Consider the following 57671-nt stretch of genomic DNA (forward strand, 5'->3'; position numbering starts at 1 on the left):
ATATCGCACGACGGGAATTTTCGTCGAGTGTGTCTGCGTATTCCCTCATCAGCTTGAATGCCGGCATGAGGTCAAGACGCGCGGTGTTCTGAGAAATGGCCGTGATGGCGCTCACCACCGCCTTGGCTCGCGAGTCCGAAGAAGCGAGCGCCATCTGCGACAACGCCTTCAATGCGTCGGTCGCCGTTGGTGGCGGAGGCGTCACTTTCCATTTCAAGGCCAGCGCGGAGAAGTGCAGGCGATCCCTGGGATTCGCCATGACGCGCAGCGCAAGCTGAAAATCGTCCACCAACTCCGATTCGTTTTCATGGTTCGCGGTTAGCCGCTTGTGAAACGGAATGCCGCGACGGCGAAGCTCCTTTTCAATTTCAAGCAACGCGAAGCGAGTCCGGCCCAAGACCGCGCATTTAGACGGTTCCACTCCGCCTTCGACGTCCGGGTGTCCCTGCGAAAACAACAGCTCAATCTCGTCGACGATGAGCGTGGCTTCGCCCGCTTCGTTATCTCCAACAAACACGCGGGCAGCGCCCTTGATGGGGAGCTGCGCGTCCACAAGGTAGTGGGGATCAATCGACCGCGCGACACTCACCACCGCCTGCGACGATCGAAAATTCTCTGTCAACTCGATACGCTTCGCCCCGAACTCGGACAGGAAGCGCTCCATGTATTCCGGGCTCGACGTGTTGAAGCCATAGATGGACTGCTTTGGGTCGCCGACCATCATGACGTTTTTATACGCATCGCCGCACAGAGCGCAGAGCAACGCGTATTGCGCTTCGTTGAGGTCCTGCGCCTCGTCCACGCAGACAAACTTGTAAAGCCTGCGGTAGAAATCGGCGAGCTTCGGATTGTTGGTCAGCAGGCGATAAGCGAGCAGCAAAAGGTCGTCAAAGTCGTAGGCCCCACACGCGCGCAGCCCCGCGTCGTAAGCGTCGATGACGCGTTGGTCCAATTCGTCGCTCAGAACGGCGCAGCTTATCGGATGGGCCTTAATGCGCGAGATGGTTTGGAGCCAGTTGTCGACCATCCGATTCCGATCTTTGCGGTCGACGATCTGATTCACCTCTTCGTCGAGCAACGGGTCTTGCCGGATCGCTTCCAACAGGATTTCCTTGCGATCCTTGTGCTGCTCGAAAATGTGCGGAGTTCCTTCCACTCCGACCGATTTCCCCCGCTCGGTGATCATTTCGAGGCAGAAGCTGTGCAACGTGCCGATGAACGCGCGTTGACGGTTCTCGCCCAGGTCCGACAGACGGTCGCGCATCTCGTCGGCGGCTTTGTTCGTGAAGGTCAACGCCAGCACGCGGAAGTGTCCAGGAACATTCGTGAGCAGAGAGCGGACACGCTCAGTCAGCACGCGGGTCTTGCCCGATCCCGGGCCCGCAACGACGAGCAACGCCCCGTCGAGGTGGCTGACAACCGCGACTTGTTGCTGCGACAAACGAGCTTTTGTTGGGCTATTCATGATGCTTTGATCTCCACCTCGGCGATCCGTTTTTGAATCCCATGGTCGGCTCCGATTTTCGAAAGAAGCCTCTCGATATGCTGTGGGAATCGGCGGCTCTGGTCAGCCAATGTTGAAATCGTTCTGGCCAAAGGTTTGGCTAGACGAGTTTTTGATCCTTTCATGGCGTCCGCAGCGGCCCTAAGACGACCGCCCTCGCTCTTGTAGTCGCGGCTGCCCTTGTTCTTCCCGAGCGACAATCCATCATGGTTTTCGATATACCAGTCCAAGAACTTTTCGTGGCCGGAGGCTTCGTCCAGCGCAGTCTCTATTTCGGTGAGATAGCCGTCTGCCAGCAGTTGCGTTTCAAAATTTTTTCCGTTCGCGATTGCGACGACATTTGGGGATGCCGCAATGGGCGGACGTCCGGCCTTGTTCAATGCGGCTTCGAGATCGGTGATAGGTTTCTGCTCACCATCGGCCATCACATACCACGGGATATCAAGGCTCTTCGCAAGCCATATGAACGGAAAATAGTCAGTGCCGTTCACCCGGACGAAACTGAATCCTAGCTCATGGATGGAGGCGCCCCAATACTCTTCCGCCCACACCGGGAGCGCCTGTTCTTCCGTTTGTCCCTCAAATAACACAACCGCCCTCGCGAACAGAATGTCGCCTCGCGACTCGATCACCGTCTCTTGTAATTTCCGGACATCGTCTGCCTTCGTAAGCTCGGACAAGTTGAGCTTTGTCGCGCTCGTGTCCCCGCCCTTTTTGATAAAGAGCCTCAGGTCCTCCAACTGCGCCTGACCCGCGAAATACGGCGAATGGGTGCTGACGACCCGCTGCCCCTTGATCTTCCGAATGTGGGCGAACAGCGAACGTTGCGCCTGCGGATGAAGGTGCGATTCGGGCTCTTCCAGCGCGAGAACCGAATGCAGCTTGTCGCCGTTTGCCGTCGCAACGTCGCCTCGCCATGCGGTGAAGGCCCGGAACACCAGCAGCGAGGCCAAACTCCTCGTCCCCATTCCATGGCGCGACAGCGGAAACGACTGCGCGCCGGCGGTGGAAAACGATACGTCGACGCCTTTCGACAGGTCTCGAAGCTTTCGCGCGACAGGCGCGATGTCGATGCCGGCACTGTCGGCGGACACCACCGATTGAAGGTCCGCCAGGTTCGTTTTCAATCGTTGCAGCATTTCGCTCTTGTCGACGATCTGCTGATTGATCCCGGAGAGTTCCGCCTCCAACGCTGCCACGTCTTCGCCGGACAGGCCCAAATCCTCCGTCATTCGGCGCCAGAAAGACCCTTGACGACGCAAATCGTCCTCCAAATCTCGCTTGGCGTCGATGTAGTGCAGCGCGACCGGCTCAAGCTGGGCCGCCGTGAGCAGCTTGTCCTGCGTCGGCGTGCCCAACCAATCCGCAAAAGGCCGCCACTCTCGGAGGAACCGTCTCTCAACGACGTAATCGGCCTTCTCCACGCGCCAACCCAGCGTCGTGCGGAACACCATGAACTCGTCGAATTCTTGATCGTCGATGACGATGCCGGCCCCCCAGAGCGCCGTCCAAAAACTGCCCTCAGGAAACCTATCGGCAAATTCACCGTTCTCGCCGATCGGCCGAATCCGAACGTCCACGACAACCTGCCGCTCCTTCGGCGGCATCGCCTCGCCGTGCGCGAGGCGGATATCGTCTTGGCCTAGAATTTTGCGCCCGGAGCCAACCGCTGCAAACATGGCATCCAAGAAACTGGTCTTCCCCGCATTGTTTGCCCCGATCAACACCGTCAGGTCGCCCAACTCCACCTCAATGTTGGCCAATGACCGAAAATTGCTGATTCTGACGTCGGTTAAGGCTATGCCGCTATCGGCCGCGTATGTTGGCATCGGTTCTCCCCGGAAGGGTATAGATTTTATGCGCGAGCGCGGACGCTTTCGGCGAATGAAACGCGGCAGCGCTTCGCTTGACGGCCGCAATACGAGGGGCGCCCCGAAAACTATGCGGGCGCGCCGCTCCGCCCACTGTTCTGGGGGGCATTATCACTCGGTTTTTGGGATAACCCGCCGATGGAGTGCCTCATTTGAGCGCCGTGCGGTTGCTGGCCAGCTCTCCGACTTGGCGTTTTTCAGTCCGCTCGTAGAAGAACGGCCGCTTGCTATTTATTCGCAGGTCGCTCATATTAATTGCTGGCGCCAGCCGTCCCCCGATGGGAGCCCCGGCACCCAAGGGCTGCGAGTGATCGCATGAAAACCGGCATATTGGCCCCTATGGACGCCGCTTTCGGGTTGCTCGACGAAACAACCGGCCAACCCGTCCCAACCACCGTTACACCGTTCACGCGTCCGACGGAGCGGGGATCTCGGACAACACCGACGCACAGGGCTAAACGCAAAGCCACGAAGCGCACTCGCCTGCCTCTTTGCGGTTCTCGTCGCATTCGACGCATGTCGGAAACGCCTACGGCACCGGAGCAGGCTCGGGCCGGCAACCACATCAGGCTGACAGACGACAAGCTTGCCCGGCGTTCTTGAGACTCAAAGTTGATATGAAAAAAGGCCCTGCGGGCCTTTTTTCGAGTAGGAGGGCGGACAGCGATTACGAGTCAATCTCGGCAAATCGCTTTCCGCTTTTCGACAGCGCGTCGATCGCCTTCTGCTGATCCGCAGCCGACAGCTTGCGTGGCCTGAAAACTGGGGCGCTTGGCCGCCTCACGATCCGTTCGCCTCGAGCTTGCTGAGGGGATCGCACAACAACCGTTGGTTCATTCCCGCTCCAAACACTCGCTGCCGCTTTCAGAGCCGCCGAAAGTTTGCCGAAGCTCCTGGGTTTGAAATGGATAATCATCTCAGACCTCCGCAAGATACCTGTTAAGCCACTCTTTTGCTTCCGGGTGGACAAGGCTAAATTCCATATACCAGCCGTCGCCCACCGTAAGCCAAAAATCTTTTCCACCTTCCACCAACGCTAGCACATTCTGGACCGTCTCGCAATCCCTCAGTTTTTTCGGATATTTCTCAAAATAAGGAAGCATCTCACGGGTCTTTTCGTGGAGATCCATGTCGAAACCCATTTTGGGCCAGACGTTAAACCCAATCCACCGGTCTTGCGCGGCGCCCTCAGCCGTCCGCTCACGATCGCCCCAAGACCGTCCCCCGGCTGCCATCAAACGCAGGCGATCAAACGTCGGGCCGGAAGATATTTTGCCGATAGTATCGACCATCGATCGAACCATGAGCGCGCCGACCCCGGAAAAACCGAAATTCTTGTTGAAGTCTATAAGCTTTATGTATAAAGCTAGCGAATCTTCCGAGCTTCGGTAAACCACGATCTCGTTTTTCTTGGAAATATAGGCCGGATTCTTTACTGTTAACACTAGGCCCGCCGGCACCTGTTCGATTTTGGCCGGAGGATCGTCATAACCAGGCTCGTCTTCTGTTGGGCCTTTGGTCGAGACGGTAACGACCGACCCTTCTGGCGCCCCCGCCAAGCCAATCAGCTCAGCGTCCTCAAAAGAGTATCCAATAAAGTCGGCGATGTCCTGCGGCTGAAGGCCATCGGCGAACAATATGGTCGACGTTAGAGGGTTGAAGTAAGCACGCTGCCGAGTTGATATTAGTGCGGGGTTCATGGACGCAAAGCGGCTAAGCAAATGTTAGGTTAGATTCCAGGCCCATCAAAACATAATGGACACGCATTTTAACTCGCCCACCACGGTCCGTTCTTGCCAACTATCCAAGATAATCAAGCCTGCGGCCCTGATCGACGGAATTTCGACATAGCTTCATCCGGATTAACAATGGCATCTTGGATTCGAGAAAGTTCGCTAAGGACAACGTCACTGGTGAGCTTTTCAACCCGATGGCTCAATACCTCGAACTGCTGCATGAGCAGACGCCCCTCTGATGGGGTCTTGACACCCTGAGCGCTAAGAACCACCTTGCGCGTCTCGTCCAAGAAGTCGCACAAAATTCCGCCTTGAGCGGGCGAATTTGTGCGAAGGATCAGGCGAAGATGACTCGATCGCTGGCCATTTTCCGTCTCTCGTTCGCTGTTCCCTTTCGCAAATCCCCTTCTCAGCTCATCAAGCTTTCTGTCGCGCTCTTCGATTGGGATGATTTGATCATTGAAGATTTCACTATGCGTTCGTCGCACGGCATCCCATTTCCAAATAATGGTTTTGGACTGAGAGAGATGAATCGCCATCTCGGCGTTTAAGTCATCAATCCATTTGGGGCGCTTGTCCACAAGCAACGATGCCGCAGCCCGCGCGTTGGCAGTCCGCTGCTCGGTCAAGACTTCCTGCGAATGTTTGAGATTGGCCCTGGCAATCTTAAGCATGCGGCTTTGCGTAAAGATCGCGACGCACGCGGCAATCATCGCTGCTGCCAAACCGGCCAAGGCTGCGATGGCCGGCCCCGGGTTTTTTAGCACAACCGCCGTTATTTGCGACCACACTCTGCCTCCCACATTCGCACTTTAATCCGTGAAGCGCCCTAGCTGGGCGGCAGGCGACTATATCGCACCCACCCACAAAAGTGCGGATCATCTCTTGTTATCCAAGCGGCGCCCCTCAGGGCAGCGCGGTCGACCCCATCGGGGGGCAATCTCTGCCGGCGGCCTGTCTAGCAAGCAACGCAAACGCCACTGCGCCAATCCGGCGCAGTGGCGACCATTTTGACGTTGAACTCCCTCTCCGCTTTAATTCGAGAGCCGGCGTGCATCCCGCGGTCGCAGGCCGTGGGCGTTACTTTGGCTTAATACGCATCAATTTTCACGCTTTGCCCGTGAATGATGGCGTGTTGAATGTCTGCCATGCTGGCACGAAGCTTTTGCAGATCCGTATCAAGCTCCCAGATGCCCAAATTCGAGTTTCTTTCCGCGTGCGCCTCGACAAGCTGATCCGCTCGCAGACCCGTTGCGATGTCGACCGCTGGACAGTGGTAGAGACGAGCAATCTTTTCTCGCATGGTTCTTGGAAATTTCGGGATGAGCACAAACTCGAAATATTCCGGCGAGAAGTGCCCTCCGCTTCCTCCGACTGCCATCAAATCTATAAGGCCTTGCGATCTATACCAGTTAAAAATGCAACGGAAATAGATTGATTCGACGATATCTTCGTCTTCTCGGCGCAAATAAAGGCCGTGGGCATTAGTCGTGGCAAACTCGGGGGCATCAATCAGAACGATTGAGCGCCCCTTTTGAAACCCGGCCTCCCCGATGAGAACATCCCCCTTGCGCAGCAACGCCAATTTTTTCTTGGTCCCGAGCCATGCGATCCTCGACATCGTCCCCCATTCCGAGATGTTCGCGGGGATCAACAGTGTGTAGAAACCCGGCCTCTGGACATCGGAATCCAACCGAGTCCCCAAAAGTTTGATTTCCAGGCTCGGCCCCGGCGTGACCGTGAAGCCGGCGGAGCTTGGCGTCTCATACCCCTTCGTGTAATTCAATACTGGCCATATCTTTTCCTTGTAATCCGAGCTGTAAATTGCAGCATCCAGCCGCCCTAAAACTCGGATGTCGTGCGACGATGGCTCCGAATATACGAACGTCTCGGGCGATTGCTTACTCGCCATTTCTTTCTCTATGGTGTCGTCGATTTCCTGATTGCGCCGTCGAATCGCCAGTTCTTTTTCAATGATTGCGCGACTCAGCGCGCTCACGTAGCGGATAACGTTCTCCGCATCGGGCTGCGCCGGGAAGGGTATCTTGCAATTGAGCCAAAGAGTTTTTGCGTGTGCGATCGTTGCGCCGCGCGGAACCATGCTGAAAAGTTGAGTTTTGAGAATTGGATGCTTCAGAAACGCAAAAAGATAGTGGCGATCAACATCTGCTCGCGGAATCAAGCGCACGATGCCGCCGCTGATCGAATGGTTCGGCATATCTTCGGTGACGATCGAGCAGGCGCCCACGTTTGAGTCCTTCGCCAACAAGATATCACCCTTCTTAAGAACCACGTCAGGCAAAGCACGGGGGTTCAATGGGACGAAAGATCCGCCTTTCGGAGAAAGCAAACAGGTGTGGTCTTGCAGTGCTTTGGTCCGGATAAGATAGGCCGGGGAGACGCGCATGTATGATACAGATCCTGGGTCTGACCCAATCTGATAGCCATCGATGAGCTCGCTCACCAATCTGCAATTGGGATTTGGCATCTCCACCGTTTGATACATTCCAGCGGAGAATGACCAATTGTTCGCAGCCATGGCTCCTGACTGTATCGTCGCAGGAACGACCAAAAGGTCTTCGCTCATTTCCCCCCCTTTGCCGCGCCCTGCTTCTTCCCTTCGCTCACGAAAAGCTTTCCAACCATCTCCTCCTGGCCCAGCGCCCAACCCTGAAAATCGGCCACCGTCTGAGTGAACTCCTCGTCCAATACGGGGCGCCCATCGCGATCGACCATGATTTCGAAAGACTCTTCATCTATTTTGTAGATCGGATTGAAAAAAACGTTGCGCTTGCTCGTCCGACGCTCATAACCGACCTGTTTGATATCCCTCACAAACACGCTGTATCCGGCTTCATTGAGCTTTTTCAATGCCGCTTTTTTGGGTTTGTAGGCAATGATGATGCTTGTGTTGACGCCAGTCTCCGCGAACACATTGGAAGGTAGATCAAACAATGCGACGATTCGCATTTTGCTCATCAGCCAATGCCGTATTTGCGCATATTTGTTGATCGAAGCAATTGAATTCGATAACACTATCCCGAGCCGGCCGTCGTCTTTCAATATGCGATACGCGTTTTCAAGAAAGACCACCCCGAGATCAAGCGCGTCGCCTGGTTTCGCGGATGTCTTTTTCTGCTGGCCCTCCGCGTCCTCGGGTCCCGCCTTGCGCTCTCGAGCCATCCCCCAGGTTTCGTAGAGCTCGATCACCCTTTTGTCGAATTCGGTTTTTGGACGATACGCTCGGTCGTCGCCAAAAGGCGGATTGGTCAGCACAACGTCGAACTTGACCAACTCGGTTCCGTCGCTCCACTCGTCCCATTTGCCGCCTTTGTGCATGCCTGGGTCAAGTTCGACGAGCTCCGCTGCCCCGCTCCCTTCGGCGGGCAGCGCAACTTTTGAGAGAATCGAGCCTTTATCTGAGCGTTCGAACAGCTTGGCCTCTCCGTCCCCATTCAAAAGCATGTTCAAGGTCGCCAAGCTGATCATGTTCGCATCCAGGTCGACGCCGTATATATTGGCGTCGTCCAATCCCCACCCCGGCGCTTTCTCTCTTGAATGCACGAATGCTAATGACAAAAAATCGCCAATGCCACAACATGGGTCGATGACTTTGTCGGCGCTGCGTGGATTCACTAACTTTACGATGAAATCGATAACGGGAATGGGCGTCAAGAATTGAGCCGCATCGTCTCGCTTGAATGAATTGGCAAAATTATAAAAGACAAGCTGATAAAGATCACTCTTGGCTGACTTGACGAAGGAGTAGTCTTGGAACGCCTCGCATATCGCGACGGCCGCCCGAACGTGGTTGGCGTCCTTCCAGTTCAGCTCTTCTTGCTTCAATATTTTGCGATAGTCCACCGCCGCAGCGTCGCGCAATGCCTTGATCCGTTTGATGAATTCCTGGATCGGCTTCTCCGACAGTTTCGCGAAGCTTCGTTCATCGGGCGAGACATAGAAATCAAGATTGCGTTGCGGGAAATGCGCATTCCTCTTTTCATCAAAAATCTTCAGAGCGAATACTTGGATGAGTATCGAATACCCTCGTTGATTGACAAGGCCGCCGCGGTCTAAAGCCCGAAGAACTTCGGAGAATGCCAACTGGATCTGCGCTGAGGCGATGGAAGTCACCAGCGAAAGTTGAGCTAACGACCTCGCTGAGCGATCATATTCTGCGGGGCGATTAACGGTCTCTTTTAGCTCATCAAAAGAGGGCAGGTAGACGTAAGGATCGGGCAGATGCAACGAAAGATCGCCGATCGCGCTTGCGTCTCCCTTCTGATTCTTTGATTCATCGTAGCGGATGTAGCGTCCGTTCCGGCGCTGGAATATAAAAAGCCGCGAGAAATCGTAATAAATGCCGAGAACATTGGATTCGCCGGGTTCCTTTTCGCGCATGGCAGGCTTGATCTGCCCCACGAACACCTTGTCCACATCCTTGTCGTTTTTCTTGAACTCGACAATCGCGAGAAGATGATCGCTCAACCATTCAATATGTCGAGCGTCGCGGCTTTTCCAAAAGGAGCTGTAATGCTCGACCCACTCCGGGCTATCGAAGATCGCGGCATCGATTTTCAGTGGGTGCGACCCGGCGCTCCCTTTGGGGAACCTAATTTCCACTCCAATGTAGTCTTTGGAATACAGCCCGCTGAAAACCATTGAGTTGACAAACTGCCATTTGAAATACTCTTCGATGGGCTCGCCAGCCGCATTGCGTATGCGAGCCGGTTTTGCGCTCTTGCCGTCGACGGGGACGATGCATGGCGTTTGGCTCTTGCCCTCGTGGGCGCGGTCGAAATCGGCGCGTGCGTCAGCGAAAGAAGAGTATTCGTGTGAAACCATTGGCAATGTTCTCTGGAAGTGGGGCGGAGCCGTCCCGCGGGTCAGTCGTGCGATGCAAAGCAGCGAATTTTACGCGCTGCCGCTTGCGCACAGAGCACACCCAGAAATTTTTTACGCTAAATCGAGGCTGGGGGCGATCGCTCGGGCCTGATGACAGCGCGTGTCCGTGCCCCCGGCTTGCGGAACCACCGCTTCTGGAACCACTGGATATCCATGCCATCCACGAGACGGCAGGAGCATCGCGCGATCTGACTTGCGCTTATCCATTGAATCAAGCTGGGCGAAGGAGGTGCGGTATGTCGGAAATATCGGCGCACACCGACTTGGAGGAGGATGTTTCCACGGGGGATGCGGAACAACTCAGGGATTTCATCGCCGAGCTTTTAAAACACCTCTACATTCTGCCGAGCAAGCTGGCCACCCGAAGGGCATACGCGAGTCGCACAGCTCCGCCATCTCGGTAGGGCTCGCCTCATTTCGGCGGCTTCGCTCGCGCCCCCCGGCGACGATGCCTTGCGCGCGCGGGCACCTTCGGCCATGCTGCGAGAGTCAAAGGCTCTCGGAGTCCAAAGGCAAAGCGTTTCGCCCTAGAAGGCATCCCATATTGAAATGCAGCGGCCAGTGAGTTCGACCAATCGAGTTTGCTGTCTTTCGCACGATTGACCAACACGCGTTTGCGTGCCATAGGTTCGAAAGCTATGAAGCCGGCACGTGCTCGCGCACAACCAAAAAGAATGGATCGTAAAACGACTCCCTGTCCAAATGGCATGCTTGAAGCCGTTTTCGATGTCCCGGCGCATGCGCAGTTCGACGCTCTCCCGAACCAGCGTGTTCAGGTGCTCGGCGTCGACGCCCGAGTCTTCGCCAGCCCCGCAGATGAAAGCAGGCGACGAAGAACGCGATGAGAAAATCAAGCTGGTCGGCCGATTACAGCTCGGCGTCGATCGCGCCAACGGATCATGCGCCGATATTAGCCATGCCATCCCTCAACCTCCTGCGGCGCCAAGCCACCTATCAATCCCATGACGACACAAATGCTCGCCACCTTCAACCCAGGGCGGCATTTCCGACAAACGGCATTGCGGCTGCCCGCGCGATCGACTAAATAGGTTGCGCAAGTCCTGCACCAAAACGCACTCGTGCGATGGAAGAGCCTATCGCAATGGCAACCACTTCCAAGGAATCAAGCACCATGAAAAGGAGATCATCGTGCAAAAAAATGTGATCAAAAAATTTCGCTTCGATAGATACAATGCGATCGCTTTAGTTGCCTTGTGCGGAGCTGTTTTGGCCCTTATTTTGAAGCTGACACTGGGGCTGTGAAGCGCCTGCCTGCTGCCATGGGATGAAAGATATAAGTGAGAAGAAGACGGTCAGACTAGCCAAGGCGATAGCAAGACGCTTGTCTCCACCTTGCTGCTCTGGGGAACCAGCGTTTTTTGACAGGTAAGAGTTGGCGGTCAGGAAACCACTGAATCCCGTTAGAACTGAGATCACTCGCAGATAGGTCGATAAACTGTTTGCGGTCGGATGCGCGAACAATATCCCCAACAACGCGACGAATAAAAATCCTATTGCGACGTTGTTCATCCAGTTAGCCTTAGCGAAAAGCTGAACCAACGCCCGCCCCCTCCGTTTGACGAAGCGAACCGATTTCGATGAAACCGAGGAGCTTTTCACCTGATCGTCGCTCCCCTGCGGACTGCTCGGTTTCGGATTCTGCTGCGGCTGCATGTTCATGGACATCTCCAGCGACTATGCGCTCTTAGTAGACAGTTTGTATTGCCCTGGCTGTGATACTATCAGTGAGCCGTTTTCCTTCATACGAAATTCTGGCTTGCTAGCGCCAAGCGATTGATTTCGTTGGCGAATCGCCCCGGGTGGGTTGCCCTCCCTGATTCGCCACCAAGTTGTAAAGAAAGCCGCTGCTTCGAAAGAAGTAGCGGCTTTTTGTTTGGTTGCGGCTTGACGCTCACCCCTTGCCCGTGTCCCACAAGGGCTTGACGGCCATCAAACGCTCTAAACCTCGATTGGCACCCTGTGGTGCATCGAGCAACTCAGTGAATAGCCACAACCTATTTTCGTTCACGCTGAAAAAAACCTGATCCGCCACCCTGGCTTTCGCGCGTTCGCGCGCAACTTCGGGCACTAAGTCCGTGCGATTCTTGCCCATCGGATTTGCTGCATGGTCGAACAAGTCGCGCTGCTCCGGCAGCACACGTAAATCGATGGAAGCGTCACGCATGGGCTCTTCCTTTATATGTATGCACAACAGCTACGCATAGTAGGTTCAGGGGAACCTCTTTATTTCCTCAGAGCACCGTTCGCTGTTCGTTACGCGGCGAGGCTTATGCTCCATATTGGATCTAAGCAAGCCCGAGCCAAGTTTTAACTCTTGCCCACCAACTCATTTGCACGTCCGTCAGCGGTTGTTGATAGTCCGCGAGCGTGTAGTTCGACCGATGAGGAGTGAATGATTGTGGAGATGATGGCGACTTGGCCGCCTCGGGCGGAGGAGTTCGCTGCTGCCTATCTAGCTCACGCTGACGCTTCAGGTGTGGAACCGATTGCGTATGCTCGATAAAAGTATGTCCCGGGCCATACTCTGATATCGACACGGAATCGGCCTCTTTCGGAGCGACCGGTTTTCCGTTCTCGTCAACAGAAACAGTTTCAACTTCAACTAGAGGGATACACCACGCTGCGTGCGCGCGATCTGTTCGCTCCCCGTTCGCATCAGCACAACGGAAAATGAAGTCTTCCGGATACTTGGACGCGTCCTTAATTTCCGTGCTTTGATTCCACGAATATTTGAATGCGATCGACCCGGGGTGCGGGGCGGAAGGCTCTTGCGCACCGCGTGGAAATTGCTTTGCCATCTCTGTCGCTCCAGACGTAGAAATGCAGCCGCACGCAATGGCGGCGATACAGAGGCTAAGTGAGATGCGGCGATTGACCGTCACTGTGCGATCTTGTCGAAGTATTCGTATCGAGCACGATAGCGCTTGCGCCCGTCCGTCTCGCACGGCGTTCCTTTGCTCGACCAATACATGTTGGCAGACTCCGCAAAGTCTTCAGTCATGTTGTTTCTCGCGTATTGCGATGGTGCCTGCCCATCGCTCGTCATAGCGTCCTGCCAGTCCTGTTTCTTTGCAGGATCGCTCCACAAAGCTTCGCTCCACAGATGTCCCGTTTCATGCAGCATCGTGCTATCGACGTATCGCTGTGGAAAAGTTGACCAGCCTTTTCACGGAAAAAACGCAACACCCTGTTTAATATTGGCGGTCGCGGCTGATGAGAATGACCAATCGCCGTATTCTTCCTGCCAGAGCACATCCCGAGGGTTAGGCAAGGCATTAAGCGAAACCCTGTCCAAGTCTTTGTACTGCTGCGGCGGAACGGCTTCAAGCGCCTTCGCGATCTCTTTCTGACCGGGTATGCCGTAGCCTTGCGCCGGAGTCTGCGCGGGCACGTAAATACTGACCGGACGACCGATTACGGTAGCGTCGTACTGAGTTGCAGCACCTGCCCCACCGCCGGGAAAGTCGAAGGTAGTCTGTTTGCCAGGGCTTACCGTGACGTGGTTTACGTGCTTGTATAAGTCAGCTGGCGCGTCAATGCGAGCTTTCGAACCGTCGAGATAGGAGCAGTCTGTTTTGGGCTTTGCATCGGGTACAGGGGCTGGATAGATTCCTTCTGAATTGTCATCGTCGGCAACGCGCGCTGACGAGGCCAGAGTTGAAGCACCGCTGAAGCCTCCCGCCGCAGTCCTCGCGACCGCCGATCCTTCATCCGTGGTGAGGAAGATTCCCGGGTTCTTGCCCACGATAACCCAATTCTTTCCGCAGGGGCACAGCACGGGATCGCCGTCGAGAACAGCGTCGCGTCCTTTTTCCGATATTCCTTTGCCAGTGCCATATATCTTGAATGCGCCCTTGCAGTTACCGCAGGTCGTCTCATCGCCGCTCAGGGCGATCTTCTTCCCGTCATCGTGAAACGTCGATGAGTAAGCCATAACAAAACCGCCCGTCGTAGTCGGATCAGCATGCCGAACTGCCGCCTTACGCATGGATGGTCCCACTGTTCGTGTCGGCAATCGGCGGCAGCGTATAGGCGGGATCGAACAGGCCGGGAATTAGTTCGCCCTCTCGAACCGTGATGCCGAATCCATCCTGCAATGTTTCCGCGATCGTGTCGCCGTTGCTTAGCCGAGAACCGACCAGCGCGAACGGCTTGTCTTCCCAAGCAGCAGCGAACCCCGCGCCGTCAATAATGCAAGCCTCGCTGCCATCGGCGTATGTGACGATATCGCCCACACGGGCCAAGGCCAATACTTTGTATTCCGCCTTCGTTGATACCCGCGTGACATGTCCTCCGTCCTTAGTGCGTGAGCCTATGGTTACAAAAAGGTAGGTCGTTTCGGTGTTCTTCTGTTCAGGCATTCAAGTCTCCTAAGTGAATGGATGCAGCGACTACGCGCTACGTTTCTCAGCATAACCATCGTTCACAAAATTATTTGTCAAGAATGATCAGGAACGGGCGGCCTTCAAGCGGATGGACTGATGCGCAGTCCTTGTCGCGACAAAAAATGACCCTTTTTATGCTGATCTCTTCCGACTTTCGACCTGTGCGGCTAAGTACGTCAGAGAAGCCAGTCCTGATGGCGGCGCGCTCGCCTATTTTTGTTGCTGGCTATGTCATACGCTCTTGTTATTGAAACCCTCCAGCCGCCAAGTGCGCAGTCGCAGTAGTTCATGCGTCGCCTCGCGTGTGCGGAGCACTTCCAGTCGTGCGCTGAAGTGATGCAGGTTCGGAAACAGGTTACTCAGCGGGCCGCGCACGGCACCCGCTTATTGCGGAATTCAAATCGGCTTTTGCGCGGGTAACGCTAGGCGACAGCGCCGGTGTTGAAGGGACGATCGACGTCCGTCGCCAGGTTATTGGAAAATGAAAATTGTCTCCTGGACAAACAATCATTACCCTCCAGTCGAGCTCAGCCAATCGCCGCTCGACGTCTTTATCCCGCTTGGCGTTCGCGCCGAGTTTCGGTTGCCAAAAATCGAGCCGCGACTTGGGCAAGCGCGCTAAGCGGCAACCCTCGTGCATATGCCAAAAGCAGCCGTGGACGAATATCACCTTGCGCCTTCGCGCGAATACCAAATCGGGACACCCTGGCAGACTCTTCCCATGCAACCGATACCGGAACCCCATTCGATGAACGAGGCTGCGGACGGTGCGCTCAGGCTTGGTGTGTTTGGCTTTGATACGCGCCATTCGTTCACTACGCTCGAGGGGAGTCGAAGTGTCCATAGGTCCCATCACTTAGCGCTACTGTCCGCCACCCCACGCTGTCAGATTGTATCGTGCAGGGGTGGTGCTGTGGGTTCAAGAGCTTCGTTGACCGGGGGTACGATTGCTCGGTACAACCACCCAAGAAGCGACCCACTGCGGCGAGGGCCATGTCATGAAGTGACCGTCTAGTCTCGGTACTCGAAGCACCTATACTTGTGACTACGCTTGATCGATGCACTGGGCGAAAACGCTATTTGGTACCGTTCACGTCACAATCGAACACTGTCCGATTCAATGGCGTTGAGGTGACTAGTTCGATTCGTTGGCTTTAGTGGCAACCACTACTTGTCCTGCACTAAACGCGCCCACGGTCAACCTGTTGAAAACGCCCGCATGCGTGACATTCATCCCATGCGAAGCGCCTTCAATCGTCACTCTCCGCGCTCCTTCGATCCAACCTTCCAGCGCTCCCACCGCATCCCGAAACATCCGCGGACTCTTCTCCCCATCGATTAGCAACGCAGGGCATTGCACCCTCGCCGCTGAATGCGCGTCGTAGGCCGGCAACGGATCTCTGAACTGCAGCGCCAACGTGTTCGCGTTATCCATCGCCATCGCCTTGAACTCCTTCGGACTCCTCGCCCAAAAACCCGGCCGACTCACCGAATCCACAAAAAGCTCCAACCCCGCATCAACCTCCCCGCTACCAATCAACTCCGCCGCCTTCGCCCGCAGCGCATTAATCGGCGCCGGCAGCACCGTCCGCGCTCTCCCATCATCACCAGACCGAGCCACCGCCCCACCCGGATCAGCAAGCACCAACGATTTCACCAGCTCCGGATACCTCACGGCCAAATGAAACGCAACACACCCACCCCGCGAGTGCCCGACAACATGAACCGCCCCAACGCCCAAGAGCTCGATAAACCGCCCCAACTCATCAACATGCGCGTCCCAGCTAAACTGCCTTGATCCACCAGCCATTGCACCAAACCCCAACACCCCCGAAGGCCAATAATGCGAAAGACTCGGCGCGACACATCGATACTGCTTGGCAAGCGGCCCTAACTGCGGCTTCCAGTATCGAAAGTCACAAAGCGAGCCATGCACGAACAGCATCACCTCATGATGCTCGTGCCCGGTCTGTACAAAGGGAATTTGCAAACCATCATCAAGCGTGGCGATATCCGGTTCTGGCAGGCCAAAAAGTTGCGAGGAATCCACCCCGTCCAACAGCTTCATCCGTTGCAACTCCGATTAACGAAATACCGCGAAAAACAAAACCCCGCAGCAAAACCTCACTCCGGCGCCGTAGCCCGAACAGTAACCATATCGCCCATGCTCCTATCATCGTCATCATCGAGCGAAGAGGATGAAGAAGACTCCGAATCCAACGACCCAGCCGTCCGTAAAGAATCAAAAGGAATCGCCTCCACCGGAAACCCCTTCTTCTCCCAAGCGTCCAACCCGCCCTTCAGCGGCCGCACATTCCGAAACCCCTTCGCTTTCAACTGCCGCACGATCTGCTTCGCCGTCGCTTCATTCGGACACACGCAATACACCACGACTTCGTGTTCCTGAAACATCTCATCGACTTTCCCTGACGACTGCAAATCCAGCGGAATCGCGCCTGCAATCCGATGCGCCTCCTTCCTCCTCACCTCTTCCGGCCGGGCATCGAAAATAACGGGCGGTGCGTCAGACCGCATCATTTCATCGAGTTGTTCGGGCGAGATCCGATACTTCGCGAGCCATCGACGAAACTGCAGGCGACGCACCCACCGGTACGCCAAAAACGCGCCTGCAGCCATCCCGAGCACATCGAGCGCGGTGAGCCCATATGTCCTCACGAACATCAGCAGTTGCGCGACTTCGGCCTTCAAGATCGCGCCGCCAAGCATCCACGCCGACGCCCAAAGCGTCGCGCCCACCAGATCCCAGAACACGAAAACCCGCACATCGATCAGCGTCGTGCCCAGCAACGGCGACGACACCAATCCCAATCCCGGCACGAATTTAGAGAGCGCCAACAAAGGCACGCCGAATCGCTCGAACCAATGCCGGGCGGTACGCAAAGTGGTATCGAGGGAAAGAGAAAACCGCACGAGCGAGTTCAGAAACCGCCGGCCATACAAACGCCCGGCAGCGAACCAAAGCGAATCGGCGATGATCACCGCAATGACCGCGGCCGCCAACATATGCCAGAACGAAGCCAGCCCCGCCGCGACTAACGTGCCGGCCAGCACCAGCATGGGTGCAGCGGGAATGGGGACGCCAAGTTGGGTGGCGAGCACGCTGACGAACACGGCCCACGCGCCCCACGACGACACAACGGAAATCGGGACGTGCGGCAATTCGGGCTCCTTCGGGACGATGCGCAGCGCCGCGTGTCAGATAGAACGGACAAACCGGACAAGCCGGACAAGCCGGACAAGCCGGAGAAACCAATCAAAACAGCGCTCGGACCCGCAACTTTATCGCGAAAATGAAAATATCGCCGAACGGACCGAACGTCGATTTTCTCCGCCCTACCCCTCAATTCGCGCCCGCGTCACCCCCAGCAAACCGCCCATCGCGTCACGCGCCGCCGCCGAATTCCGCGCGACGATGGCATCGAAAACGGCCGTATGTTCCGCCATCGATGCGTTGAAAACCTCCGCCCGCCGCGCATTCAACCGCAACTGCGCCTCAAGCGTGCGCTCGATCAATGTCCCGAGCGGCACCAGCAATTCATTGCTGCACGCATTCAACACGCTCAGATGAAACCGCAGATCGGCACGAACCCATTCATCGACATTGCGAGCATCCAGCATCGCCCGGTGCGCATCGTTGAGGCGCGCCAACGCGTCGTCATCATGATTCGCAGCAGCCAACGCAGCCGCATACGGCTCGATCATCTCGCGCATTTCCTGCAGCTTGATCGCGAACTGCAGCGGCTTGGCGACGCGCGAATACCATTCGAGAACGTCGGCGTCGAGAAGATTCCAGGCCTGCCGAGGCCGCACGCGCGTGCCAATCTTCGGCCGCGATTCAATCAATCCTTTCGATGTCAGCGTGCGCAACGCCTCGCGCAACACGGTCCGGCTGACGCCAAAACGCTCCATCAGTTCGGCTTCGCGCGGCAGCGTAGACGCAGGCGGAAAATCGCCGCGCAAAATCTCGGTGCCAAGGTCGTACGCCACGCGTCCGTGCAGATCTTGCTGGATATCCTTCCCCTTTCCTAAGATTGTCGCCAAGCAATCGAAACCACGCGATTATACGGACCCTTCCCCGACAAGGGTTTCCGTCTAATAGTACTATTAATATACACACCAAACGGATTTTTGATAGCATAGAAACCCTCGTTCCCCACTCACTGTAAAAATCAGGAGACGCCAGCATGAAAATCACCAAACTCGAGACTTTTATCGTTCCGCCGCGCTGGTGCTTCCTGAAGATCACGACAGATGAAGGCATCGTCGGCTGGGGTGAACCGGTGGTCGAAGGCCGCGCGCACACGGTCGCGGCGGCAGTCGATGAGCTGTCGGACTATCTGATCGGCAAGGACCCGCTGCTGATCGAAGACCATTGGCAGGTCATGTATCGCGCGGGGTTTTATCGCGGCGGCCCGATCGGCATGAGCGCGATTGCGGGCGTCGACCAGGCGCTGTGGGACATCAAGGGCAAGCACCACGGCGTGCCCATTCACGCGCTGCTCGGCGGCCAGGTCCGCGACCGGATCAAGGTGTATTCGTGGATCGGCGGCGACCGCCCGAGCGATGTTGCGAACAACGCACGCGCCGTCGTGGACCGTGGTTTCAAGGCGGTGAAGATGAACGGTTCGGAAGAACTTCAGATCATCGATACCTTCGACAAAGTCCAGGCCGTCATCAACAACGTGGCGGCGGTGCGTGAGGCGGTGGGACCGAATATTGGCATCGGCGTGGACTTCCACGGCCGCGTGCACAAGCCGATGGCGAAGGTGCTCGCGAAGGAGCTCGACCCGTTCAAGCTGCTGTTTATCGAAGAGCCGGTGCTGTCGGAGAACGTTGAGGCGTTACGCGACATCGTGAACCAGACGAGCACGCCGATCGCGCTCGGCGAGCGTTTGTACTCGCGCTGGGACTTCAAGCACATCCTGGCCGGCGGTTATGTGGACATCATCCAGCCGGACGCGTCGCACGCGGGCGGGATCACGGAGTGCCGCAAGATTGCTTCGATGGCCGAAGCCTACGACGTCGCCCTCGCCCTCCATTGCCCGCTCGGGCCCATTGCGCTCGCGACCTGCCTGCAAATCGATGCGGTCAGCTACAACGCTTTCATCCAGGAGCAAAGCCTCGGGATTCACTACAACAAGGGCAACGACCTCCTCGATTACATCAAGAACCCGGAAGTCTTCAAATACGAGGACGGCATGGTGATGATTCCGCAAGGGCCAGGCTTGGGCATCGAGGTGAACGAGGAGAAGGTGCGCGAGATGGCGAAGGTTGGGCATCGCTGGCGCAATCCGGTGTGGCGTCACGCGGACGGCAGCGTTGCAGAGTGGTGATATGAAGAATTGCGCTGCACCGCACTATGCAGAAGCGGAAGGCATCGTAGAATAGCGTCGTTGAGGCGGGAATTCCGTCTCGGCGACGTCACCCATGTTACGTAATCGAGGTAACGGCAAGCTGAATCCGCCAACGGTTACAACATTGAAAATAGCTTCCTCTCGGCACACGAAACCCTTGTGCCGCAAGGCTTTGCATGCGGTGACGACGCCTGGCCCGCGTCTTGCATTATCTGGCGTACGTGTGTTTGTTTCGACCCAGCGCCCGGGAAGAGCGCAACGACCAAGCTAGAGAGTCCAGCATGTATTACTACACCCTTCCAGATGAATTCGTCCGCACGCAGATGGCCGTCGGCGCCTTGGTTTTGTTCGGCGTGCTGCGCGTGATCGGTGCCGTCATGGGCGCCCAGCACGGCTGGCGCATGTCGACGGTGACGCGCTGCTTTATAGGCGCGGCCGTGCTGTTTTGCTTGCCTCAACTCCTCGATGTAATGGTCTCGTCGCCCATGTCGCACCGCGCGCTCATCGAGCTTGAGGGTAAGGTGATCGGCTGCGCGCTGGCACTGTTCTGCGCACCGATCGTGAGTCACAAACTGGGCTACGAGTAAGTATCGGCAGCAGGCAGCCCGAGTCAGGTAGCTGGACTCATGTAACCCTCGGGCAGCCCGACTACCCCATCGCAGAAAAACCCGGCACGCTGTGCGACAGCACGGCGGCCGCGACAAACACCCCCACAATTAGCAACGCTTCCATCCGCATCACGCCGGTGAACGTGTGCGCATCGACGGTCGATGCAGTGCGCTGCAATCGCGGCATCACGGACCACCGGTTCATCGCGCCGAGTAGCAACGCGGTCGCAATAAGCACCCCCTTCACGACCAGCGCGTGGCCCCACCCGCTCGTTTCGAGCGCTTCCGCCGATCCGCCCAGCCCGCGCCACGCGTTATATATCCCGGTAAGAATCACCAGCGATACGGCAACCACCGCCGCCGTGGAAACCTTCCCGGAAATACGAATCAAGGACGCTCGAGCAAGCGATGTCCCCAGCGCCGGCAGCACTCGCCACGCGCTCGCGATGACCAACCCGCCCCACACGGCCGTCGCCAGCAGATGAACCGTCTGCACGCCTTCGGCGAGAGAAAACGCGCCGGCATCGGCGGCATGTCCTATCGACGCCTTGCCCGCCGCCGCCACGAGTGCGCCGATCGCGAACAGCCCGACTCGCGGTCCGCCCCTCGGATTGGCTAACGATGTAGCAACGATCAACAGCACGCTGCCGGCGAACGCGATCGTCCAGCCCACGCCGGCGTGCGTGCCCGTCACAACGGTGACGACGGCATCGAAGGCCTGAAAGAGAGGCGCTCCGCTCATCGACGCTGCCTGCAGCCAGACCAGCACAAGATCTGCCACCGCGAGCACGACCGCGCCGCCCGTGGCGAGCCGCCGCGCCTTCACCCAGCCGAGACGCGCGGGGGAAACAGGCGCAGCCGCGTTTTCCTTCGATAACCACACGCTCAGGAACGCCCCGCCGAGCGTGCAGGCAAACGCGATGTCAGCAATCGCGGCAATGAGGACTTGAGCGAACCACAGCGGATCGTCACTCATGAAGACGCCTTGACGAAGAAATTCAGGCTGAAAGCAAACAAGGAATGCATTGAAGGGTTCGAGGAAGAAACAAAAGAAACAAACAAACCGCATGGGGCCAGGAACGCGAGTCTAGCGGAACGGGCACAACGAATGCACCATGGCTCAACGGCATCCGTGCCGCACAAAACCGCCGCCCAACCCCGCAAAACGCGTCGATACTTTGTTCAATACCGTCGGCCATTAATTGTTACGCATGGTCAAAAACCCCTGTCGATCCGTCGCGCGGCAAATTGTCGCGTACACGTTGAAAGTGCGGCCCAACAGGGTGATGCTCAAATAGTCATCATCAGGCAACGATGATAGAATGCCGCGTCGCATCACGGGCTCCCAGAGCCAATGTGGCAATGGTTCACCACATATTCGCACCGGGCCGAACGAAGCTCGGCAGGTCCTCGAAATTCATGGAGTGTCGCGTGTCTTCAAGACGCATTTTTCGTCCGTTGCTCGCCCCGCTAATGGCTATGGCGCTGATCGGCTGCGCCAGCCTGGCCGGCGCAGCAGAAGCCCCGGCGCCCGCTCAAGCCGCCGCCCAGCCCATGGCGCCGGACACCATGGCAGCGCGTGTTCAGGGTTGCACGGCATGTCACGGCGTCCACGGCGAAGGCACGGACAACGACTATTTCCCGCGTCTTGCCGGCAAGCCGGCTGACTACTTGTACAACCAGTTGCAGAACTTCCGCGAAGGTCGTCGGAAGTATCCGCCAATGAACTACCTCGTCACGTATCTCTCGGACGACTACCTTCATCAGATCGCCACGTATTTCTCGCAACAACGTCCGCCGTATCCGCAACCGGCCAAGCCGACTGTGTCGGCGTCCACGTTGTCGAAAGGCCAGCAAATCGTGCTGAACGGCGACGCAGGGCGCGGGATTCCCGCCTGCGCGGCGTGCCACGGCGCGAACCTGACGGGTATGCAACCGGCTATTCCAGGTCTCGTGGGGTTGCACTCCGACTACATCAGCGCGCAGCTTGGCGCCTGGCGTGCGGGCTCGCGCCACGCAATAGCACCTGACTGCATGCAACAGATCGCCACCCGCCTGACCGACGACGACGTGACCTCTGTCGCCGCCTGGCTGTCCACGCAAACCGCACCGGCTAATCCGGTACCCGCGCCCGCAGGCTCGCGCAAAACGCCGCTCGCCTGCGGCAGCGAACCGCAATAAGGCGCGAGGAGCGAGAAGAATATGAAACGCAAGTCCCTGTTCGCACTTTCGGCTGTCGTTGTAATTACGGCCGCAGCAGCCGCTGCCGCACTCTGGTCGGGTGGCGACACCTTCCACTCGGGCGGCGCCGTCGCCGCAGTGCCCGCCGACCAGACCGAGTTGATCAAACGCGGTGAATATCTGGCGCGTGCCGGTGACTGCATTGCCTGCCACACGGTTCGCGGCGGCAAGACGTTTGCCGGCGGCCTGCCCATGCTCACGCCGTTTGGCACGCTCTACACGCCGAACATCACGCCGGACGACCAGTACGGTATTGGCAAGTGGACGTCGGAAGATTTCTACCGGTCGATCCATCTCGGTCGCTCGAAAGACGGCAGCCTGCTGTACCCGGCCATGCCGTTCACGGCTTATACCAAGGTGACACGCGCCGACTCGGACGCCATGTTCGCGTACATGCGCTCGGTGCCCCCGGTCAATGTAGCCAGCCGTCCGCACGAACTGCGCTTCCCGTTCAACCAGCGCAACATGCTGATTGGCTGGCGCGTGCTGTTCTTCAGTGAAGGTGAATTCAAGCCGGATCCCACCAAGTCGGTTGAGTGGAACCGCGGTGCATACCTGATCGAAGGGCTTGGCCATTGCAGCATGTGCCATACATCGATCAACCCGCTGGGCGGCCCGGTCAGCTCGGCAGCGTTCGGCGGCGGCTTGATCCCGCTGCAGAACTGGTACGCACCGTCGTTGACGTCGAATAAGGAAGCCGGCCTCGGCGACTGGGACATCAAGGACATCAACGCGTTGCTGAAGACGGGCGTGTCGGAACGCGGTGCCGTGTTTGGCCCGATGGCCGAAGTGGTCCACAACAGCTTGCAGTACATGACGGACGCGGACATCAACGCCATGTCGACGTTCCTGAAGTCGATCCCGCAAAAGGGCGAAGCGCCGGAAACGATGCAGTTTGAAACATCGGCGCAGTTCGGGTCGGAATTGCTGCAACAGGGCAAGAAGATCTACACGGAAAACTGCGCGAAGTGTCACGCGGAAAACGGTCTCGGCAAACCGCCGGCCTACCCGCCGCTTGCCACGAACCAGTCCATCCAGATGCAGTCAGCCGTGAACCCGATCCGCATGGTGCTCAATGGCGGTTATCCGCCGAGCACGGAAGGCAACCCGCATCCGTATGGCATGCCGCCGTTCGCGCAATCGCTGTCCGATACGGAAGTGGCTGCGGTAGTGACGTACATTCGTATGTCGTGGGGCAACCACGGTACGCCGGTGTCGCCGCAACAAGTCAGCAACCTGCGTTCGGCGCCGCTGGACTGACAACTGTTTAAAGCAGGGTTTTCCGCAGGTAGAGTAAAATGCGCTGAAAGGCGCAAGCAGGGCGCAGGCCTCGAAACCGGGGCTGCGCCCTTCGTGTTTTTTGAGCACGAATAAGCTGGAGCGTGGCCAGGCAGGCCAGGTCGACCTCAAGGGCGATAAAATGCCCGAGTCGGTTTGCCGGATTGCGCCGTTTTGCTCCGGTCTCAACATCTCTTAAAGCAGAAAGCGCGGCGTTGCAGACAGGATTGCAATAACGCGATGAGGATGGTCGATGCACATTGGTGAACGGTTCAACAGCGTTACCCATCTCGTCGGCACGGTGCTGTCGGCGGCAGGGGTTGCTACGCTCGTCACCATGGCCGCGATGGAACGCGACCCGTACAAGATCGTCAGCTTTGCGGTGTACGGCGCCATGCTGCTTGTGCTCTACACAATTTCCACGCTGTACCACTGGGTCCGCAGTCCGCGGGCCAAGGCGGTATTGCAAAAATGCGATCATTCGGCCATTTACTTGCTGATCGCGGGAAGCTACACACCGTTCACGCTCGTCACGCTGCGCGGCCCGTGGGGCTGGTCGTTATTCGGCGTAAGCTGGGGGCTCGCCGCTCTTGGCATCGTTCAGGAACTCACGCTCGGGCGTCGAACCCGCAGCGTATCGATGGTGATTTACGTGATGATGGGCTGGCTCGCGCTCGTAGCCATCCGTCCTCTCGTTTCGGCTCTACCGCCCGCCGGCACGGCGTGGCTGCTGGCCGGCGGTTTGATCTACAGCGCCGGCATTTACTTTTTCATCAACGACGAGCGCATCCGGCATGGACATGGCATCTGGCACCTGTTCGTGTTGGGCGGCAGCTTGTGTCAATTCGTCAGCATTGCACGCTACGTTGCTTAATTATGTTGCATGAGTACGTAGCATGAGCCTGCCCTGATCGGCACCCAATGCCTGACGCGAAGCGTTTTACGGCGTTTCAAATGCAACTTAACGCCAGTCAGCGTGTCTTGATAGCGCGTTGATCTTCGCGGCAACTTTCCCGGCGCTCGTAGCGTGTACTTCGAGCAAGCGCCCCGAACGTCATGCCGCCCGATTTCCTCGATCGTCGTACGCACGCACCTAGTTGTGCGAGCCGCCTTTTTTTGGGGCTTCAGGCCTTTTGGGGCTCTAAGCGAAAAGCGCCGGTCGTCATACCGAATCTGTGAACACTTATGTCTTTTGATTCCCTCGGCTTGTCCGAACCCTTGCTTCGCGCTGTCAACGAACTCGGCTACACCATCCCTACCCCCATCCAGTTGCAGGCCATTCCGGCTGTGCTGAATGGCGGTGACCTGCTCGCAGGCGCGCAAACCGGCACCGGCAAGACGGCCGGGTTCACGCTGCCTATCCTGCAGCGTTTGTCCGAAGCACCCGCGCCTTTGGCCGGTGCCAAGCGCCCGGTCCGCGCGCTGATCCTCACTCCCACCCGCGAACTCGCCGCCCAGGTGGAAGAAAGCGTGCGCGGCTACGGTAAGTATTTGAAATTGAAATCGACCGTGATGTTCGGCGGCGTGGGCATCAACCCGCAAATCGATGCGCTGCGGCGCGGCGTGGATATTGTCGTGGCAACACCGGGACGGTTGCTCGATCACATGCAGCAGAGGACCATCGATTTGTCGAAGCTCGAAATTCTCGTGCTCGACGAAGCGGACCGCATGCTCGACATGGGCTTTATCCACGACATCAAGCGCGTGCTCGCCAAGTTGCCGCCGAAGCGCCAGAACCTGCTGTTCTCGGCTACCTTCTCCGAAGAAATCAAGACGCTTGCGGACAGCCTGCTCGACCGTCCGGCGCTGATTGAAGTGGCGCGTCGGAATTCGACCGTTGAAGCTATCGCGCAGAAGATTCACCCGGTGGATCGCGACAAGAAGCGCGAGTTGCTCACGCATTTGATCCAGAAGAACAACTGGTTCCAGGTGCTGGTCTTCACGCGCACGAAGCATGGCGCGAATCGGCTCGCCGAGCAGTTGACGAAGGACGGCATCAGCGCGCTGGCCATTCACGGCAACAAGAGCCAGTCGGCACGTACGCGTGCGTTGGCCGAGTTCAAGGACAACACGCTGCAGGTACTGGTGGCGACGGATATTGCGGCGCGCGGTATCGATATCGACCAGTTGCCGCACGTCGTCAACTTCGATTTGCCGAACGTGCCCGAGGATTATGTTCACCGGATCGGCCGTACCGGGCGTGCCGGTGCGACGGGTGAGGCGCTGTCGCTGGTTTGCGTCGATGAACATCAGTTGCTGAAGGACATCGAACGCCTGATCAAGCGGCCGATTCCGCAGGAAGTCATCGCGGGTTTTGAACCGGATCTGACGCAGAAGCCTGAACCGATTCTCCGACGCGGCCAAGGCGGCGGCGGTGCAAGGCAAGGTCAAGGGTCGCCGCGTCAGGGTGCGCCGAAGCAATCGAACGGCGGCGGTCGGCCGTCGGCCAAGCCGGCTGGTAGCGGTAATGGCGGCGGCGGTAATGGCGGCAGCGGCGGAGGCTACGGTTCGCGCTCGCCAAAACCTGTCGCGGCGAAAACCGGCGGCAATGGCGCCGCGCCACGCAAACCAGAAGGCTCACGTCCGGCTGGCGGCGCGCTGCTCGGCGGCAAGCCGCGCAGTGAAGGCGGCGGCGGTGCAGGTCGACGCGATACGCCCCGCACGGGACAACGCGGGCGTTAACTAGAAAGATGGTGTGGGTGGGACGTTCGCCTGTGCCTTCTTCTGCGCTTTGAGGGAGGGTGGCGAGCGAGGCTGGCTTTAGCCGTGCGATGCTGGCGGAAAGTCAGATGCTTTTGCGGTGCACCCATCCCACATCGCACTCGAAGCGGAGCCTCGGCTCCGCTTTTCTATTTCAGGCAGCGGCGCTCGCCGCGCGCTTCAGCACATCGATTTGTTCGCGCCAGCGCCCCAGCACCGCGTCCGCCTGCCCTCGTGCAAACTCGAATCCAATGCCCTGCACAAGCCGCGCGTAAGGCACCTTCTGCCACTCTCCGCTTTCTATCGACGCAATAAAACACGTGACCGGTGAACCCTCCAACGGCGCAATTCGCGCCTGAAGCTGCACCTGGAAGAAGGCTTCATCGAAGACAAAAGTCAGCGTGGCGCAACCCGTCTTCGACACCAACCGCGCCGCCCGCGACTGCGGCCACAACGAAAAACACAACGTGCCCGGATCCGGCGCGAACAACTCACCGACGCCCAGCAGCGAGGTCCGCACGCGGCCCTCATCGGCGGCGAGCAACGACGCCGTGAAGCCCGTTTTCGTTTCGATCGACGTGCCGTCGAACAAGGTCCGCAACTCGGCAGGCCATTCGTCGAACGTGCCGTGCTCGAGACCAGACGCAGTGGAATCGGTCATGCGGATCTCCGTGAAAAGACGATGGCCCGCGAAAGCGGGCCATCGATTAAAGCGTACCGAACCGTTCCGTGCAAATGCCGGCTGGGCCTACCGGAAGAATACGTGCTGCGTGATCTTCGCGAGCGGATAGTGCACGCTAGGCTGAATCCGGGCCGGCAGATCAAGTGGCTTAAGCAGCATTTTCACGCACATGTCGGCCGACAAATTGCGCCGGACCAACGCATTCACTCGCGCCGCCAACTCCCGGTTGTGCGCGGTGTCATTTGCGCGCTCCGGGTAGCGGATGGCAAATACATGGCGTAGCGCGATCTCGGAATCCTCATTCTTGATTTCCATTACACGACGCAGCAATGCGCCGAGAACGGCAAAGCGGCCATTGCCCTCGATCTTGTTGTACTTCTTGAAGAAGCGGAAGAAGTGCTTGTAATGCCGGACTTCGTCGGTACGGATGTTGTCGGTGAGTTGCTTGAGGACCGGTTCATCTGAGCATTCGTTGATTGCCCGATACAGCGTGGCCGTCCCGGTTTCAACGACGCACCGCGCAACCATTTCCAGCGCACGCGTTTTTTCGAAGTCCTCGACTGAACACGTCAGCGAGTATTCGGCGAAAAAATTCTTGAACGCCGTGTCCCAGTCGAACTCGGGCCACACATGATGGATATACGTTTTCAACGCGCGGCCGTGCTGCATTTCTTCCGGTTCCCACTCATTGTTGAGCCAGTCGGAAACTTCGGGATCGTCGTTGAAATAAGTGCTCAAGTTGCTTGTATAAAGATCGGTCCCGCTCTCAATGAACGAAGCCGCGCAAAGCAACAAGAGAAGGTGTTCATTGGATGCCGCTTTACGCCGGTCGATCCGGGCCAGGTCGATATCTTCGATCCGCCAGGGCATCACATGGGTACTGTCAGTGTGCATAAAAATCGCGCTCCCAAAGCTGTACTGAACGCGCCGTCAGCCAAACCGGCCGAAAATCAGGCGACGCCATGAACGTGAAGTCGCGGCGTCCCTCATGTGGTTAAAGACTTGGAGTCTGCATCTTAGCTGGGTTGCAACGAAGCTGCAGACCCGAAGACAGACCGCCCGAACCACATGTCAGTTCCGGATACCGCTAAATTCAGCATAAATCGTACCGCACCGGATAGCGTTGCGATAACGCACGTCACGACTGATTCCCGCCCGCTTACAGGCACATTTCGGCAAGCCACTAAAAGACAATTCGGCGATGACGTTTTCGCCGACCAATTTTCATATTGAATCCGCATAGAACGCGATAGGGTCCCGGCCGCCAAGCCGCGTTCACACTCGACACAATCAATTTTGCCATCCTGATGAGTTGCTGCGCAGAACGTGAAGCATGCAATCCGGACGGTCAGTGCGGACATCGGGAGACGCGATAGGTACACCGGCGGATCACGCGGGAGCGGCTTCATCCCGAGCCCCTAGCGGTTGCGGTTGCAGCGTCGCGCAACGTAATGCGTGGTAACGAACTCGTCGCTCTCCATGTGCCGTCCGAGCCGTAAACTGCCCCGGCAAGACGCTCGACGGCGCGCTTGCATCCCTGATGCTCGACAGCGATATCCAAAGGCCAAGGCGGGTGATCGAGCATTGCGGGCCCGCCGGGCCTTTCCCTTACAATACGGGCCACCTCAAGACAATAAAGCGCACTCTTCGACGCCATGACACGAGATCCCCGCATCACCTTGAACGCACGACAGCAAGAGCTGCTCGACTGGGTGCAACGCGATGGCTTCGTGACGGTTGAGGACCTGGCCACGCATTTCGACGTCACGCCTCAAACCATTCGCCGCGACGTCAACTGGCTCTCCGACATGAACCTGCTGCGCCGCTATCACGGTGGTGCGAGTCTCCCGACCAGTTCGGAGAACGTCTCATACACCGCGCGCCAGCGCATGTTCCACGACGAAAAGCGTCGCATAGCCGCGCTCGTCGCTCAGCACATTCCCGATCAGGCGTCCCTCTTCATCAACTTGGGCACGACGACCGAGGAAGTCGCCCGGGCGCTGAACCGGCATCGCGGCTTGCATGTGATCACGAACAACCTCAACGTGGCGAGCATGATGAGCGGTTACCCCGAATGCGAGGTGCTGATCACCGGCGGCATTGTGCGGCCTTGGGACAAGGGCATTGTGGGCGAGATGGCGATCGACTTCATCCGCCAGTTCAAAGTCGACTTCGCGATCATTGGGGCGTCGAGCATTGAAACCGACGGCACGCTGCGCGATTTCGACACGCGCGAAGTCCGCGTGGCCGAAGCGATCATCAAACACGCCCGCACGGTGTTCCTCGCCGCCGATCACTCGAAATTCGGCCGCCCGGCGCTTGTCCGGCTCGGTCATTTGAGCCAGATCGACGCGCTTTTCACCGATGCCCCTGCGCCGCCCGAAATGGCTCAAACGCTCGCCGAAGCAAACACGCAGGTGTTCATAGCGCAATAGCGGCCAGCCCCAAAAACCCTGTGCGGCAAGTACGCTCTTCCTGTGTGCACTGCGGGAGGAACCTCGTGTAATTTCTACGATTTCGCTTGCCCGCCGAACCGCTTTCGCACCCGTAGAAAGTCAAACCCAAAATTTTCCGCAATCGTTTGGCACTCGCCCGGCGCTTGCATACAATCAAATCCCGGCAACGAAGCGCCGCTTTTCGGCGCCGCCCACCACGCTATGCATCATGCGTCTGCCGGATCGAAGTTCCAGCCTCGCGCAACGTTCTTAAGCACGCATGCCGGTCGCCGACCGGACAAAGTGCCGTTCGATCGTCATGGAGAACACGATGCTCAGTCCGCATGAATTCGCCACGCTGCTCCTCTTGCAAGACGCTCCCCATCAGATGGACATGGTGCGCGACGAACTCGACGCCCTGCTCGAGCGCCAGCTTGTCCAGTTGGAAAATCTCGCGTCTGGACGCCAGTTGTGGAGCCTGACGGCTTCCGGCGACTCCACGATGAAAGCAATCAAACGGTATTCGTAAATTTCGTCAACCCAACGCTTTTCAGTCAGCCCACACTCGCCCGCGGGTGAATCAGGCTGTTTGAGCGAACCGACTTGCGAACTGATTAGCCAGCGCGCAACGTCGGGTCGACGGCTGCTCGCCAGCTCAACGCTTGCGCCCGCTGGTCCGCGAAGAACGAAGCCCACGCGCTCTGCGCCGCCGGCGTACGGCTAGCACCGAGCGCCGCATATTGACCTGCAATTCCGGCCTGGAACGCGCAAAACTGCTCCTTCGGCAACTTGCCGCGCTTTTGCGCCACGTAAGCATCTAGAAACGCCGAATACACGCCCTGCGCATCCGTGCCGTAATCGACCGCGCTCCCACCGCACATGGACTGAAGCGCGGCCAGGGACGGTGCCCCCCTTGATCCCGAGACATCCGGCGCGGACAGGCATCCGCCCAGCATCAGCGCGCTTAGCGCACCAGCCACCAACATCTTGCGCATTGCATTCACTCCTTCATCTCCAATGACTACAGTATCGGTCGGTGGCCAGCTTCGCGCCACTCGGCCGGACGGCCTATGAGCCCAAATGAGCCGAAATACGACCACGACCTGCACTTTTCCGGCAAAACGCCGTAATAGCAGAGCGTTAGCCGATCAGACGACTTTACATTTTCGTTTTTGTTCGTTAAATTTCGAATTCGAACATTATTATGTTCCGACGGAGTTTTCTGTTGATGGCCATGGGGCGGACAAGCGATGCAAGGCAATCTTTATGATGTGCTCGTGGTGGGCGGCGGGGTCAACGGCACGGGTATAGCGCGGGACGCGGCGGGCCGTGGCCTCACCGTCATGCTGTGCGAAAAGGACGACCTGGCATCGCACACGTCGTCATCGAGTACGAAGCTCATTCACGGCGGGCTTCGCTATCTCGAATACGGTGAATACCGGCTCGTGCGCAAGGCGCTTCAGGAGCGTGAAGTGTTGCTGCGCGCGGCGCCGCACATCATGTGGCCACTGCGTTTCGTGATGCCGCACATGCCCAACCTGCGTCCCGCCTGGATGATCCGCGCCGGTCTTTTTCTCTACGATCACCTCGCGCGCCGCGAGTTGCTGCCCGGCTCGAAGGGTATCAACATGCGCCAGCACCCGGCCGGCGCGCCGCTTATCGACACAATCAAGCGCGGTTTTGTCTATTCCGACGGCTGGGTGGACGACGCACGGCTTGTCGCGCTCAACGCGGTCGACGCGCAGGAACACGGCGCGGTCATCAAGACGCGCACGCGCCTGGTCAGTGCGCGTCGCGGCGAAGGCGTTTGGCATGCCACGCTCGCCGACAACCACGGCGCGACCTTTGACATCCGGGCGCGCTCCATCGCGAACGCTGCCGGCCCGTGGGTCAGCGACCTGCTCAAGGATTCGCTCAACAGCAACACGCACACGCGCCACACCGTGCGGCTGGTCAAAGGAAGCCACATAGTCACCCGGCGCCTCTTTGAGCACGACCACGCGTACATCTTCCAGAATCCGGACAAGCGCATCATTTTCGCCATTCCGTACGAGCACGAGTACACGCTGATAGGGACGACTGACCTGGAGTATCACGGCGATCCGTCGAAAGTCGTCATCAGCGCGGAAGAAACCACGTACCTTTGCGACTCCATCAATCGCTACTTCAAGAAGCACATCAGTCCGGCGGATGTCTGCTGGACCTATGCTGGCGTGCGAGGCCTGCTCGAGGATGAAAACGCGGAGAACGCGTCGGCAGTTACCCGCGACTACCTGCTCGAACTCGACACGCCCGCGAATGAAGCACCTTTGCTGTCGGTGTTCGGCGGCAAGATCACCACGTTTCGCAAGCTGGCTGAAGAAGCCGTCGACAAACTCGGCGAAGCGCTGCAATCGCCGGCCCGGAGTAAAACCTGGACCGAAGGCGCGCCGCTGCCGGGTGGGGATATGGCCAAGGCCGACTTCGCGCTGTTCCTCAGCGCGTTCAAGCAACGCAACCGGTGGCTGCCCGAGGAGCTCGCGCATCGTTACGCACGGGCTTACGGTACGCGCGCGCAACAGCTTCTGGGCGACGCAAGCTCGCTCGCCGATCTCGGCGAGGTCCTGGCTCCAGGCTTATACGAAGCAGAACTCCGCTACATGCGCGACAACGAATGGGCAACCTGTGCGGACGACGTACTCTGGCGCCGCTCGAAACTCGGGCTGCACCTGGAGCCGGGTTCGCTTGATGACGTGATTCGCCGCATTGACGGGTGGTTTGCGTCGAGCAAGCAGGAAGCGGAGCCACGGGTGACGTCATCTGCATCATCCACGCCTGCTCGCACCGTCGTTTAAGCGGGCGTTGGCGCGAATAGCTACCCTGCGGCACCTGATAACGGTGTGACGATATCTTCGTTTGATGCCAGTTAAGCCAATGCTAGTCTTGCCTTCACTCGTTCCCGCGCCGCTTGGCTGAGCGGGTTCAATTGACAGGACGACAGAACGACTGGAGGCTCATCATGGTTGCACCGGCTTATTCATCGCTGGAACTCGTGCGCGAGTCGTTTGATGCGCGCGCGCCGGCCGAACTCGCCGAGGCAACACAGGCGCCTGCGGCCAACATCCCGGCTAACGCTCATCAAGCGCATCACGCGCAGCAGACCGACGCGCAGGAAGCGAATGACGCGCTCGAATATCTCGTTGGCGTGAACCTGGCGCGGCTGCGCGCCGAACGGCAACTCTCGCTCGACGCCCTCGCTCGCGCGTCCGGCGTGTCACGGGCCATGCTGGCGCAGATCGAATCCGGGCGCAGCGTGCCGTCCATCAAGGTGCTGCACAAGATTGCGAGCGCGCTCAAGGTGTCGGTGGCAGCATTTCTTCGACGTCACGCGACCAATGGCATCGAATATTTGCCGGCCGAGCAGGCAACGCGCCTCGTGACATCGAACGGACGTTTTTCAGCCCGGCCGCTGTTTCCGCTGAGCGCGCCGGCATCGGCGGAATTCCACGAACTGCGCATTGCACCGCTTCACGCCGAATCCGGCAGCCCGCGCCCGCCCGGCACCACGATCAATCTGGTCGTAAGCGACGGCACGCTGGAAATCCGCGTGCACGACCGGGCGCAGTTGCTGGCCACGGGCGACGCCATTGTGTTCGACGCCGATCAACCCCATACGCTACGCAATCCCGGCAACACGGAAGCGCGTGCGTATCAGGTGACGGTGAACGCGGAAACGCCACCGCGCTGGCACGTTCCGGCCGACTCACGTCGTATCGACGATGCCAGCTAGGCGCGCTTAAGTACAAGCTACAAACATGCAGTACTGCAGCACGGTCGAGTCTGTTGTATCCTGAAATTAGTCGCGTTGTTAAGTGTTTAGCGACAAGTCAGTACGTCTTCAGGGCGGGGTGCAATTCCCCACCGGCGGTATGCGAGCGGCGAAAGCCTCCCGTGAGCCCGCGAGCGCCCGTGAACGTGGCTTGCAAGCAATTGCGAGCCACACGTCACAAGTTACGGGGTCAGCAGATCTGGTGAGATGCCAGAGCCGACGGTCATAGTCCGGATGGAAGAAGATGTGCAGACGGTCATGTCCGTTTCGCGTGTTTGCCGCGGTGTATTTATTTGCGTCCGCGTTGAACGGGCGCCGTCGAATTGACGGCGTTGAAGACGCGTGTCGTTCTGTCTGTTTGCAATGCCCTGAAACGTTTTTCGCCCCATTTCTTTTGCGAGAGCGTTTCACTCATGTCCGATTCAGTTTTCACCTCCCCGGCCACCGCCTTTGCTGATCTTGCGCAACTTCGTGCAGGCGACGCGCCCGTTGCTATCCCACACCGAATTGCCGCTGCCTTGCAAGCGTTGCGCGAAGGCCGCGCGGTCGCCCTGCTCGACGACGACGATCGCGAGAACGAAGCCGACCTCATTTACGCCGCCGAAAAGCTCGACGTCGAAGGCATGGCGCTGATGATCCGCGAGTGCAGCGGCATTGTGTGCCTGTGCCTTCCTGACGAGACCGTCCGCGCGCTCCACTTGCCGCCGATGGTCGCCGACAACGGCAGCAAATACGGCACGGCATTCACGGTTTCTATCGAAGCACGCGAGGGCGTAACGACGGGCGTATCGGCAGTTGACCGGTTGACGACGATCCGCGCCGCGATTGCCGATAACGCCAAGGCTGGCGATATCGTGAGTCCTGGCCATGTGTTCCCGCTGCGTGCGCAGCCGGGCGGCGTGCTGACCCGGCGCGGCCATACGGAAGGAACGGTCGATCTGGCGATCCTCGCCGGGTTGAAACCAGCGGGCGTGCTGTGCGAATTGATGAATGCGGATGGCACGATGGCGCGCGGTGCGCAGATCGATGCGTTCGTGAAAGAGCGCAACATTCCGGTGCTCACTATCGCCGAACTCGCTGATTTCCGCATGGCGCTTGCCGCCGCGCGCGAACTGGCGGAAGAAACGGTTTAACGGCTGGAAGCTCCGTTCATGGAGGCTCCGTTCATCTGACGGGCCATCATAAAACCAAAGAAAGACGCGGCCCTGAGTTGAAGGGCCGCGTCTTTTGTTTGGGCATCGTGGCAAAGCTGGAACAGCTGCATCCGGCAAAAGAGCAATTCAACCAGTGCGGCCGCGCCGGTTCACGCGTTTCAAACCGCTCGAATGCAAGCGTGGAAAAACAAACCCCGCCAACACAACATCACGTAGCTTCCGCCGTCAAGATCGCCGCGAACTTCCTGTACAGCCAGACCGAGCAGGTTGCCCCTGTCGCCGTATAAAGCAGCGTTCCGACGCTTTGCACGACCATCAAACCCAGGGTCAGGCTGCCTATGGCCCCAGCTGTCCCCAGCATTTCCGCGATCACCGTCAACACCGTCGCAATTCCCACGATAGGCAGGATTGCGAGCACGGCGGCCGTCGAGATGAACCAGAAGTGCCCGCGCGTGTCTTCCCAGGCAGCGCGCCATTGGATCCGGCCACCAGCGGCGGTGTGCGGAAACAGCAAGGAGAGCCGCGCCGACACAAAACTCACGCCGCACACGACCAGCACCGCGAGCGTGGCGGTCGCGGCCATCGAGGTGCCGCTGGACAATCCCGCCAGCCGCAACCCGATCCAGACGATCACGACCGCGAGCATCGCGCCCACGTATCCCGCAATCAGCGCGATGCAAAGCAGGAAATAGCGTCGGATACCGGCGTCCCAGAGGCGTGTCGCCGGAATTACCGGCTCGGACGTGGCCGAAGCTGCGGCAGATTCCGCGCTGAGTTTCATCGCAAAGCGGACCACGAACACGGCCAGCACCGCGAGTATCAAGGTCTGCACAAACGTGACCCCAAGAGAAATCAGCCCCTGGGTGAATCCGGCGGCATGACCGGCGCTGCTGCTGGTCATCGCGGTCAGCGAACCGCCCGATGCCGCTATCCCGGGAAATTGCGCCTTGTAGCCAGCGGTTGCCGTGGCGAGAACGGCTACGAACGCCACTAGAAATACGATCGGCATGTGCCGCACGGCGGAGGCGGCGTCGCGCCATGCGCCCTTCAGGCATTGGCGCAGCGTGATGTCTTCCATAAAACCTCGGTCGAAAAGCGTGATCAAGCGGTAAGCCGCGGATGCGGCTCGCACGACACGCTAGTCGGTTGAGGACGCCGGGTCAACATCCGGCGAATAGGCTGGATGCGTTGGATAGACCGGCGTGCGGGTCTCCCTGTGCGGCACGCCGGATCGGCACGCGCCTCCTTGCGCCGCACGCCAGGTCGCCGCGTGGACCTTCCGATGCCGCACGCTACATCGGCCGGCGCATTCCCTCATCCTGCACGCGCCATGGATTCAAACCGCATCTACCGCACCCGCGCCTGCTCCCTGGCCGCCGCGATCGAGCCGGGCGGCGTACCACGTCACGCCGAGCGCCACCACGGCCACCACGGCCGCGACCCACGGCAACGAATCCAGCGGATGCCCTTGCTGCAACACCACACCGCCGAGCCACGCACCACCGGCATTTCCCAGGTTGAACGCACCGATATTCAGCGTCGACGCCAGATTCGGCGCGTGTTTCGCCTTCTCGACCACGCGTGTCTGCAGCGGCGGCACGGTGGCGAACGCGGCGATACCCCAGATAAAGATCGTGATGGCCGCCAGCGTCTGGCTATGGCTGGTCTTCGCGAACACCGCCATGATGATGGCGAGCGCGACGAGAATGCCCATCAGCGACGGCATCAGCGCACGGTCGGCCAGCTTGCCGCCGATCGTGTTGCCGATCGTCAATCCAACACCGAACAGCACAAGTACCAACGTGACGCCGTGCGGCGAAAATCCGCTGACTTGTTCGAGGATCGGCGCGATATAGGTGAAGACGACAAACACGCCGCCGAAGCCGAGCACGGTCATTGCCAGGGCGAGCCAGACTTGCGGCTCCTTGAGCACGCGCAGTTCGTGGCCGAAGTTCGATGGTCCCGAATCGTGCTTGTTCGGCACGAGCGCGGCCACCCCGATCAGTGACAACACGCCAAGCGCAGCCACGACCCAGAACGTCGCGCGCCAGCCGAATTCCTGACCGATAAACGTCCCGAACGGCACGCCGAGCACGTTCGCGAGGGTAAGCCCGGTGAACATCAGCGCAATCGCGCTAGCGCGCTTTTCAGCGGGAACCAGCGACGCCGCGACCACTGCGCCAATACCGAAAAACGAGCCGTGCGCGAACGACGTCACCACGCGGGCGACCATGAGCATGGAATAACCCGGCGCAACGGCACACAGCACATTGCCGACGATAAACACGCCCATCAGCGCTTGCAGCGAGAGTTTGCGCGGCATTTTTGCGGTCAGCACGGCGAGCAGCGGCGCGCCCACGGCCACGCCCAGCGCGTAGCCGGTGACGAGAAAACCCGCCGATGGAATCGATACAGCCAGGTCGCGGGCCACGTCGGGCAGCAGCCCCATGATCACGAACTCGGTTGTGCCGATGGCAAACGCGCTGATCGCGAGCGCCAGGAGTGGAATAGGCATGGGAATCCCCTTAGTTTGAGAATGCGGAGAATGCGGACAAGGTGGACAAGGCGGAGGGTTCGGAACGTCCGGCTAAGGCGGAAAGCGACATCACGAATTCGATGACCACGCCCGGCGCAAGCTGAACAAACACCTGCTGCTCGCGGGAGAGCGGAACGTCGGCTTCGGAGAACGGGATTGCGTGTTCGTGCAGGCGTGCGAGCAACGCCTGCCATTCGGCCGCGCCTTGCACGCGCAGCGCGAGATGATCGATGCGCGTGGCTGCGCGGCCACCGGGCGGCGAAGCCAGCACCGAGCCGTTCTCGATCAGATGCACAGCGGGCGCGTCATCGAGATAAAGCCAGTACCCGCCGATCCCGAACGGCGGGCGCGGGCCGACCTTCATGCCGGCAATATCGACGAGAAAATGGCGGATCGACTCGCAATCGGGCGCGACGATCGTGACGTGATCGAGTTTCATTGGGGAACGCGCGTCGGGGCGCGTCCGGAGAATCTGGGCTGCATGATTCAACCTCATACGCTGCAATGCACCAAATTCTGCGCGCTGAGAGACATTTTGATAATTGGCGTAGCATTTGAAGCATTATCAAAAGCAAATTGAGAATGACGATGGATCGACTCGGCGACATGCGCCTGTTCACCGAAGCGGCATCGCTCGGCAGCCTGTCCGCGGCGGGGCGCAAGCTGGGTTTATCGCCGGCGGCGGCCAGCGCAAGACTGCTCAAGCTGGAAAAATCCCTCACCGCGCGGCTGTTCGAGCGCACCACCCGCCAGCTCAGGCTCACCGACGAAGGGCGGCTCTATCTGCAGCATTGCCGGATCGCGCTGCAGGCTATCGACGACGGCGAAGCCGCGCTGCACGCCGGCCAGAACCTCGTGCGCGGCAAGGTGCGCATCTCGGCCACATCGGATTTCGGCCGCAATCTGCTGTGCCATTGGCTCGATGAATTCAGTCGCGTATATCCGGACGTGAGCTTTTCGCTGACGCTGTCGGATTCGGTGTCGAATCTGCTGCTCGAGGAGATTGATCTGGCGATTCGCTTCAACCGGCCGTCGGAGGGTAATCTCATTGCGCGGCGGCTGGCGCCGAACCGGCGTGTGCTGTGCGCATCGCCGCAATACCTGGCGCGGCACGGCGAACCGAAAACGCCCGCCGATCTCGCCACCCACGTGTTCACGGTGCTGGTGACCTCCACGGCTACGTTCAATCAGTTTGATTTCGTCCGCGGCGACGAGCGTTTCAGCCACACCGTGCCGCTCGACAACGCCTGGGAAACCAACGACGGCGCGCTGTCCCGGGCGTGGGCGCTGTCCGGCCAGGGCATTGCGCACAAATCGATCTGGGATATCGCCGCCGATGTCCGCTCCGGCGCGCTGAAAATTTTGCTGGCAGACTGGTGTTCGAACGAGGCGGCGGTCCACGCGGTGTACCACTGCAACCGGTATAGGGCGCCGCGGGTGCGGGTGTTGCTGGATTTCCTGGTCGAGCGCTTCGAGCGCGCGACCGCGGAATTGCTCGGCGACCTTGCCTATCCGCCCGGCCAGCAGGGTCAAGAAGTCGAGCGGACGCTATAATATCGAGCTGATTGTCGAGCGATGGGTTGAGCTACGCGCCGAGTCAGGCGTCGAGCAAATTTCGGTCATTTCAAGCGAAATAGGTCCGAAACAGCCCTGAAAGCGAGCGCAAACGCCGACGAAACGAAACACGTCAGTCCCTTCAACGCATTAAAAACCGCGCCCCCAGACTAATCACTGCGACCGGCGAAATTCATGACCAAGAAAGTGTATGTAAAGACCTTTGGCTGCCAGATGAACGAGTACGACTCCGACAAAATGGTCGACGTGCTCGGAGCAGCCCATGGCCTCACCCAGACGGATACGCCGGAAGACGCGGACGTCATTCTCTTCAACACGTGTTCGGTGCGCGAAAAAGCGCAGGAAAAGGTTTTCTCGGACCTTGGCCGTGTGCGCGAATTGAAAGAAGCGAACCCGAACCTGATCATTGGCGTGGGCGGTTGCGTGGCAAGCCAGGAAGGCGCGGCAATTGTGTCGCGCGCGCCCTACGTGGACCTGGTGTTCGGCCCGCAGACGCTGCATCGTCTGCCGGAAATGATTGCGAAACGGCGTTCCAGTGGCCGCGCGCAAGTCGATATCTCGTTTCCGGAAATCGAAAAATTCGATCACCTGCCGCCGGCGCGTGTCGATGGCCCGAGCGCGTTTGTATCAATCATGGAAGGCTGCAGCAAGTACTGCAGCTATTGCGTGGTGCCTTACACACGGGGCGAAGAAGTATCGCGGCCGCTGGACGATGTGCTGACCGAAATTGCCGGCCTCGCTGACCAAGGCGTGCGCGAAGTCACCATGCTCGGTCAGAATGTGAATGCGTATCGTGGACCGGTGACACAGCATTCCACGGACATTGCCGACTTCGCTACGTTGATTGAATACGTGGCGGAAATTCCGGGCATTGAGCGAATTCGCTACACCACGTCGCATCCGAAGGAATTCACGCAGCGCTTGATCGATACCTACGCGAAGGTGCCCAAGCTCGTGAGCCACTTGCACTTGCCGGTGCAGCACGGTTCCGACCGCATCCTGATGGCGATGAAACGCGGCTATACCGTGCTCGAATACAAGTCCGTGATCCGCAAATTGCGCGCGATTCGTCCGGATTTATCGCTGTCCACGGACATGATCGTCGGCTTCCCGGGCGAGACGGAAGATGACTTCCAGAAGATGATGAAGCTGATCGACGAAATGAGTTACGACACCAGTTTCTCGTTCATCTACAGCCCGCGTCCCGGTACGCCCGCTGCAAACCTGCACGACGACACCCCGCGCGAAGTGAAGCTCAAGCGTTTGCAACATTTGCAGGCGACCATTGAGGCGAACGTGGCGAAGATCAGCAACGCCATGCTGGGTTCGGTGCAACGCATTCTGGTGGAAGGCCCGTCGCGCAAGGACCCGAGCGAACTCGCCGGACGCACGGAGAATAATCGCGTGGTGAATTTCCCGGCACCGATCTCATCGCACAAACGGCTGATCGGCCAGATGGTCGATGTGGAAATCAACGTGGCGTATCCGCATTCGTTGCGTGGTGAACTGATTTTGACGCCGGCTACCACTCACTAAACTGCAGCTTCGACAGGAACCCGACTCTCGCCTTGAAGACCGCTCAGCAGCATATGGAATTCACCGCACCGCGCGAAGACAACGCGCGGCTCGCCAACCTGTGTGGCCCGCTCGACGAAAACCTGCGGCAGATCGAGCAGGCGCTCGACGTGACGCTCACGCGTCGCGGACACAAGATCACCATCCGCGGGCGCGGCGCGAAGGTTGCGCTGGCGGCGCTCGAAAATTTCTATCATCGCGCGAAAGACACGTTGTCGGTGGACGATATCCAGCTTGCGCTGGTCGAAGCGCGCAATGCAGCCCGGCGCGGGTTGAATGTCAATAAGCCATCGAATAATCTGAATTCCGATCCTGTCGATCCACGTTTCCGTGGAGACCCCGATCATCCCTTCGATGAACCCAGCGCGACCATCGACCTGGGCGAAGAAGAGGATCCGGGTCCGAAGCTGTACACGCGACGCGCCGATCTACGCGGCCGCACGCCGATGCAGCGCGAATACCTCAAGCAAATCATTGCGCACGATGTGACGTTTGGCATAGGCCCGGCGGGTACGGGCAAGACCTATCTGGCAGTTGCATGCGCGGTGGATTCGCTCGAACGCGATCAGGTGAAGCGCATCGTGCTGACGCGTCCTGCCGTGGAAGCCGGCGAGCGTCTGGGTTTCCTGCCGGGCGATCTCGCGCAGAAAGTGGATCCGTATTTGCGGCCGCTTTACGACGCGCTTTACGACCTGCTCGGCTTCGATAAAACCGCGAAAATGTTCGAACGCCAGATGATCGAAATCGCGCCGCTCGCGTACATGCGCGGCCGGACGCTGAACCACGCGTTCATCATTTTGGACGAAGCGCAGAACACCACGCCCGAGCAGATGAAGATGTTCCTGACGCGGATCGGTTTCGGGTCGAAGGCCGTTGTCACCGGCGACACCACGCAGGTCGATTTGCCGCGCGGTCATAGAAGCGGGCTGATTGAAGCGCAGCACATACTGGCGAATGTGCGCGGTATCGCGATGACGAAGTTCACGAGCGTGGACGTGGTGCGGCACCCGCTGGTCGCGCGCATTGTGGAAGCGTATGACGCGCAGTCGGAGCGTGACGCCGCGGCCGCTTCGGCTGCCGCCGCAAAATATCGCTCTGAATAAGCATGCCCAAACTTGCACTGACACTGCAGTTTCCCGCCGCCAAAACGTTCCCTGAACACAAGGCGCTGTTGCCGCGCGCAACCGTCGCCAGCTGGATCAAGGCGTCGCTGTTCGCGGACGCGGAACTGACCGTGCGTTTTGTCGATACCGAGGAAGGCCGGACGCTGAACCGGTCTTATCGGCAGAAGGATTACGCCACTAATGTGCTGACGTTCGCCTACGCCGAGTCGGAAGACGATCCGGTCACGGGCGACCTGGTGCTGTGCTGTGCGGTAGTGGAACGCGAGGCGCGCGAGCAGAACAAGCCGCTCGCCGCGCATTACGCCCATCTGATCGTGCACGGTACGCTGCACGCTCAGGGCTACGATCATGAAGATTCAGCGGAAGCGGAAGAAATGGAATCGATCGAAACGGGCATCATGCAAACGCTCGGTTTCACCGATCCTTACCTGCCGTTGCCGCCCAACTAAGCCGTGACTGACGACCCGTCCCCTCTCCCCGAACTCCCGAAAGAACTGCCTATGCAGATTCCCGACGACTATCCGCCGGTGTTCGAGGAGTCGCGTCTTCTCACCGACGAGGAACTCGCGGCGTCGCGCGAAATAGCGTTGGCGCACTGGGATCGCAAGACGGATCTCTGGCTGTTCGGCTATGGCTCACTGATCTGGAACCCGGGCTTGCCAGCCGTGGAAACGGTGCGCAGCAAGGTGCACGGTTATCATCGCGGCCTGTATTTGTGGTCGCGCGTGAATCGCGGCACGCCCGAGCAGCCGGGGCTCGTACTGGCGCTGGATCGCGGCGGTTCGTGCACGGGCATGGCATTCCGGCTGGCAGCCGAAGGCGCGGAGCCGCACCTTGACGTGCTGTGGCGGCGCGAAATGGCAATGAATTCCTATCGCGTGGCCTGGTTGCCGTGCACGCTGATAGACGGCCGCCGCGTGGCTGCGCTGGCGTTCGTGATGCGACGCGAGGTCTCCACTTACACCGGCAAGCTCCCTGACCCGATGGTGCGCCACGTGCTCGGCTGCGCCACCGGCCGATACGGCACCACGCTCGATTACGTCAGCCGCACGGTCGCGGCACTACGGGAATGCGGTATGCCCGACCGCCATCTCGAAGCGCTGTTGCAGCGCTGCCAGAACGTGAATTCCGCGAATTCCGCGAATTCGTCCCAGGAATGAGCGTGACGGCATGCGTTAAAAGCACGCATAAAACTGCTCCGAATGCTTCGTAATGAACTCAACTGCGACCGATCGGCCAACGTCACCGGCTCGACATACTCGGCCAATATTTATCAGTTACGATGTTTCTACGAGATTTGAACGTCTTCGCACCGGCTCGAATGGGCGCGAATTTTCCTTGGTGTATTCTTAACTTTCCGAAATTTCGCGTCTGGAACAATCCGGGCGCCCCACTATGAACGACTCCTATCCCAGTCGACGTTACACCGACAAACCACCGGAAAAGCGCACGCTGCTTGAGCGCCTGACCGATTTCATCTCGCACGAACCTGAATCGCGCGACGAATTGCTGGAAGTCCTTCAGGACGCCCACGAACGCAATCTGCTCGACGCGGATTCGCTCTCCATGATTGAAGGCGTGTTCCAGGTTTCGGAACTCTGCGCACGCGACATCATGATTCCGCGTGCCCAGATGGACGCCATCAACATTGCCGAAACACCCGAGCAGTTCATTCCGTTCATGCTCGAAAAAGCGCACTCGCGCTATCCGGTATTCGAAAGCAACCGCGACAACGTGATCGGCGTGCTGCTTGCAAAAGACCTGCTGCGCTATTACCACGAAGAAGAATTCGATGTCCGCGGCATGCTTCGCCCCGCCGTGTTTATCCCCGAATCGAAACGCCTGAACGTCTTGCTGCACGATTTCCGCGTGAACCGGAATCACATTGCCATCGTCGTCGACGAATACGGCGGCGTGGCGGGTCTCATCACGATTGAAGATGTGCTGGAACAGATTGTTGGCGACATTGAAGACGAATACGACTTCGACGAAGAAGCCGGCAACATCATTGCGACGCCGGATGGACGGCATCGCGTACGGGCGCTGACTGGCATCGAGCAGTTTAACGAACAGTTTGGCACCCACTACTCCGACGACGAAGTCGACACCATCGGCGGGCTGGTCACTCACCGGTTCGGGCGCGTGCCGCATCGTGGAGAGAAGGTCCGTATTGACGAGTTCCTGTTTGAGATTCTGCGCGGCGACGCCCGCCAGATCCACGTGCTGCGCGTACGGCGTGCGCCCAACGCGAACCTGCTCGACGGCAATTCGCGCGACCACGACAACGACGACGAACGCGATTGAACACGAGTGAACGCGTTTGGTTTCGCTTGATCGGAATACGCGTTTGGAACGCCACTGAGCGGCCCTGACCTGCTTAAGCCTGTAACACCGCGTGTTCACACTACGCGAGCGTTACCAGCGGCGTGCCGTCCATGCAGGCGTTTTGCGCCTTTTTCGTGAAATGGCGAGCGCCGGTCACGCTCCGTCATTCGCTTACTTTTTGCCGACCTCGCAATCCATGGCCGACTCTTCGTCTCCTATTACCTCACGGCGCGGCTCCCGGCCGATGCCTGCTGAAAAACGCGCCGGCACCGCTCGGTCCTTGCCCTTCTGGCATTACCTCTTCGCGGCCGTGCTGGGCGCCGCGAATACGCTTTCGTTCGCGCCTACGCCACACGGCGGCTGGATCGAACTGGTGATTTTCACGCTGTTCTTCGCGTGGCTTACGCGCACCGATGGCTGGAAAAGCGCGGCGTTGACGGGCTGGGCGTTCGGATTCGGCAACTTCGTGACGGGTGTGTGGTGGCTGTATGTCAGCATGCACGACTACGGCGGCATGGCGGCGCCGCTGGCGGCTGCGGCCGTCGCGTTGTTCACAATGTATCTCGCGATCTATCCGGCGTTGGCGGGCGTGGTCTGGTCGCTGTGCGCGGGCCGCGCGCGTTATGAAGACAATGAGGACGACAATGGCTCGTCCGCTGCCGCGCTCATCAATGAACCGCGCTTCGTGCCGACCTGGCACGGTGCGTTCGCCTTTGCAAGCGCGTGGGCGCTGGGAGAATGGTTGCGCGGGCTTGTGTTCACCGGCTTTCCGTGGCTTTCGAGTGGGTATGCGCAAGTTGATGGCCCGTTGGCGGGGTTTGGATCTGTCGCGGGCGTGTACGGCGTGGGCTGGGTGCTAGGGCTCGTAGCGGCGTTGCTCGTGCAAGGGTTCTATGGCTTCAGGCGCAGCGCAGCGGCCCGCACGTCGAAGGCTGCGCGACTTGCGCCCTTCATCGTGGCAGTGGTACTGCTTGCGTCGGGCATGTTGTTGTCGCTCGTCGAATGGACGATCCCGGCGAACGCGCCGCTTACCGTCAGGCTGCTGCAGGGCGACGTGAAGCAGGACATGAAGTTCGAGCAGGCAGGCGTGGATCAATCGCTGGCGCTGTACAAAAAGCTGATCACCGGGAAGCCTGCGGATCTCATCGTCACGCCCGAAACCGCGTTGCCCATTCTTGCCGTTCAAGTGCCGCCGGACCTGGCGCTTGCGCTGCGCACTTTCTCCGATACAACCAACTCGACCATTCTGTTCGGTGCTATTGGCGTAACTGCTTCGGAAGGCCGTGTAACCGGCTACACGAACAGCCTGTTCGGCATCACGCCGAATCAGCACGACGTGTACCGCTATGACAAGCATCACCTCGTGCCGTTCGGCGAATTCGTGCCGACGGGTTTCCACTGGTTCGTGGCGCTCATGGGCATTCCGCTCGGCGACCTGGATCGCGGTCCGCCGGTGCAGAAATCGTTCTTCGTGCACAACCAGCCGATTGCCGTCGATATCTGCTACGAAGACATTTTTGGTGAAGAAATCGCGCGGACGATTCGCGAACAGGAAGCGCCCGCGGGCATTTTGGTGAACTCGACGAATCTTGCGTGGTTCGGCGACACCATTGCGCTGGATCAGCATTTGCAAATGGCCCGCATGCGATCGATCGAAACCGGTCGCCCAATGCTGCGCTCGACCAACACGGGCACCACCGCCGTGATTGCGGCGAATGGCGCTGTAGTAGCACGGTTGCCGGTGTACACGGTCGGTTCTCTCGATGCCACCGTGCAGGGCACATCCGGCCGCACGCCGTATGTCACGAGCGGCAACATGACGGTGATCGTGGTGTCGCTCCTGCTGCTGGCGTTCGCATTTGCGTTCGCGCCGGGCAGGAGTGGCCGCAACAAATCTGACAACAATGGTCCCAAAAAATCCTGAGCCCGCCCTGCTCGTCATCCGCAAGGCGGTGCGAGCAGACGCGGACGCCGCGTGGGACATCCGCCGCGCCGCCGTGATGAGTGAATGCGCAGACGCGTATCCGCTGGACCAACTGGAGCAATGGACCGGCGGTACGGCCTCGAGGGCGTTCGCCGATGCCGTCGAAGAGCGTTTCCTGGTGGCAACCGTTGACGAGCATGTAGCGGGCACCGGCATGATCGACCTCACGACCGGCAAAATCGATGCGATTTTTGTCCATCCGGCGTATATGAAACGCGGCATCGGTGCGGCCATGATGCGTCATCTGGAAACACTTGCCCGCTCGACAGATCTCCGGGAGCTCAAGCTCGACTCCACGCTGAACGCCGCGCCGTTCTATCGCTCACTCGGTTTCGAAGGCGATGAAATCACGCCATACCGCTCGCCGCGTGGCCTGACCATGGATTGCGTGCCCATGACGAAACGGCTCCGCGGATAATCCCCGTTTTTACCGGACGAATGGCCGATGAGTCCGCCGTTCCCCCCGGAAAGTCGCACAAGCCCCTTATTCCCGCTAAAATTCAACGTTTTAGCCCTCCGGCCGGTGCATTTTTCCGGTCCGCTTCGACCACGCGCCGGCCCGCCGGCACAGCCTCGAAGGCACGCTTCAAAGGCATTCATGCTCACTTTTCAGCAAATCATCCTGACGCTGCAATCCTATTGGGATAACAAGGGTTGCGCGCTTCTCCAACCGATCGACATGGAAGTCGGCGCGGGTACCTCGCACGTGCACACGTTCCTGCGCGCCATCGGCCCGGAACCGTGGCGTGCGGCGTATGTCCAGCCGTCACGGCGTCCGAAGGACGGCCGTTACGGCGACAACCCGAACCGCCTGCAGCACTACTACCAGTATCAAGTGGTGCTGAAACCCGCGCCTGAAAATATCCTCGACTTGTACCTCGGCTCGCTTGAGGCGCTCGGCTTCGACCTGAAGGAGAACGACGTGCGTTTCGTGGAAGACGACTGGGAAAATCCAACGCTCGGCGCATGGGGTCTCGGCTGGGAAGTCTGGCTGAACGGCATGGAAGTGACGCAGTTCACGTACTTCCAGCAAGTTGGCGGTATCGACTGCAAGCCGGTGCTCGGTGAGATCACCTACGGTCTCGAACGGCTCGCCATGTATCTGCAGAAAGTGGAAAACGTCTACGACCTCGTGTGGACCGAATGGGAAGAGGACACGCCGAACGGACGCGAGGTTCGGCGCCTGACGTATGGCGACGTCTATCACCAGAACGAAGTCGAGCAATCCACCTACAACTTCGAGCACGCGAACGTCGACCTGCTGTTCACGTTCTTCAAGAGCTACGAAGCTGAAGCGCAGAAGATGATCGAAGCGAAGCTCTCGCTGCCCGCGTATGAGCTCGTGCTGAAAGCCGGCCACACATTCAACTTGCTGGACGCGCGCGGCGCGATTTCGGTGACGGAGCGCGCGGCGTATATCGGCCGGATCCGCGATTTGTCGCGTGCGGTCGCAAAGGGGTATTACGAGTCCCGTGAAGCGCTCGGTTTCCCAATGCTGGGCAACCCCGTACACGCCGCGCCCGGACTCATCACCGACGCACAAGATGCCGCCAAGCCCGCGTGGGCGCCGGCGCTGAAGGTCGAGCGCACTATCGATCAGGCCTGACCAGAGCACGACATAACAATGACCGAAACCAATCTTGCATCGCTGCTCGTCGAGCTGCGCACCGAAGAACTTCCGCCCAAAGCGCTCGCGCGCCTCGGCACCTCGTTTGCCGAAGGCATTGTGCAGCGGCTTGCCGCGCGCGACCTGATTGAAGGCGAAGCGAGTTTCGAAAAATACGCCACGCCGCGACGTCTCGCCGTGCTCATCAAGAACGTGCGCGCAGTCGCGCCGGAACGGCAGGTACGCGAGAAGGTACTGCCGGTTTCCGTCGCGCTGGACAAAGACGGCCAGCCCACCGCGCCGCTCGCGAAGAAACTGGCGGCACTGGGATTTCCCGACTTCGCCATCGGCGACCTTGAACGCGCCCAGGACGGCAAGGCCGAAGCGTTTTTCCTGCGCTACGCGGCACCCGGCGCAACGCTTGCCGAGGGCCTGCAGACCGCTCTGCAAGAAGCGCTCAGCAAGTTGCCAATCCCGAAGTTGATGACGTATCAACGCCCCGACGGCACCAGCGTGCAGTTCGTGCGGCCGGTGCATGGGCTGGTCGCGTTGCATGGCCGTCAGATCGTGCCGGTGAGCGCGCTCGGCATCGACTCCGGCGACACCACGCTGGGGCATCGCTTCATGTCGGAAGGGATTGTGGCAATAAGCCACGCTGACGACTACGCCGAGACGCTGCGCTCGAAGGGCAAGGTTGTCGCGAATTTCGACGATCGCCGCGAATCCATCCGCACGCAGTTGCAGGCATTCGCGGGCGTTGACCGCGTGGTGATGCCCGAGTCGTTGCTGGACGAAGTGAATGCGCTGGTCGAATGGCCGGTCGTGTATCAGTGCCATTTCGACGAGTCGTTCCTGCAAGTGCCGCAGGAATGCCTGATCCTCACCATGCAGACAAACCAGAAGTATTTCGCGCTGACTGACGAGCACGGCAAGCTGCGTTCGCGTTTCCTGATTGTGTCGAACATCGACACGCAAACGCCGGGCGATATTGTGGAAGGCAACGAACGCGTGGTCCGCCCGCGTCTGGCCGACGCCAAGTTTTTCTTCGAGCAAGACAAGAAGAAACGCCTCGCCGACCGCGTGCCGCTGCTCGCGAACGTGGTGTATCACAACAAGCTCGGTTCGCAGTTGCAACGCGTGCAGCGGCTTGAAGCACTGGCCGGAGAAATCGCGCCCATGATCGGCGTGGATGCAACCGTCACAAAGCGCGCCGCCCTGCTCGCGAAGGCCGACCTGATCACCGACATGGTCGGCGAGTTCCCGGAATTGCAGGGAACCATGGGCACGTACTACGCGCGCCACGACGGCGAGCCGGAAGAAGTCGCACTCGCTTGTACGGAACATTATCAGCCGCGTTTTTCCGGTGATGACACCCCGCCCAACGGTGTGAGCAGCGCCGTCGCTTTGGCCGACAAACTGGAAACGCTTGTCGGTATCTGGGGCATCGGCCTGCAGCCAACCGGCGAAAAAGATCCGTTCGCGCTGCGCCGTCACGCGCTCGGCGTGTTGCGCATCCTGCTGGAAAAGCGCCTTGCCATCGACCTGTTCGACTTGCTGCGTATCGCACACAAGCAATTCGCCGGCATGCCGCAAGTCGTCGATTCAACCGACGCCCTCTACGCGTTTTTCATGGACCGGCTGCGCGGCGTGCTGCGCGAGCGCGGCTTCAACGCGATTGAAATTGACGCTGTGCTGAGCCTGAACCCCACGCGCCTGGATGACATCGTCGCGCGTCTGGACGCCGTGCGCGAATTCGCGTCGTTGCCCGAGGCCGCGTCGCTTGCCGCGGCGAACAAACGCATCTCGAATATCCTTAAGAAGTCGGCTGAAGGCGTGCCGTCCAGCGTGCAGCCGGCTCTCCTTCAAGAGGCTGCCGAAAAAGCGCTGTACGCTCAACTCGAGCAGGTCGCGCCGCGCGTGCAAACGCAACTGGTCGAACGCAACTACACGGAAGCGCTGTCGGCGCTGTCCGCGTTGCGCGATGCCGTGGATACTTTCTTCAACGACGTGATGGTGAACGCGGAAGACCCGGCGCTGCGAAATAACCGCCTGGCTCTTCTCGGCGCACTGCATCAGCAGATGAATTGCGTCGCGGACATTTCGAAGCTTGCTGCCTGATGCGCCACACCATGCCGACCAACGCAAACAAGAAACTGGTGGTTCTCGATCGTGACGGCGTGATCAACGTCGACTCCGACGCGTTCATCAAGTCGCCCGACGAATGGGTTGCCATCCCCGGCAGCCTGGAAGCGATCGCGCGTTTGAACCAGGCCGGCTACCGCGTGGCGATTGCATCGAATCAATCGGGTATAGGCCGTGGTCTGTTCGACATGGCCGCGCTCAACGCAATGCACGAAAAGATGAACCGGGCGGCAGCAGCCGTGGGGGGCCGCATAGACGCGGTGTTTTTCTGCCCGCACACGCAGGAAGACGAATGCGAGTGCCGCAAGCCCAAGCCCGGCATGTTGCAGCAGATTGTGGAGCGCTTCGAGATCGATCCCGCTGATACGCCCATGGTCGGCGACTCGCTGCGCGATCTGCACGCAGGTGCGACGCTGGGCTTCGCGCTGCATCTGGTGCTGACCGGCAAGGGGCATAAAACACTGGCAGCGGGCAATTTGCCGCCGAATACGAAAGTACACGACGACCTGCGCACCTTCGCGCTCAACTTCCTCGCCGCACATCACGACTGATCCGACTGATCTGACTGATTTAATGTGCGGGTTTTTTCGTCACACCACAATAAGACTTATCCAAGCCGATGCGCTTCATTCGTTCGCTGCTGCTGATGGTTTTTTTCGTCGTTTATACGGTGCCGTACGCGTGCACGTGCTTCATCGTGTTCCCGTTCATGCGCGCTGAAAAGCGTTACTGGATGGCGGCGTACTGGTGCAAGTCGGGCATCGTGGTCATGCGGTACCTGAACGGCATCCGCTACCAGATCGAAGGCATGGAGAACCTCCCCGACGGTCCCGCCGTGCTGTTGTCGAAGCACCAGTCCGCTTGGGAAACGCTGGCATTCCCCGCGTTGATGCCACGACCCCTGTGCTATGTATTCAAGCGTGAGTTGCTGTTCGTACCATTCTTCGGCTGGACCATGGGCATGCTGAAGATGGTTCATATCGACCGGCGTCAGGGCAAGGACGCGTTTGCATCGGTGGCGCGGCAAGGGCGCGAGCGCATGGCCGAGGGAGCGTGGGTCATCATGTTCCCGGAAGGCACGCGTACACGCGTGGGCCAGCAGGGCAAGTACAAATCAGGCGGTGCGCGCTTCGCGTGCGCGGCGGGCGCACCGGTCGTCCCTATTGCCCACAACGCCGGACACGTATGGCCGCGGAAATCGTTTCTCAAATATGCGGGTATAGTCACTATGTCAATCGGCCGTCCGATCGACACGACAGGCCTCACGCCGGAAGAAGTCAACCTGCGCGTGGAGCGCTGGATCGAAGCGGAAATGCGTCGCATCGATCCGGACTCGTACGGTCCCGCCGATCGTTTCGCCGCTGAGTCTGACTCTAAGTCCGATTCCAAGTCCGATTCTGAGTCCAAGTCTCAAGGCGCGGCTACCGGTCTGTAGAGAGCCGGATGTCGTTATCGTTGCGTTCGTTACGTTCGTATCTATTGTTAGTGTCGTTCTTTCCGTCATTCCTGCGCCGCGTGCGCCAAGCTGAGCCGATGCAGAAGACTCCCTCGCGACAGCGTCCCGCTGCCGCGCTCGACAACCCGCAACTCGACCTGCCGCTCAACCTCCCCAGTGAGCCAAGGCTGTCGAGCGCGGCACCATCGCCTGCTATGCCAGGCACGCCTGCCGCACCTGCTTGCGCCATGCCTGCAACATTGCGTGGCGACATCGCGCCAACCGACACAACCGAAGCCGCAAGCCCTCCCGCGCCGCCCTTTCGTGCACCCACTGCGCCCGACGGCGCGCGCAACCGGCAACTCGTGCTCGGTTCGCAGATGCTCGATTACCGCTTGAAACGTTCGTCGCGCCGGACGATCGGCTTCACTATCGACGGCACTGGTCTCGCGATTACCGCGCCGCGCTGGGTGACTATTGGCGCAATAGAAAGCGCGATTGCCGAGAAGGAAAAGTGGATCTTCAAGAAGCTCACCGAATGGCAAACGCGCGTGGAACAACGCGTGGTACCCCGGATTGAATGGAAGGACGGTGCGCAGCTTCCGTATCTGGGGCGGACCGTCACCGTCATGATGACCTCTGCACCGGGTACGACGGGCAAGAGCGCAACGCAACCGGCCTTCGATGCGGAAAGTGACGTGCTGTGGCTCGGTCTTCCCGCACTCGCAGATGGTCAGCTCATTCGCGAGCGTGTGCAACGGTGGCTGCATGGTCAGGCGCTGCAGGTTTTCGGCGAACGGCTGCCGGTGTATGCGGCCAAACTAGGCGTTGAGTTCAGGGCCTATGCGTTGTCGTCCGCCGCCACGCGTTGGGGCAGCTGTTCCAGCGACGGCAAGATCCGCCTCAACTGGCGGCTGATTCATTTCCCTGTGCATGTCATCGATTACGTTGTTGCTCACGAACTCGCGCATCTTCGAGAGATGAATCACAGTGCGCGCTTCTGGCACACCGTTGAATCCATTTTCCCGGACTTCCGCGAAGCGCGGCATACACTCAAGCATCATCCGCCTGAATTGCTGCCCCTGCTTTAACGCCTCATCGGCGCGCAGGGTAGTACGGAGCTGCGCGCTGCGAGCGTTTGCTGCGGGCGGTACAATTTTGGACGTGGCTGTTTTAATCGTGCGCGCTGTTCTCTGAGGCACAGTAAAAGACACGCTAAAGCGGACCACCCGGTCAATCGACATTCCCCACTGGAACCTCATCATGCGACTTCTTCACACCATGCTGCGAGTCGGCGACTTGCAGCGATCCATCGATTTCTATACGCGCATCCTCGGCATGAAAGTGCTGCGTCAAAGCGAAAACACCGAGTACAAATACACGCTTGCGTTCGTCGGTTACGGCGATGAAAGCGAAAACAGCGTGCTCGAACTGACCTACAACTGGGGCGTCGATAAATACGACCTGGGCTCGGCTTACGGCCACATCGCGCTGGAAGTGGACGACGCGGCAGCAGCTTGCAATCGCATTCGCGAAGCAGGCGGCAAGGTCTCGCGCGAAGCCGGTCCCGTGAAAGGCGGAACCACCGTGATTGCGTTTGTTGAAGATCCGGATGGCTACAAGGTCGAGTTGATCGAGAAGCATGCTTGAGGCGAATTGGGGGTAATGGGCACAGGACTTTCGCGAAAAAAACTCGCAAAAGACCGGCAGCATCCAGCGCCGGATGCCGCCGGCCCTGGCTCAAAACTTGTGCCGAATCCCGGCCATTACGCCAAGCTGCGTGCTTTTCTGCGCGAGGCTTACCGCATTGACTCCTTGCAACTGCGAGCCGATCAGATCGCCTCGATAAAGTGAGTAATCGGTTTCCAGATAGACGTCGGTGCGCTTGGACAGGTCGTAATCTGCGACCAGTTGGAATTGCCAAGCCGAGCCATCCTGCGGTTGGGTCTTGCCGGCTTGCAGCGTGCGCCACACGTTTCCTGCGAAGTGCCACGCCCCGGCTTGCTGCGTAACACCGCCAAGAATCATCCGGCGTTTCTTGAAGTCGGACCATTTCAGCGCGGCGAGCCCCGGCGCGGCGAACGGCCCGTTGGCGAAAGTGGAAAACCCCTCGTCGTTCTGATTGACGATATAACCCAGCGCGAAACGCGTCTTGTCCCACGTGTACGAACCACCGACGGTCCACGCCTTGGCGTCGCTGCCGTTGATCGAGTCCTTCGTCTCCTTGAACGCGCCACCGAACGTGAATGGGCCGTTCGCGGGCGCGTAGGCCGCTGCCACGCCGTACTGGCTGCCGTATGCCATATGGCCGGCGTTGCCGCTGAACGAATAGGCGGTCGAGATGCGGAAGTCCTTGTACTTGCCGTGATACTGGATCTGGTTGCTGCTCCAGATGCCACCGGTCATGGTGACTTCGGGCTGGAAGTTGAAGTCGTAGGGAATCCATGGATTGCTGGAGTAACCGCCCATGGTGATGCCTTCGATCATCACGTTGTACTGACGGCCTAACACAACCTGTCCATACGTCGATGACTGCAGTCCGATTTGCGCTTCATTGAAAAACGGCATGGTGGGATCGCTCTGGCCGTTGTTCAGGACAAAACGGTTTTCGAGCTTGAAGAGGGTCGACCAGCCGCCGCCCAGGTCTTCAACGCCCTTGATGCCCCAACGGCTCTCGCTCATGCCGCCGGGTCCCATCAGGAAGCGGCCGTTACCCTGTGTGTCGGCGTTGGACAGATAACGTACGCTCATGTCGGCAATGCCATAGAGTGTGACGCTGGATTGCGCGTGGCTCGCTTCGCAGGCGAGCACGGCGGGCAGCAACGCGTAACTCACCTTGCACCATTTGCCGAACCTGCCAGCGTTTCTAAGTTGTCCCAACCTGTTCATACGTCTCCTCGTGATGTCGTCATGCGACGATCAGGCGTTGCCTGTATCGCCACGAATCAAAGAAGCCGTTGTCCGTCTCCGATGCACCCGCGTCATGCCGCTAAGGCGTTGCCCCTTATAAAGAGTCTGCTGCGCGTTTGCGCTGCCAATTGGAGACTAACGAGGGGATTAACTCCAGTGCATTCCTTGCATTGAAAAGATGCAGGAGCCGCATGAGAGTAAGCCCAAAAGAAAAGCGGAACGGAGGTCGCGCGATTCGCGTCAGCGAACCCGGAATAGTGAGATAGAAAAGATGAGGTTAGCGGCGGCAGGCGCAATAGCAGCCTGATAGAACCGCCTTGGCGCGACCGGCGGGAACGCATACCACCCGACACGGCACGCGCCATTGAAACCCGCCTGCAGCCTTAACAGCGGCTACGCCGCCTTTACCACCCGCGCCAGTTTTACGAGCGCGACTACTGCGCCGCCTTCACCACCTGCGCCAGTTTCACGAACTCGGCCACGGGCACTTCTTCCGCACGCCGCGAAAGATCAAATCCAAGCGCATCGAAATCCACGCGGTCACGGTACACGCCGAGCGTATTGCGCATCATCTTGCGGCGTTGCGAAAACGCCGCCAGCACGACTTCGCCAAGCACCTTGTCATCGACATCCGGCAACTCATTCGGCGCGAAGGGAATCATCCGCACAATGGCCGAGTTCACCTTCGGCGGCGGGTTGAACGACTCGGGCGGCACGTCGATGAGTTTATCGATGGCATACCGATACTGAAGCATCACTGTCAGACGGCCAAAGTCCTTGTTGCCCGGCTCGGCGATCATCCGGTCCACCACTTCGTCCTGCAGCATGAAATGCTGATCGATGACCTTGGGCGCGAACGCGGTCAGGTGAAACAGCAGCGGACTCGAAATGTTGTACGGCAGATTCCCCACAATCCGCAGCGACGGTTTTTCACCTTCCAGCGCGAGCGAACCAAAATCAAACGCAAGGGCATCGCCGGCATGCAGCGCCAGCAGATTGCCAAATCGCTTCTCAAGCCGTCCGATCAGGTCGCGATCCAGTTCTACCGCATGCAGCGGCGACTCGGGCGTGGAGAGCCGTTCGATCAGCGGCGCGGTGAGCGCGGCGAGACCCGGTCCGATCTCGACCATGCGTTCGCCGCGCTTGGGCGCGATGGTGTCGACGATCGAATCAATCACGCCTTGATCGACGAGGAAGTTCTGCCCGAAGCGCTTGCGCGCGAAGTGGCCCTGGTGCTTGATGGACATCGGAGGAACCGATTAAAACCGCAATGAAAAGGAATCAGGCCGCTCGACGATGGCGCGCCATGGCAACGGCTGTATCGATAGCAACGATCAGGCTACCCGGATCCGCACGGCCTGTGCCGGCCAGATCGAGTGCGGTGCCATGATCGACCGACGTACGGATGATCGGCAGCCCAAGCGTGATGTTGATGCCTTCGCCGAACGTGGCGAATTTCAGGACCGGCAAACCCTGGTCGTGGAACATGGCGAGCACGCAGTCGGCGTCTTTGAGATAACGCGGCTGGAACAGGGTATCTGCCGGATAGGGACCGGGAGCATCGATACCCAGCGCGCGCGCTTGCAGCAGCGCGGGCGTGATGACATCGATTTCCTCGCGGCCCAGGTAACCGTTTTCGCCCGCGTGGGGGTTGAGTCCGGTCACCAGGATGCGCGGCTTCTGCAGGCCGAACAGCGCTTTCAGATCGCGATTAATAATGCTCAACGTGTCGACAATGCCATCCACCGTCAACGCCGCGGATACATCCTTCAGCGGCAGATGGGTAGTAGCGAGCGCGACGCGCAGCGGCCGGTCGCCCATTCCCGCGAGCATCATGACGACGCGCGGGGTATGGGTGCGTTCAGCGAGATATTCAGTGTGGCCGGTGAAGGGAACGCCGGCGTCGTTGATGGTGCTTTTCTGCAGCGGCGCGGTGACGATAGCGTCGAAACGACCGCTTACCGCCCCGTCAATAGCCGTATCTAGCAAGCCGAGCACATAACGCCCGTTAGCGGCGTTCAGCGTGCCTGCGGTGACGGGAACGCTCAGCGCGTGATGCTCGATGTCAATTGCCGCGCCCATGGACAGCCACGCTGACGAACCCGCCCGCTCAGCCATCAGCTCACGGTCGCCGAGCACGGTAAAGCGCACCGACGGCCAGCGCTCAGCCGCTTCAGCCAGCGCCGCCACCGTCAATTCAGGCCCCACACCGGCCGGTTCCCCGGTGGTAATGGCTATGGACAACGGTGACGTACGGCCTGCTGAGCTCATCTCGCCAAGCCTTACTGGTTCAACGCTTGCTGAGCCGCAACACCCTTGTACTGCACATAGGCGGTGTCACGCAGTTCACGCAGCCAGTCGGAATACGCTTGCTCGGCCTTGCGCTGACCGATCGCCTGACGTGCCGTGTCCAGTTGCTGCTGTACCGAGCCTTCCGCATCGCGGCGTCCCAGCACCTGGATCAAGTGATAACCGTACTCGCTGCGAACCGGGTCGCTGACCTGGTTGTCTTTCAGGTTGTTCATGGCGCGCTCGAATTCCGGCACGGTTTCACCCGGGCTGATCCAGCCGAGATCGCCGCCTTGCGACGCTGAACCATCCTGCGAATAGGTCCGCGCGAAGTTGGCGAAATCACCGCCCTTCTCAACGTCACCCTTGATTTCCAGCAGCTTCTGACGGGCGGCCGACTCGGACACGCCGTCGGCTACGCGCAGCAAAATATGCCGGACGTGAGTTTGCACAAGCTTGGGAGCATCGGCGGCCTGACCTTGGCCCACGCGGCGATCCACCAGCTTGATGATCTCGAAACCGCCGTCGGTGCGAATCAGTTGCGGATTCACCTCGTTCGGGCGAAGCGCTGCAACCGCGCTCACAATGGAAGCCGGCAACGAAGCCTGCGTGCGGAAACCGAGATCACCGCCCTTGGCCGCGTCGGTGTCCTGCGAATTGTTCTTCGCCAGCTTGGCAAAGTCCGATCCGCTTTGCGCATCTTTCAGCACGCCCTCGGCCTTCGCCTGGATAGCGGCAATGTCAGTCTGCGAAGCGTTTTCCGGCACCTTGAACATGATGTGCTGGAGATGCAGGTCGTTGGACTGGCGCGCGCTCGGTCCACGCTGGCTGGCAACGTAGTTGGCCACTTCACCGTCCGACACCGTGATCTTGCTGTCCACCTCTTTCTCACGCAGTTTTGACAGCGTCAGCTCGGTGCGGGCATCGCGTTGGAAGGTCGTCCAGGGCACCCCTTGCGCCTCGATGCGCGCGCGGTACACGTCGAGCGTCATGTTGTTTTGCTGCGCGAGACGCTCGAGCGTGCGTTGCACGGTAGCGTCGTCAATGGTGATGTTGTCTTCCTTCGCCTTCTGCAACTGAATCCGCTCGACCACCATCTGGTCGAGCACCTGGCGTTGCAACTGATCCGCCGGGGGAACCGGCGCGTTCTGCTGTTGCAGGCGGCGCACGATAAGACCCGTGCGGTCGGCGAGTTCGCGCTCCGTAATTACGTCGCTGTTCACAACTGCCGCGACAGAATCCGCAACCTGCGCGCCGCCCGCCGTGGTCGTGGGCGTCAGCGCCTGAGCGTGCGCCACCGGACCGGCCAGTAAAGCTGCGGCGAAAACACCTGCCGCGAACATTGCGCACTTCAACTTGTTCATGTTTGACACAGATACTCCATCGATTGCGGCCGGTGACCGACCCATTGCCTGTTGCCCTATTACCTACGGCTTACCGCACACACTCCGCACGCTCATTCGTAAT

General features: G+C 59.3%; 53 protein-coding genes and 1 riboswitch (2 of these 54 running past the window's edge). Of the genes, 25 read left to right on the plus strand and 28 right to left on the minus strand.

The annotated features are described in order from the left end of the window. From BSU04_RS24610 to BSU04_RS24690, 16 genes are all read right to left on the minus strand, one after another. Nucleotides 1–1465 carry the 5' portion of an ATP-dependent helicase gene (locus tag BSU04_RS24610; RefSeq protein WP_089163022.1) on the minus strand. The gene continues 398 nt to the left of window position 1, outside the view, so the window shows 1465 of its 1863 coding nt (coding positions 1–1465); the start codon lies at nt 1463–1465; the stop codon falls past the left edge of the window. Further along, nucleotides 1462–3333, minus strand: a complete 1872-nt coding sequence (locus BSU04_RS24615; RefSeq protein ID WP_089163023.1) for an ATP-dependent nuclease — start codon at nt 3331–3333, stop codon at nt 1462–1464. Before BSU04_RS24615 ends, BSU04_RS24610 begins: the two co-directional genes overlap by 4 nt. Before the next feature lie 959 nt (nt 3334–4292). Continuing rightward, entirely contained in the window at nt 4293–5075 is a 783-nt protein-coding gene (locus BSU04_RS24625) for a hypothetical protein (protein ID WP_089163025.1), read from the minus strand. Nucleotides 5076–5188: 113 nt separating this feature from the next. After that, nucleotides 5189–5902 (minus strand): hypothetical protein, encoded by a 714-nt coding sequence (locus BSU04_RS24630; RefSeq protein ID WP_144021339.1) that lies wholly within the window; start codon nt 5900–5902, stop codon nt 5189–5191. A 299-nt stretch (nt 5903–6201) separates the two neighbouring features. Beyond that, nucleotides 6202–7698 (minus strand): hypothetical protein, encoded by a 1497-nt coding sequence (locus tag BSU04_RS24635; protein WP_144021340.1) that lies wholly within the window; start codon nt 7696–7698, stop codon nt 6202–6204. Next, nucleotides 7695–9956: an HsdM family class I SAM-dependent methyltransferase gene (locus BSU04_RS24640; RefSeq protein WP_089163028.1), complete on the minus strand. Its 2262-nt coding sequence runs from the start codon at nt 9954–9956 to the stop codon at nt 7695–7697. Before BSU04_RS24640 ends, BSU04_RS24635 begins: the two co-directional genes overlap by 4 nt. Before the next feature lie 1263 nt (nt 9957–11219). Continuing rightward, nucleotides 11220–11696: a hypothetical protein gene (locus tag BSU04_RS24650; protein WP_089163030.1), complete on the minus strand. Its 477-nt coding sequence runs from the start codon at nt 11694–11696 to the stop codon at nt 11220–11222. Nucleotides 11697–11928: 232 nt separating this feature from the next. After that, nucleotides 11929–12201 carry a type II toxin-antitoxin system TacA family antitoxin gene (locus BSU04_RS24655; RefSeq protein WP_089163031.1) on the minus strand — a complete coding sequence of 91 codons (273 nt, stop codon included), beginning with the start codon at nt 12199–12201 and terminating at the stop codon, nt 11929–11931. Nucleotides 12202–12322: 121 nt separating this feature from the next. After that, nucleotides 12323–12835, minus strand: a complete 513-nt coding sequence (locus BSU04_RS45670) for a hypothetical protein (RefSeq protein ID WP_144021341.1) — start codon at nt 12833–12835, stop codon at nt 12323–12325. Nucleotides 12836–12915: 80 nt separating this feature from the next. Then, on the minus strand, nt 12916–13161 hold the full coding sequence (locus tag BSU04_RS24660; RefSeq protein ID WP_089163032.1) for a hypothetical protein: 246 nt from the start codon (nt 13159–13161) through the stop codon (nt 12916–12918). Nucleotides 13162–13203: 42 nt separating this feature from the next. Continuing rightward, a complete protein-coding gene (locus BSU04_RS24665) occupies nt 13204–14025 on the minus strand; it encodes a PAAR domain-containing protein (RefSeq protein WP_089163033.1) in 822 nt (273 codons plus the stop codon). After that, nucleotides 14018–14398, minus strand: a complete 381-nt coding sequence (locus BSU04_RS46605) for a PAAR domain-containing protein (RefSeq protein WP_179258430.1) — start codon at nt 14396–14398, stop codon at nt 14018–14020. Before BSU04_RS46605 ends, BSU04_RS24665 begins: the two co-directional genes overlap by 8 nt. Nucleotides 14399–14777: 379 nt before the next feature. Then, the gene (locus tag BSU04_RS24675; protein WP_306427223.1) at nt 14778–15275 is read right to left on the minus strand and encodes a very short patch repair endonuclease; all 498 of its coding nucleotides are present in this window, start codon (nt 15273–15275) and stop codon (nt 14778–14780) included. 282 nt (nt 15276–15557) lie between these two features. Next, nucleotides 15558–16490: an alpha/beta fold hydrolase gene (locus BSU04_RS24680; RefSeq protein WP_089163035.1), complete on the minus strand. Its 933-nt coding sequence runs from the start codon at nt 16488–16490 to the stop codon at nt 15558–15560. A gap of 56 nt (nt 16491–16546) precedes the next feature. After that, nucleotides 16547–17602 (minus strand): DedA family protein/thiosulfate sulfurtransferase GlpE, encoded by a 1056-nt coding sequence (locus BSU04_RS24685; protein WP_089163036.1) that lies wholly within the window; start codon nt 17600–17602, stop codon nt 16547–16549. 174 nt (nt 17603–17776) lie between these two features. After that, nucleotides 17777–18484 (minus strand): FadR/GntR family transcriptional regulator, encoded by a 708-nt coding sequence (locus BSU04_RS24690; protein WP_089163037.1) that lies wholly within the window; start codon nt 18482–18484, stop codon nt 17777–17779. A gap of 143 nt (nt 18485–18627) precedes the next feature. Here BSU04_RS24690 and dgoD point away from each other — a divergent pair, with 143 nt between their 5' ends. Both dgoD and BSU04_RS24700 read left to right on the plus strand, forming a co-directional pair. Further along, nucleotides 18628–19776, plus strand: coding sequence for a galactonate dehydratase (dgoD, locus tag BSU04_RS24695; protein WP_031359553.1), 1149 nt, complete (start codon nt 18628–18630; stop codon nt 19774–19776). A gap of 302 nt (nt 19777–20078) precedes the next feature. Beyond that, the gene (locus tag BSU04_RS24700) at nt 20079–20384 is read left to right on the plus strand and encodes a hypothetical protein (protein WP_089163038.1); all 306 of its coding nucleotides are present in this window, start codon (nt 20079–20081) and stop codon (nt 20382–20384) included. A 61-nt stretch (nt 20385–20445) separates the two neighbouring features. Here BSU04_RS24700 and BSU04_RS24705 read toward each other — a convergent pair whose 3' ends face one another. After that, on the minus strand, nt 20446–21381 hold the full coding sequence (locus BSU04_RS24705; RefSeq protein WP_089163039.1) for a CopD family protein: 936 nt from the start codon (nt 21379–21381) through the stop codon (nt 20446–20448). A gap of 443 nt (nt 21382–21824) precedes the next feature. Here BSU04_RS24705 and BSU04_RS24710 point away from each other — a divergent pair, with 443 nt between their 5' ends. The 4 genes from BSU04_RS24710 (at nt 21825) to BSU04_RS24725 (ending at nt 26606) form a co-directional block, all read left to right on the plus strand. After that, the gene (locus tag BSU04_RS24710; RefSeq protein ID WP_089163040.1) at nt 21825–22586 is read left to right on the plus strand and encodes a c-type cytochrome; all 762 of its coding nucleotides are present in this window, start codon (nt 21825–21827) and stop codon (nt 22584–22586) included. Between the two features lie 21 nt (nt 22587–22607). Further along, nucleotides 22608–23906 (plus strand): c-type cytochrome, encoded by a 1299-nt coding sequence (locus tag BSU04_RS24715; RefSeq protein ID WP_089163041.1) that lies wholly within the window; start codon nt 22608–22610, stop codon nt 23904–23906. A gap of 271 nt (nt 23907–24177) precedes the next feature. Then, nucleotides 24178–24798, plus strand: coding sequence for a PAQR family membrane homeostasis protein TrhA (gene trhA, locus BSU04_RS24720; protein WP_089163042.1), 621 nt, complete (start codon nt 24178–24180; stop codon nt 24796–24798). Between the two features lie 311 nt (nt 24799–25109). Next, nucleotides 25110–26606, plus strand: coding sequence for a DEAD/DEAH box helicase (locus tag BSU04_RS24725; protein WP_089163043.1), 1497 nt, complete (start codon nt 25110–25112; stop codon nt 26604–26606). Nucleotides 26607–26778: 172 nt separating this feature from the next. On the opposite strand, the gene BSU04_RS24730 is transcribed toward BSU04_RS24725, so the two are convergent. Continuing rightward, complete coding sequence (locus BSU04_RS24730) at nt 26779–27285, minus strand: hypothetical protein (protein WP_089163044.1); 507 nt, start codon at nt 27283–27285, stop codon at nt 26779–26781. Nucleotides 27286–27372: 87 nt separating this feature from the next. Continuing rightward, the gene (locus BSU04_RS24735) at nt 27373–28200 is read right to left on the minus strand and encodes a ferritin-like domain-containing protein (protein ID WP_089163045.1); all 828 of its coding nucleotides are present in this window, start codon (nt 28198–28200) and stop codon (nt 27373–27375) included. Between the two features lie 761 nt (nt 28201–28961). Between BSU04_RS24735 and BSU04_RS24740 the strand changes: the two genes are divergently transcribed. Then, entirely contained in the window at nt 28962–29741 is a 780-nt protein-coding gene (locus tag BSU04_RS24740; protein ID WP_089163046.1) for a DeoR/GlpR family DNA-binding transcription regulator, read from the plus strand. Between the two features lie 331 nt (nt 29742–30072). Continuing rightward, entirely contained in the window at nt 30073–30270 is a 198-nt protein-coding gene (locus BSU04_RS24745; RefSeq protein ID WP_089163086.1) for a hypothetical protein, read from the plus strand. An 85-nt stretch (nt 30271–30355) separates the two neighbouring features. Here BSU04_RS24745 and BSU04_RS24750 read toward each other — a convergent pair whose 3' ends face one another. After that, nucleotides 30356–30736 carry a hypothetical protein gene (locus tag BSU04_RS24750; protein WP_089163047.1) on the minus strand — a complete coding sequence of 127 codons (381 nt, stop codon included), beginning with the start codon at nt 30734–30736 and terminating at the stop codon, nt 30356–30358. Between the two features lie 255 nt (nt 30737–30991). Between BSU04_RS24750 and glpD the strand changes: the two genes are divergently transcribed. The 3 genes from glpD (at nt 30992) to ribB (ending at nt 34682) form a co-directional block, all read left to right on the plus strand. After that, entirely contained in the window at nt 30992–32575 is a 1584-nt protein-coding gene (glpD, locus tag BSU04_RS24755) for a glycerol-3-phosphate dehydrogenase (RefSeq protein ID WP_089163048.1), read from the plus strand. A gap of 164 nt (nt 32576–32739) precedes the next feature. After that, a complete protein-coding gene (locus BSU04_RS24760) occupies nt 32740–33510 on the plus strand; it encodes a helix-turn-helix domain-containing protein (protein ID WP_089163049.1) in 771 nt (256 codons plus the stop codon). 100 nt (nt 33511–33610) lie between these two features. Then, nucleotides 33611–33799: riboswitch (FMN riboswitch) on the plus strand. A 163-nt stretch (nt 33800–33962) separates the two neighbouring features. Next, nucleotides 33963–34682, plus strand: a complete 720-nt coding sequence (gene ribB, locus BSU04_RS24765) for a 3,4-dihydroxy-2-butanone-4-phosphate synthase (protein WP_089163050.1) — start codon at nt 33963–33965, stop codon at nt 34680–34682. A 229-nt stretch (nt 34683–34911) separates the two neighbouring features. On the opposite strand, the gene BSU04_RS24770 is transcribed toward ribB, so the two are convergent. From BSU04_RS24770 to BSU04_RS24780, 3 genes are all read right to left on the minus strand, one after another. Next, entirely contained in the window at nt 34912–35781 is an 870-nt protein-coding gene (locus BSU04_RS24770; protein ID WP_089163051.1) for a hypothetical protein, read from the minus strand. A 258-nt stretch (nt 35782–36039) separates the two neighbouring features. Beyond that, a complete protein-coding gene (locus BSU04_RS24775; protein WP_089163052.1) occupies nt 36040–37218 on the minus strand; it encodes an MFS transporter in 1179 nt (392 codons plus the stop codon). Between the two features lie 10 nt (nt 37219–37228). Then, a complete protein-coding gene (locus BSU04_RS24780) occupies nt 37229–37678 on the minus strand; it encodes an extradiol dioxygenase (protein WP_256983272.1) in 450 nt (149 codons plus the stop codon). A 149-nt stretch (nt 37679–37827) separates the two neighbouring features. Here BSU04_RS24780 and BSU04_RS24785 point away from each other — a divergent pair, with 149 nt between their 5' ends. The 14 genes from BSU04_RS24785 (at nt 37828) to gloA (ending at nt 52655) form a co-directional block, all read left to right on the plus strand. Then, a complete protein-coding gene (locus tag BSU04_RS24785) occupies nt 37828–38793 on the plus strand; it encodes a LysR family transcriptional regulator (protein ID WP_373452859.1) in 966 nt (321 codons plus the stop codon). A gap of 195 nt (nt 38794–38988) precedes the next feature. Then, complete coding sequence (gene miaB / locus BSU04_RS24790; protein WP_089163054.1) at nt 38989–40350, plus strand: tRNA (N6-isopentenyl adenosine(37)-C2)-methylthiotransferase MiaB; 1362 nt, start codon at nt 38989–38991, stop codon at nt 40348–40350. Between the two features lie 32 nt (nt 40351–40382). Next, nucleotides 40383–41492 (plus strand): PhoH family protein, encoded by a 1110-nt coding sequence (locus BSU04_RS24795; protein WP_089163055.1) that lies wholly within the window; start codon nt 40383–40385, stop codon nt 41490–41492. A 2-nt stretch (nt 41493–41494) separates the two neighbouring features. Further along, nucleotides 41495–41962 (plus strand): rRNA maturation RNase YbeY, encoded by a 468-nt coding sequence (ybeY, locus tag BSU04_RS24800; RefSeq protein WP_373452858.1) that lies wholly within the window; start codon nt 41495–41497, stop codon nt 41960–41962. Between the two features lie 51 nt (nt 41963–42013). Beyond that, complete coding sequence (locus tag BSU04_RS24805) at nt 42014–42673, plus strand: gamma-glutamylcyclotransferase (protein ID WP_089163057.1); 660 nt, start codon at nt 42014–42016, stop codon at nt 42671–42673. A gap of 235 nt (nt 42674–42908) precedes the next feature. Continuing rightward, nucleotides 42909–43817, plus strand: coding sequence for an HlyC/CorC family transporter (locus BSU04_RS24810; protein ID WP_089163058.1), 909 nt, complete (start codon nt 42909–42911; stop codon nt 43815–43817). A gap of 217 nt (nt 43818–44034) precedes the next feature. After that, nucleotides 44035–45762, plus strand: a complete 1728-nt coding sequence (gene lnt / locus BSU04_RS24815; protein ID WP_089163087.1) for an apolipoprotein N-acyltransferase — start codon at nt 44035–44037, stop codon at nt 45760–45762. Next, entirely contained in the window at nt 45743–46240 is a 498-nt protein-coding gene (locus BSU04_RS24820) for a GNAT family N-acetyltransferase (RefSeq protein WP_089163059.1), read from the plus strand. The genes lnt and BSU04_RS24820 overlap by 20 nt, the downstream gene beginning before the upstream one ends. 180 nt (nt 46241–46420) lie before the next feature. Beyond that, a complete protein-coding gene (gene glyQ, locus BSU04_RS24825) occupies nt 46421–47428 on the plus strand; it encodes a glycine--tRNA ligase subunit alpha (RefSeq protein ID WP_089163060.1) in 1008 nt (335 codons plus the stop codon). 18 nt (nt 47429–47446) lie between these two features. Beyond that, complete coding sequence (glyS, locus tag BSU04_RS24830) at nt 47447–49546, plus strand: glycine--tRNA ligase subunit beta (protein WP_089163061.1); 2100 nt, start codon at nt 47447–47449, stop codon at nt 49544–49546. Nucleotides 49547–49557: 11 nt separating this feature from the next. Beyond that, on the plus strand, nt 49558–50121 hold the full coding sequence (gene gmhB / locus BSU04_RS24835; RefSeq protein ID WP_089163088.1) for a D-glycero-beta-D-manno-heptose 1,7-bisphosphate 7-phosphatase: 564 nt from the start codon (nt 49558–49560) through the stop codon (nt 50119–50121). Between the two features lie 68 nt (nt 50122–50189). Further along, a complete protein-coding gene (locus tag BSU04_RS24840) occupies nt 50190–51005 on the plus strand; it encodes a lysophospholipid acyltransferase family protein (protein ID WP_089163062.1) in 816 nt (271 codons plus the stop codon). Between the two features lie 98 nt (nt 51006–51103). After that, nucleotides 51104–52096 carry a M48 family metallopeptidase gene (locus tag BSU04_RS24845; RefSeq protein WP_089163089.1) on the plus strand — a complete coding sequence of 331 codons (993 nt, stop codon included), beginning with the start codon at nt 51104–51106 and terminating at the stop codon, nt 52094–52096. Between the two features lie 172 nt (nt 52097–52268). Then, nucleotides 52269–52655, plus strand: a complete 387-nt coding sequence (gene gloA, locus BSU04_RS24850; protein ID WP_089163063.1) for a lactoylglutathione lyase — start codon at nt 52269–52271, stop codon at nt 52653–52655. Nucleotides 52656–52745: 90 nt separating this feature from the next. Here gloA and BSU04_RS24855 read toward each other — a convergent pair whose 3' ends face one another. From BSU04_RS24855 to BSU04_RS24875, 5 genes are all read right to left on the minus strand, one after another. Next, nucleotides 52746–53894: a porin gene (locus BSU04_RS24855; RefSeq protein ID WP_089163064.1), complete on the minus strand. Its 1149-nt coding sequence runs from the start codon at nt 53892–53894 to the stop codon at nt 52746–52748. Between the two features lie 455 nt (nt 53895–54349). Then, entirely contained in the window at nt 54350–55162 is an 813-nt protein-coding gene (gene rsmA / locus BSU04_RS24860) for a 16S rRNA (adenine(1518)-N(6)/adenine(1519)-N(6))-dimethyltransferase RsmA (protein WP_089163065.1), read from the minus strand. Between the two features lie 34 nt (nt 55163–55196). Continuing rightward, nucleotides 55197–56186, minus strand: a complete 990-nt coding sequence (gene pdxA / locus BSU04_RS24865) for a 4-hydroxythreonine-4-phosphate dehydrogenase PdxA (RefSeq protein ID WP_089163066.1) — start codon at nt 56184–56186, stop codon at nt 55197–55199. Between the two features lie 11 nt (nt 56187–56197). Further along, on the minus strand, nt 56198–57568 hold the full coding sequence (locus BSU04_RS24870; protein WP_373452860.1) for a peptidylprolyl isomerase: 1371 nt from the start codon (nt 57566–57568) through the stop codon (nt 56198–56200). Between the two features lie 92 nt (nt 57569–57660). Next, on the minus strand, nt 57661–57671 hold the 3' portion of the coding sequence (locus tag BSU04_RS24875) for an LPS-assembly protein LptD (protein ID WP_089163068.1). The gene runs 2368 nt beyond the window's last position; only the last 11 of its 2379 coding nucleotides appear in the window; its start codon lies beyond the right edge, outside the window — the gene reads right to left on this strand; the stop codon is at nt 57661–57663.

The sequence above is a fragment of the Caballeronia sordidicola genome, assembly GCF_002220365.1.
Classification (GTDB): Bacteria; Pseudomonadota; Gammaproteobacteria; order Burkholderiales; family Burkholderiaceae; genus Caballeronia; species Caballeronia sordidicola_C.

Excerpts from the sequence above, each read along its gene's own strand:
- BSU04_RS24615 (WP_089163023.1), bottom strand. The coding sequence starts at position 3,333 with ATGCCAACATACGCGGCCGATAGCGGCATAGCCTTAACCGACGTCAGA.
- BSU04_RS24625 (WP_089163025.1), bottom strand. The coding sequence starts at position 5,075 with ATGAACCCCGCACTAATATCAACTCGGCAGCGTGCTTACTTCAACCCT.
- BSU04_RS24635 (WP_144021340.1), bottom strand. The coding sequence starts at position 7,698 with ATGAGCGAAGACCTTTTGGTCGTTCCTGCGACGATACAGTCAGGAGCC.
- BSU04_RS24640 (WP_089163028.1), bottom strand. The coding sequence starts at position 9,956 with ATGGTTTCACACGAATACTCTTCTTTCGCTGACGCACGCGCCGATTTC.
- BSU04_RS24650 (WP_089163030.1), bottom strand. The coding sequence starts at position 11,696 with ATGAACATGCAGCCGCAGCAGAATCCGAAACCGAGCAGTCCGCAGGGG.
- BSU04_RS24655 (WP_089163031.1), bottom strand. The coding sequence starts at position 12,201 with ATGCGTGACGCTTCCATCGATTTACGTGTGCTGCCGGAGCAGCGCGAC.
- BSU04_RS45670 (WP_144021341.1), bottom strand. The coding sequence starts at position 12,835 with ATGGCAAAGCAATTTCCACGCGGTGCGCAAGAGCCTTCCGCCCCGCAC.
- BSU04_RS24660 (WP_089163032.1), bottom strand. The coding sequence starts at position 13,161 with ATGCTGCATGAAACGGGACATCTGTGGAGCGAAGCTTTGTGGAGCGAT.
- BSU04_RS24665 (WP_089163033.1), bottom strand. The coding sequence starts at position 14,025 with ATGCGTAAGGCGGCAGTTCGGCATGCTGATCCGACTACGACGGGCGGT.
- BSU04_RS46605 (WP_179258430.1), bottom strand. The coding sequence starts at position 14,398 with ATGCCTGAACAGAAGAACACCGAAACGACCTACCTTTTTGTAACCATA.
- BSU04_RS24675 (WP_306427223.1), bottom strand. The coding sequence starts at position 15,275 with ATGGGACCTATGGACACTTCGACTCCCCTCGAGCGTAGTGAACGAATG.
- BSU04_RS24680 (WP_089163035.1), bottom strand. The coding sequence starts at position 16,490 with ATGAAGCTGTTGGACGGGGTGGATTCCTCGCAACTTTTTGGCCTGCCA.
- dgoD (WP_031359553.1), top strand. The coding sequence starts at position 18,628 with ATGAAAATCACCAAACTCGAGACTTTTATCGTTCCGCCGCGCTGGTGC.
- BSU04_RS24700 (WP_089163038.1), top strand. The coding sequence starts at position 20,079 with ATGTATTACTACACCCTTCCAGATGAATTCGTCCGCACGCAGATGGCC.
- BSU04_RS24705 (WP_089163039.1), bottom strand. The coding sequence starts at position 21,381 with ATGAGTGACGATCCGCTGTGGTTCGCTCAAGTCCTCATTGCCGCGATT.
- BSU04_RS24710 (WP_089163040.1), top strand. The coding sequence starts at position 21,825 with ATGGAGTGTCGCGTGTCTTCAAGACGCATTTTTCGTCCGTTGCTCGCC.
- BSU04_RS24715 (WP_089163041.1), top strand. The coding sequence starts at position 22,608 with ATGAAACGCAAGTCCCTGTTCGCACTTTCGGCTGTCGTTGTAATTACG.
- trhA (WP_089163042.1), top strand. The coding sequence starts at position 24,178 with ATGCACATTGGTGAACGGTTCAACAGCGTTACCCATCTCGTCGGCACG.
- BSU04_RS24725 (WP_089163043.1), top strand. The coding sequence starts at position 25,110 with ATGTCTTTTGATTCCCTCGGCTTGTCCGAACCCTTGCTTCGCGCTGTC.
- BSU04_RS24730 (WP_089163044.1), bottom strand. The coding sequence starts at position 27,285 with ATGACCGATTCCACTGCGTCTGGTCTCGAGCACGGCACGTTCGACGAA.
- BSU04_RS24735 (WP_089163045.1), bottom strand. The coding sequence starts at position 28,200 with ATGCACACTGACAGTACCCATGTGATGCCCTGGCGGATCGAAGATATC.
- BSU04_RS24740 (WP_089163046.1), top strand. The coding sequence starts at position 28,962 with ATGACACGAGATCCCCGCATCACCTTGAACGCACGACAGCAAGAGCTG.
- BSU04_RS24745 (WP_089163086.1), top strand. The coding sequence starts at position 30,073 with ATGCTCAGTCCGCATGAATTCGCCACGCTGCTCCTCTTGCAAGACGCT.
- BSU04_RS24750 (WP_089163047.1), bottom strand. The coding sequence starts at position 30,736 with ATGCGCAAGATGTTGGTGGCTGGTGCGCTAAGCGCGCTGATGCTGGGC.
- glpD (WP_089163048.1), top strand. The coding sequence starts at position 30,992 with ATGCAAGGCAATCTTTATGATGTGCTCGTGGTGGGCGGCGGGGTCAAC.
- BSU04_RS24760 (WP_089163049.1), top strand. The coding sequence starts at position 32,740 with ATGGTTGCACCGGCTTATTCATCGCTGGAACTCGTGCGCGAGTCGTTT.
- ribB (WP_089163050.1), top strand. The coding sequence starts at position 33,963 with ATGTCCGATTCAGTTTTCACCTCCCCGGCCACCGCCTTTGCTGATCTT.
- BSU04_RS24770 (WP_089163051.1), bottom strand. The coding sequence starts at position 35,781 with ATGGAAGACATCACGCTGCGCCAATGCCTGAAGGGCGCATGGCGCGAC.
- BSU04_RS24775 (WP_089163052.1), bottom strand. The coding sequence starts at position 37,218 with ATGCCTATTCCACTCCTGGCGCTCGCGATCAGCGCGTTTGCCATCGGC.
- BSU04_RS24780 (WP_256983272.1), bottom strand. The coding sequence starts at position 37,678 with ATGAAACTCGATCACGTCACGATCGTCGCGCCCGATTGCGAGTCGATC.
- BSU04_RS24785 (WP_373452859.1), top strand. The coding sequence starts at position 37,828 with ATGGATCGACTCGGCGACATGCGCCTGTTCACCGAAGCGGCATCGCTC.
- miaB (WP_089163054.1), top strand. The coding sequence starts at position 38,989 with ATGACCAAGAAAGTGTATGTAAAGACCTTTGGCTGCCAGATGAACGAG.
- ybeY (WP_373452858.1), top strand. The coding sequence starts at position 41,495 with ATGCCCAAACTTGCACTGACACTGCAGTTTCCCGCCGCCAAAACGTTC.
- BSU04_RS24805 (WP_089163057.1), top strand. The coding sequence starts at position 42,014 with ATGCAGATTCCCGACGACTATCCGCCGGTGTTCGAGGAGTCGCGTCTT.
- BSU04_RS24810 (WP_089163058.1), top strand. The coding sequence starts at position 42,909 with ATGAACGACTCCTATCCCAGTCGACGTTACACCGACAAACCACCGGAA.
- lnt (WP_089163087.1), top strand. The coding sequence starts at position 44,035 with ATGGCCGACTCTTCGTCTCCTATTACCTCACGGCGCGGCTCCCGGCCG.
- BSU04_RS24820 (WP_089163059.1), top strand. The coding sequence starts at position 45,743 with ATGGTCCCAAAAAATCCTGAGCCCGCCCTGCTCGTCATCCGCAAGGCG.
- glyQ (WP_089163060.1), top strand. The coding sequence starts at position 46,421 with ATGCTCACTTTTCAGCAAATCATCCTGACGCTGCAATCCTATTGGGAT.
- glyS (WP_089163061.1), top strand. The coding sequence starts at position 47,447 with ATGACCGAAACCAATCTTGCATCGCTGCTCGTCGAGCTGCGCACCGAA.
- gmhB (WP_089163088.1), top strand. The coding sequence starts at position 49,558 with ATGCCGACCAACGCAAACAAGAAACTGGTGGTTCTCGATCGTGACGGC.
- BSU04_RS24840 (WP_089163062.1), top strand. The coding sequence starts at position 50,190 with ATGCGCTTCATTCGTTCGCTGCTGCTGATGGTTTTTTTCGTCGTTTAT.
- BSU04_RS24845 (WP_089163089.1), top strand. The coding sequence starts at position 51,104 with ATGCAGAAGACTCCCTCGCGACAGCGTCCCGCTGCCGCGCTCGACAAC.
- gloA (WP_089163063.1), top strand. The coding sequence starts at position 52,269 with ATGCGACTTCTTCACACCATGCTGCGAGTCGGCGACTTGCAGCGATCC.
- BSU04_RS24855 (WP_089163064.1), bottom strand. The coding sequence starts at position 53,894 with ATGAACAGGTTGGGACAACTTAGAAACGCTGGCAGGTTCGGCAAATGG.
- rsmA (WP_089163065.1), bottom strand. The coding sequence starts at position 55,162 with ATGTCCATCAAGCACCAGGGCCACTTCGCGCGCAAGCGCTTCGGGCAG.
- pdxA (WP_089163066.1), bottom strand. The coding sequence starts at position 56,186 with ATGAGCTCAGCAGGCCGTACGTCACCGTTGTCCATAGCCATTACCACC.
- BSU04_RS24870 (WP_373452860.1), bottom strand. The coding sequence starts at position 57,568 with ATGAACAAGTTGAAGTGCGCAATGTTCGCGGCAGGTGTTTTCGCCGCA.